The sequence below is a fragment of the Azospirillum sp. NS33 genome, from assembly GCF_059703765.1.
The window spans coordinates 54,966-107,053 of sequence record NZ_BAAKJB010000026.1; the positions used below are offsets into that span (position 1 = coordinate 54,966).

At 72.6% G+C, this 52,088-nt stretch carries 43 protein-coding genes and 2 tRNA genes (1 of these 45 only partly in view); 26 read left to right on the plus strand and 19 right to left on the minus strand.

Annotated features, from left to right (window positions below; translation table 11 throughout):
* From AC6H2I_RS21365 to AC6H2I_RS21380, 4 genes are all read left to right on the plus strand, one after another.
* Positions 1-1,007 carry the 3' portion of an NnrS family protein gene (locus AC6H2I_RS21365; RefSeq protein WP_497502733.1) on the plus strand. It extends 193 nt beyond the left edge of the window, so the window shows 1,007 of its 1,200 coding nt (coding positions 194-1,200); its start codon lies off the left edge, out of view; the stop codon is at positions 1,005-1,007.
* An 18-nt stretch (positions 1,008-1,025) separates the two neighbouring features.
* Positions 1,026-1,529 (plus strand): hemerythrin domain-containing protein, encoded by a 504-nt coding sequence (locus AC6H2I_RS21370; RefSeq protein WP_497502734.1) that lies wholly within the window; start codon positions 1,026-1,028, stop codon positions 1,527-1,529.
* Between the two features lie 310 nt (positions 1,530-1,839).
* Entirely contained in the window at positions 1,840-2,559 is a 720-nt protein-coding gene (locus AC6H2I_RS21375) for a chemotaxis protein CheC (RefSeq protein WP_497502735.1), read from the plus strand.
* Between the two features lie 63 nt (positions 2,560-2,622).
* Positions 2,623-4,500: a PAS domain-containing hybrid sensor histidine kinase/response regulator gene (locus AC6H2I_RS21380; RefSeq protein ID WP_497502736.1), complete on the plus strand. Its 1,878-nt coding sequence runs from the start codon at positions 2,623-2,625 to the stop codon at positions 4,498-4,500.
* A gap of 37 nt (positions 4,501-4,537) precedes the next feature.
* Here AC6H2I_RS21380 and AC6H2I_RS21385 read toward each other — a convergent pair whose 3' ends face one another.
* From AC6H2I_RS21385 to AC6H2I_RS21400, 4 genes are all read right to left on the minus strand, one after another.
* Positions 4,538-4,945, minus strand: coding sequence for a MerR family transcriptional regulator (locus AC6H2I_RS21385; protein WP_497502737.1), 408 nt, complete (start codon positions 4,943-4,945; stop codon positions 4,538-4,540).
* Between the two features lie 167 nt (positions 4,946-5,112).
* A complete protein-coding gene (gene trhA / locus AC6H2I_RS21390) occupies positions 5,113-5,769 on the minus strand; it encodes a PAQR family membrane homeostasis protein TrhA (protein ID WP_497502738.1) in 657 nt (218 codons plus the stop codon).
* A gap of 149 nt (positions 5,770-5,918) precedes the next feature.
* Entirely contained in the window at positions 5,919-7,283 is a 1,365-nt protein-coding gene (locus tag AC6H2I_RS21395; protein ID WP_497502740.1) for a glutamate--cysteine ligase, read from the minus strand.
* A gap of 11 nt (positions 7,284-7,294) precedes the next feature.
* Positions 7,295-8,110: a 16S rRNA (uracil(1498)-N(3))-methyltransferase gene (locus tag AC6H2I_RS21400; protein WP_497502741.1), complete on the minus strand. Its 816-nt coding sequence runs from the start codon at positions 8,108-8,110 to the stop codon at positions 7,295-7,297.
* A gap of 151 nt (positions 8,111-8,261) precedes the next feature.
* Between AC6H2I_RS21400 and ubiA the strand changes: the two genes are divergently transcribed.
* On the plus strand, positions 8,262-9,191 hold the full coding sequence (gene ubiA, locus AC6H2I_RS21405) for a 4-hydroxybenzoate octaprenyltransferase (RefSeq protein WP_497502742.1): 930 nt from the start codon (positions 8,262-8,264) through the stop codon (positions 9,189-9,191).
* A 33-nt stretch (positions 9,192-9,224) separates the two neighbouring features.
* On the opposite strand, the gene AC6H2I_RS21410 is transcribed toward ubiA, so the two are convergent.
* On the minus strand, positions 9,225-10,088 hold the full coding sequence (locus tag AC6H2I_RS21410; RefSeq protein ID WP_497502743.1) for a CHAP domain-containing protein: 864 nt from the start codon (positions 10,086-10,088) through the stop codon (positions 9,225-9,227).
* A gap of 211 nt (positions 10,089-10,299) precedes the next feature.
* On the opposite strand from AC6H2I_RS21410, the gene AC6H2I_RS21415 reads away from it, so the two are divergent.
* Both AC6H2I_RS21415 and AC6H2I_RS21420 read left to right on the plus strand, forming a co-directional pair.
* Complete coding sequence (locus AC6H2I_RS21415) at positions 10,300-10,950, plus strand: class I SAM-dependent methyltransferase (RefSeq protein ID WP_497502744.1); 651 nt, start codon at positions 10,300-10,302, stop codon at positions 10,948-10,950.
* 123 nt (positions 10,951-11,073) lie between these two features.
* A complete protein-coding gene (locus AC6H2I_RS21420; RefSeq protein WP_497502745.1) occupies positions 11,074-12,585 on the plus strand; it encodes a UbiD family decarboxylase in 1,512 nt (503 codons plus the stop codon).
* Positions 12,586-12,589: 4 nt separating this feature from the next.
* Here AC6H2I_RS21420 and AC6H2I_RS21425 read toward each other — a convergent pair whose 3' ends face one another.
* Positions 12,590-13,432 (minus strand): phasin family protein, encoded by an 843-nt coding sequence (locus AC6H2I_RS21425; RefSeq protein WP_497502746.1) that lies wholly within the window; start codon positions 13,430-13,432, stop codon positions 12,590-12,592.
* 194 nt (positions 13,433-13,626) lie between these two features.
* On the opposite strand from AC6H2I_RS21425, the gene AC6H2I_RS21430 reads away from it, so the two are divergent.
* From AC6H2I_RS21430 to AC6H2I_RS21445, 4 genes are all read left to right on the plus strand, one after another.
* Positions 13,627-14,751: a DUF3616 domain-containing protein gene (locus AC6H2I_RS21430; RefSeq protein ID WP_497502747.1), complete on the plus strand. Its 1,125-nt coding sequence runs from the start codon at positions 13,627-13,629 to the stop codon at positions 14,749-14,751.
* Between the two features lie 127 nt (positions 14,752-14,878).
* Positions 14,879-15,301 (plus strand): DoxX family protein, encoded by a 423-nt coding sequence (locus AC6H2I_RS21435; RefSeq protein ID WP_497502748.1) that lies wholly within the window; start codon positions 14,879-14,881, stop codon positions 15,299-15,301.
* A 117-nt stretch (positions 15,302-15,418) separates the two neighbouring features.
* Positions 15,419-16,624, plus strand: coding sequence for a multidrug effflux MFS transporter (locus AC6H2I_RS21440; RefSeq protein ID WP_497502749.1), 1,206 nt, complete (start codon positions 15,419-15,421; stop codon positions 16,622-16,624).
* Positions 16,625-16,717: 93 nt separating this feature from the next.
* A complete protein-coding gene (locus tag AC6H2I_RS21445) occupies positions 16,718-18,073 on the plus strand; it encodes a TldD/PmbA family protein (protein ID WP_497502750.1) in 1,356 nt (451 codons plus the stop codon).
* 18 nt (positions 18,074-18,091) lie between these two features.
* Here the strand turns inward: AC6H2I_RS21445 and AC6H2I_RS21450 are convergent, their stop codons facing one another.
* Positions 18,092-18,871 carry a class I SAM-dependent methyltransferase gene (locus AC6H2I_RS21450; protein ID WP_497502751.1) on the minus strand — a complete coding sequence of 260 codons (780 nt, stop codon included), beginning with the start codon at positions 18,869-18,871 and terminating at the stop codon, positions 18,092-18,094.
* A gap of 46 nt (positions 18,872-18,917) precedes the next feature.
* Between AC6H2I_RS21450 and gloB the strand changes: the two genes are divergently transcribed.
* Entirely contained in the window at positions 18,918-19,679 is a 762-nt protein-coding gene (gene gloB, locus AC6H2I_RS21455; protein ID WP_497502752.1) for a hydroxyacylglutathione hydrolase, read from the plus strand.
* A 45-nt stretch (positions 19,680-19,724) separates the two neighbouring features.
* On the opposite strand, the gene AC6H2I_RS21460 is transcribed toward gloB, so the two are convergent.
* The 4 genes from AC6H2I_RS21460 to AC6H2I_RS21475 form a co-directional block, all read right to left on the minus strand.
* Positions 19,725-22,724 carry an ATP-binding protein gene (locus tag AC6H2I_RS21460; RefSeq protein WP_497502753.1) on the minus strand — a complete coding sequence of 1,000 codons (3,000 nt, stop codon included), beginning with the start codon at positions 22,722-22,724 and terminating at the stop codon, positions 19,725-19,727.
* A 62-nt stretch (positions 22,725-22,786) separates the two neighbouring features.
* Positions 22,787-23,299: a hypothetical protein gene (locus AC6H2I_RS21465; RefSeq protein WP_497502754.1), complete on the minus strand. Its 513-nt coding sequence runs from the start codon at positions 23,297-23,299 to the stop codon at positions 22,787-22,789.
* A gap of 97 nt (positions 23,300-23,396) precedes the next feature.
* Positions 23,397-25,106, minus strand: coding sequence for an adenine deaminase (gene ade, locus AC6H2I_RS21470; RefSeq protein ID WP_497502755.1), 1,710 nt, complete (start codon positions 25,104-25,106; stop codon positions 23,397-23,399).
* Between the two features lie 228 nt (positions 25,107-25,334).
* Positions 25,335-25,410: transfer RNA gene (locus AC6H2I_RS21475), tRNA-Phe, on the minus strand.
* A 521-nt stretch (positions 25,411-25,931) separates the two neighbouring features.
* Between AC6H2I_RS21475 and metK the strand changes: the two genes are divergently transcribed.
* The 3 genes from metK to AC6H2I_RS21490 are packed head-to-tail and all read left to right on the plus strand — an operon-like array spanning position 25,932 to position 28,871.
* Positions 25,932-27,107 carry a methionine adenosyltransferase gene (gene metK, locus AC6H2I_RS21480; RefSeq protein WP_497502756.1) on the plus strand — a complete coding sequence of 392 codons (1,176 nt, stop codon included), beginning with the start codon at positions 25,932-25,934 and terminating at the stop codon, positions 27,105-27,107.
* A gap of 44 nt (positions 27,108-27,151) precedes the next feature.
* Positions 27,152-28,000, plus strand: coding sequence for a glycine/sarcosine N-methyltransferase (locus tag AC6H2I_RS21485; RefSeq protein ID WP_497502757.1), 849 nt, complete (start codon positions 27,152-27,154; stop codon positions 27,998-28,000).
* Entirely contained in the window at positions 27,993-28,871 is an 879-nt protein-coding gene (locus tag AC6H2I_RS21490) for an SAM-dependent methyltransferase (protein WP_497502758.1), read from the plus strand. Before AC6H2I_RS21485 ends, AC6H2I_RS21490 begins: the two co-directional genes overlap by 8 nt.
* 99 nt (positions 28,872-28,970) lie before the next feature.
* Here AC6H2I_RS21490 and AC6H2I_RS21495 read toward each other — a convergent pair whose 3' ends face one another.
* The gene (locus AC6H2I_RS21495; RefSeq protein WP_497502759.1) at positions 28,971-29,288 is read right to left on the minus strand and encodes a hypothetical protein; all 318 of its coding nucleotides are present in this window, start codon (positions 29,286-29,288) and stop codon (positions 28,971-28,973) included.
* A 291-nt stretch (positions 29,289-29,579) separates the two neighbouring features.
* Here AC6H2I_RS21495 and AC6H2I_RS21500 point away from each other — a divergent pair, with 291 nt between their 5' ends.
* The 3 genes from AC6H2I_RS21500 to AC6H2I_RS21510 are packed head-to-tail and all read left to right on the plus strand — an operon-like array spanning position 29,580 to position 31,979.
* Positions 29,580-29,900, plus strand: coding sequence for a hypothetical protein (locus AC6H2I_RS21500; protein WP_497502760.1), 321 nt, complete (start codon positions 29,580-29,582; stop codon positions 29,898-29,900).
* An 11-nt stretch (positions 29,901-29,911) separates the two neighbouring features.
* Positions 29,912-31,666, plus strand: a complete 1,755-nt coding sequence (locus tag AC6H2I_RS21505) for a PepSY-associated TM helix domain-containing protein (protein WP_497502761.1) — start codon at positions 29,912-29,914, stop codon at positions 31,664-31,666.
* Complete coding sequence (locus AC6H2I_RS21510) at positions 31,659-31,979, plus strand: DUF3325 domain-containing protein (RefSeq protein WP_497502762.1); 321 nt, start codon at positions 31,659-31,661, stop codon at positions 31,977-31,979. Before AC6H2I_RS21505 ends, AC6H2I_RS21510 begins: the two co-directional genes overlap by 8 nt.
* Positions 31,980-32,272: 293 nt before the next feature.
* Here AC6H2I_RS21510 and AC6H2I_RS21515 read toward each other — a convergent pair whose 3' ends face one another.
* From AC6H2I_RS21515 to AC6H2I_RS21535, 5 genes are all read right to left on the minus strand, one after another.
* A complete protein-coding gene (locus AC6H2I_RS21515; protein WP_497502763.1) occupies positions 32,273-32,500 on the minus strand; it encodes a hypothetical protein in 228 nt (75 codons plus the stop codon).
* A gap of 106 nt (positions 32,501-32,606) precedes the next feature.
* Positions 32,607-32,682 (minus strand) — tRNA-Ile (locus tag AC6H2I_RS21520).
* A 168-nt stretch (positions 32,683-32,850) separates the two neighbouring features.
* Positions 32,851-34,860: an RNA polymerase sigma factor RpoD gene (gene rpoD / locus AC6H2I_RS21525; RefSeq protein WP_497502764.1), complete on the minus strand. Its 2,010-nt coding sequence runs from the start codon at positions 34,858-34,860 to the stop codon at positions 32,851-32,853.
* A gap of 236 nt (positions 34,861-35,096) precedes the next feature.
* A complete protein-coding gene (gene dnaG / locus AC6H2I_RS21530; protein WP_497502765.1) occupies positions 35,097-37,076 on the minus strand; it encodes a DNA primase in 1,980 nt (659 codons plus the stop codon).
* A gap of 93 nt (positions 37,077-37,169) precedes the next feature.
* Positions 37,170-37,634 carry a GatB/YqeY domain-containing protein gene (locus tag AC6H2I_RS21535; protein WP_497502766.1) on the minus strand — a complete coding sequence of 155 codons (465 nt, stop codon included), beginning with the start codon at positions 37,632-37,634 and terminating at the stop codon, positions 37,170-37,172.
* Positions 37,635-38,047: 413 nt separating this feature from the next.
* On the opposite strand from AC6H2I_RS21535, the gene carA reads away from it, so the two are divergent.
* Positions 38,048-39,235 carry a glutamine-hydrolyzing carbamoyl-phosphate synthase small subunit gene (gene carA, locus AC6H2I_RS21540; RefSeq protein WP_497502777.1) on the plus strand — a complete coding sequence of 396 codons (1,188 nt, stop codon included), beginning with the start codon at positions 38,048-38,050 and terminating at the stop codon, positions 39,233-39,235.
* A gap of 26 nt (positions 39,236-39,261) precedes the next feature.
* Here the strand turns inward: carA and AC6H2I_RS21545 are convergent, their stop codons facing one another.
* Positions 39,262-39,738, minus strand: coding sequence for a hypothetical protein (locus AC6H2I_RS21545; protein WP_497502767.1), 477 nt, complete (start codon positions 39,736-39,738; stop codon positions 39,262-39,264).
* Between the two features lie 238 nt (positions 39,739-39,976).
* Between AC6H2I_RS21545 and AC6H2I_RS21550 the strand changes: the two genes are divergently transcribed.
* The 7 genes from AC6H2I_RS21550 to AC6H2I_RS21580 all read left to right on the plus strand — a co-directional run bounded on the left by AC6H2I_RS21550 (position 39,977) and on the right by AC6H2I_RS21580 (position 49,515).
* The gene (locus tag AC6H2I_RS21550) at positions 39,977-40,681 is read left to right on the plus strand and encodes a Crp/Fnr family transcriptional regulator (RefSeq protein WP_497502768.1); all 705 of its coding nucleotides are present in this window, start codon (positions 39,977-39,979) and stop codon (positions 40,679-40,681) included.
* 221 nt (positions 40,682-40,902) lie between these two features.
* Positions 40,903-41,532 carry a ubiquinone anaerobic biosynthesis accessory factor UbiT gene (ubiT, locus tag AC6H2I_RS21555; RefSeq protein WP_497502769.1) on the plus strand — a complete coding sequence of 210 codons (630 nt, stop codon included), beginning with the start codon at positions 40,903-40,905 and terminating at the stop codon, positions 41,530-41,532.
* A 1-nt stretch (position 41,533) separates the two neighbouring features.
* Positions 41,534-42,520, plus strand: coding sequence for a ubiquinone anaerobic biosynthesis protein UbiU (gene ubiU, locus AC6H2I_RS21560; protein WP_497502770.1), 987 nt, complete (start codon positions 41,534-41,536; stop codon positions 42,518-42,520).
* A gap of 14 nt (positions 42,521-42,534) precedes the next feature.
* On the plus strand, positions 42,535-43,455 hold the full coding sequence (gene ubiV, locus AC6H2I_RS21565; RefSeq protein ID WP_497502771.1) for a ubiquinone anaerobic biosynthesis protein UbiV: 921 nt from the start codon (positions 42,535-42,537) through the stop codon (positions 43,453-43,455).
* A 315-nt stretch (positions 43,456-43,770) separates the two neighbouring features.
* Complete coding sequence (locus AC6H2I_RS21570; RefSeq protein WP_497502772.1) at positions 43,771-45,801, plus strand: methyl-accepting chemotaxis protein; 2,031 nt, start codon at positions 43,771-43,773, stop codon at positions 45,799-45,801.
* A gap of 114 nt (positions 45,802-45,915) precedes the next feature.
* Positions 45,916-48,567, plus strand: a complete 2,652-nt coding sequence (alaS, locus tag AC6H2I_RS21575) for an alanine--tRNA ligase (protein WP_497502773.1) — start codon at positions 45,916-45,918, stop codon at positions 48,565-48,567.
* A gap of 102 nt (positions 48,568-48,669) precedes the next feature.
* Positions 48,670-49,515 carry an AAA family ATPase gene (locus AC6H2I_RS21580; RefSeq protein WP_497502774.1) on the plus strand — a complete coding sequence of 282 codons (846 nt, stop codon included), beginning with the start codon at positions 48,670-48,672 and terminating at the stop codon, positions 49,513-49,515.
* Between the two features lie 3 nt (positions 49,516-49,518).
* On the opposite strand, the gene AC6H2I_RS21585 is transcribed toward AC6H2I_RS21580, so the two are convergent.
* Positions 49,519-52,088: tetratricopeptide repeat protein (locus AC6H2I_RS21585; RefSeq protein WP_497502775.1), on the minus strand; the 2,570-nt coding region annotated here is incomplete at its 5' end.

A 52,088-nucleotide genomic window follows, 5' to 3' on the forward strand; every position in this document is an offset into this window, starting at 1 on the left:
TCCACGCCCACGAGATGCTGTTCGGCTTCGCCCTGGCGGCGGTCGGCGGCTTCCTGCTGACCCGGCCGCGGCCGGCCGCGCTGGCGCTCGCGGTCGCCGCCTGGGCCGCCGGCCGCCTCGCCCTGCTGGCCGGCCTGGCACCGCCGCTGGCGGCGCCGCTGGCGCTGGCCTTCCCCCTCGTCCTGTTCGCGCTGGCCGGGTGGCCGTTCCTGCGCGCCGTCAAGAGCGGCCACAACGCGGTGTTCGGTCCCCTGATCGGCGCCTTCGCCCTGGCCGAGGCGGTCTATTGGTGGGCCGGCGACGGCGGCCGGGCCGGGGTGCTGCTGGCCCTCCATCTCTGCGGCCTGCTGCTGTTCGCCATGGGCGGCCGCATCATCCCGGCGGCGACGGCGGGGGCGCTGCGCCAGCGCGGCGGCCACCTGGTGCACCGCGTGCAGCCGCGCCTGGAGGCCGCCGGGCTGGCCGGCGGCGCGCTCGCCCTCGCCGCCACGGCGGTGACGGCGGTGACGGCGTCGAGCGGGTCGCCGGCGGGGACCGGCGGGCCGGCCTGGGACGCGGTCGGCGCGGCCGGCGCCGCGCTCACCGGGGGCGTCGCGCTGGCCCGCCTGGCGCGCTGGCGCACCGCCGCGGTGCGCCAGCGGCCGGAGCTGTGGAGCCTGCACCTCGGCTACGGCTGGCTGGGCCTGGGCTGGCTGGCGGCGGCGCTGGAGCGGGTGGCGCCCGGCAGCGGCGGCGCCGGGTGGCATGTCCTGGGGGTCGGCGCGCTCGGCACCCTGGTCGTGGCAATGGCCGTGCGGGCCACCCAGCAGCGGGAGGGGCACGCGACCGCGCTGCCCGCCGCCGCCGTCGCCGCGGTGATGGCGGTGGCCGTCGCCACCCTTGCGCGGGTCGCGGCGGACACCGGTGCGGCATGGTCGGTGGCGGCCCTGGCGGCGGCGGCCGTGACGTGGAGCCTCGCTCTGCTGTTGATCCTGGCGGTGGTGCGGCGGATGCTGGCGCGCCGCTGACTGACCACGGAGCGCGCCATGCACGCCACCACCGAGACCGGCCGCCACATCCACGAGGATCACGACCGCACCATCGCGATGATCAACCGCCTGGAACGCCACCTCGACACCGCGGAGGAGCGCGGCATCCCCTCCCTCGACGACCCGGCGGTGCACGCGCTGGTGAGCGATCTCGACGCCCATCTGGAGCGGGAGCTGGGCGCCCATTTCGACTTCGAGGAGCAGACCGTGTTTCCCCTCCTGGCCGAACGCGGCGCCCACGACCTGGTCCAGCACCTCGCCGCCGAGCACACGGCGATGCGGCCGATCGGCCGGCGGCTGCAACGCTACTGCGCACTGGCGCTCGCCGAAGGGTTCGACGCGGAAAGCTATGGTGCCTTCGTGCATTTCGCCGGCGAGATCGTGTCGCTCCTGGAACGCCACCTCCAGGTCGAGGAAACGGCGCTGCTGGGCGCCGTCGAAACGATGCTGGCCGATGACCCCGATCTCGACCGCACGCTGGCCCGCGCCCACCGCACCTGACCGGCAAATGCCATCGGACGTTGCGCCTATGCCATTCGCCTGCCGCCCCCTACGCGTCCGCCATCCGCGGACAGCCTTATTGACGACTCGCGCCCGGCATTTTATGTCACGGTGTGATCCGCGTTCTTCCCGCCGTGCAAAGCCCTTCCGGCGGCGGTCGGCCGGAGGAGGGGCACCGCCGCGACCGCTCCGGCCATCCCGGGGATTGAGGAAAGGACGAGCGCATGCCACACGCCCATCCGACGCAGGGCCGGTCGACGCGCAAGGGTCGGCGGTGCGGCGGTGCGCCGCCGACTCGCGGTGGCCAGGGTTGACCGGCGCGGCCCCCATGTGGACGGCGCTGAGCGACCTCGAAACCGACGCGCTGACGGAACTGGTGAACGTGTCGGTCAGCAAGGCGGCGGTGACCCTGAGCCGCATGATGGGCGGCGGGGTGTCGCTGACGGTGCCGCGGGTGAGCGTCATGCCCCGCGAGGACGCCGCCGCGGCGCTGCGAACGACCGAACCGGCGGACCGCCTGGTGGCGGTGGGCGAATCCTTCGACGGACCGTTCTCCGGATCGGCGGTGCTGGTCTTCCCGGTGTCCAACAGCCTGGAACTGGTCCGGGCGGTGCTGCCCCACCTCGCCGATCTCGACGAGATCATCGAGATGGAGCAGGAGGCGCTGAGCGAGATCGGCAACATCATCATCAACAGCTGCCTGTCGACCCTCGCCAACATGCTGGGGGAGCGGATCACCACGTCGCTGCCCCGGGTCATCTACGGCGGCGCCCGCGAGATCCTGAGCCGCCCCGACCCCGACGGGGCGGCCGGCGACGCGCCGGACGGGGCGGAGCACGCCGGTGCCGACGGTGCCGGTGGCGACGGCGACCGGGTCATGGTGTTCCACGTCGATTTCATCATGCGCGAGCGCGATCTGCGCGGCTTCATCGTCATCGTGATGAGCGTGTCCTCGATGCTGGCGCTGCGGGCCAGCGTGCGGCGCCTGCTGGACAGTTGCGGCGAGCCGTCGCCGACCGCCGCGGGATGACCGACCGCCCCTTCCTCCGCCGGTGGCCGCCCGACGGGTGCCTCCCACCACCACCGTTGGCCCATGGTTGACCGTTTCCACCACATCGCGACCTTCGACGACCTCGACCTCGGCATCATCGAGCTCGACGTGGACCAGCGCGTGCGCCGATGGAACCGCTGGATCGCGATGCAGTCGGGCATCACGGCGGAGGACGCCACCGGCCGCGGCCTGTTCGACCTGTTCCCGGACCTGGCCGACAGCCGGCTCGGCCTTGCCGTGGCCGACGCGCTGGCGGCGGGCATGTCCTCGGTGGTGTCCCACTACCTGAACCCGCGCCTGCTGCCGCTGGTCAACGACGCCTCCGGCGGGCGGCGGGCGGTGCACCAGTCGATCGTCGTCCGGCCGTTGACCGGTGGGGCCGGCGGTTGCCTGTTGCAGGTCAACGACATCTCGGCCGCGGTGCGGCGTGAGCAGCAGCTCCGCCAGGGGCGTGCGGCGCGCTACCGCGCCATCGTCGACACCGCCACCGACGCCATTGTCACCGTCGACGAGGCCGGTGTGATCCAGACCGCGAATCGCGCCGCGGCCGCCCTGTTCGCCTGCGGCGAGGGCGACCTGGTCGCCACCCCCGTGGCGAACCGGATCACCCCCTTCGTCGAGGGCCGCGCCTGCGTCGAGCGCGGCGACGGCAGCGCCGTGCACGTCGACATGTCGATCACCCGCTGGTCGGCGGACGGCCGCCGTTTCTCCACGGCGATCATGCGCGACGTCACCGCGCGCATGGAGATGGAGCGCACGATCATCACGGCGAAGGAGGACGCCGTGGCCGCCCGCATCGCGGCGGAGCAGGCCAACCGCGCCAAGTCGAAGTTCCTGGCGGCGGCCACCCACGACCTGCGCCAGCCCGTCCAGTCGCTCATGCTGTTCGCCTCGGCGCTCGGCGCCCGGGCGGCCGATGAACGCTCCCGGACGCTGATCGGTCACATGGATCACGCGCTGGACGCGCTGAAAGGCCTGTTGGACAGCCTGCTCGACATTTCGAAGCTCGACGCCGGCATCGTCTCGGCCAAGATCGAAGCGGTGCCTCTCGCCCAGGTTCTGGAATCGGTCGAGCACGGGTTCGGCCCCGTGGCCGCCGAGAAGGGATTGGGCTGGTCGGTGGAGGACGCCGGGGACCTGCGGGTGCTGAGCGACGCCGCGCTGCTCGGCCGCATGGTCCGCAACCTGGTCGAGAACGCCATCCGCTACACCGAACGGGGCGACGTGCGGGTGTCCGCGACCGTCGACGCCGAGGCCGGGCGGGTGCGCATCGCCGTCACCGACACCGGAATCGGCATCCCGCCAGAGAGCCAGGAGGAGATCTTCACCGAGTTCCACCAGCTCGCCAATCCCGAGCGCGACCAGAAGATGGGCCTCGGCCTCGGCCTCGCCATCGTGCGCCGGCTCTCGCTGCTCCTCGACCACCCCGTGGAGGTCCGCTCGACGCCCGGCGGCGGTTCCACCTTCGCGCTCACCGTGCCGCTGCTGGGCGCCGCCGTGGAACCCGCCGCCGCCGCCACGCCGGCGCACGCCGCCGCGGGACGCACCATCGTGGTGATCGAGGACAACGCGGTGGTGCTGATGGGGCTGCAGGGCATCCTCGAGCAGTGGGGATACCGCGTGCTGGCGGCGGAATCCTGCGACGAGGCGCTGCTGGCGCTGGCCGCGGCCGGCGCCGCGCCGGACGTCATCGTCGCCGACTACAGGCTGCGCCACCAGCGGACCGGCACCGAGGCGATCCGCGCCGTCCGCGCCCGCTACGGCCAGGCCATTCCCGGCCTGATGCTGACCGGCGAGAACAGCCCCGACTGCCTGCAGGACGGCCGCACCGAAGGCTTCGCCATCCTGCACAAGCCGATCGAGCCGGAGCAGCTCCGCCGCGCCCTCGGCGCCGCGCTGGGTCCGGCGGCCGCCGGCTGAGCGTCGCCGCCGCCACGCCCCGGCGCGCGGTAGACCCTCACGCCGGCCCCGTGCCGCCCGTGGGGTCCGCGCCCCGCTCGCGCAGGGCAACCACCACCCGCGCCTCGATCTCCGCCAGTTCGGCGACGCTGGCGTCCAGGGCGCGGCGCTGTTCCTCCAGTTCATCCAGGCGGTGGCGCACCCGGCCGAGCAGAAGCGTGAGCTGCGCCACGTTGCCGTGTTCCGCGGTGTAGAGGTCGAGATACTCCTTGATCTCCGCCAGGGAGAAGCCCAGCCGCTTGCCGCGCAGGATCAGCGTCAGCCGGGCCCGGTCGCGCCTGGTGTAGACCCGGTTGTTGCCGACGCGGCGCGGCGCCAGCAACCCCTTGGCCTCGTAGAACCGCAGGGCGCGCGGGGTGAGGCCCAGCAGGGCGGCGAGCTGGTTGACGGTGTAGAGCTCCTCCATCGCGCACCCCCCGCGGTTCGTCCCCGGCCGACCCGGCGCCGCCGGCCGCCCCGCCCCCATGCCGCCGCGCCATTGACGTTAACGTCAACCGCCGGCGCTGTCAGCACCGTCGCACCGCGCCGGGGAGCGACGGGCGAGGGGTGCCGCGGCGCCGGCGGACGGTGGGGTCAGGTGGCGAATTCCAGCACCATCGCGGCGAAGTGGCAGGCGGCGCCGCCGAGCACGCAGAGGTGCCAGATCGCGTTGTAGTAGGGCAGCCACGCCTGGTGGTGGATCCACGCCCCGGCGGTGTAGACGGCCCCCTCGGCGCACACCAGGGCGAAGGCGGCCGCGGAGAGCGACTCCCGGAGGTCGCCGATCACCGCCAGCGCCGCCCAGCCGATCAGCAGATAGAGCACCAGCCCCGTGCGCTCGAACCGGCGCGGCCAGACCAGCTTGAGCGCGGCCCCCAGCAGCGCCGCCGCCCACACCGCCAGACACAGCGCCAGCCCGTCCGAGGCGCTGTCGAGCCGGTTCAGGGACAGAGGCGTGTAGCACCCGGCGATGGCGATGTAGATCATCGCGTGGTCGACGCGGCGGAACTGCTCCTTCCACCAGCCGGGCGCGGTCAGGTTGTAGAGGGCGGACGAGGTCAGCACCCCGGTCATGCCGGCGCAGTAGATGGCCAGCGACACCAGCTCCAGCGCCGTCGTCCGCCCCGCGGCAAGGGTCAGCAGCCAGGCGGCGGCGGCGATCGCGGCGGGCACGCCCACCACGTGGACCACCGCGTCCGCCGCGCGTTCGCGCCCGCTGTAGGCCGGGAACTCGTAGGGGGCGCTGGTCATGGCCGGGGCATCCCCCGGCGGGGTCCGGTGCCGCGTCGTTCCTCCCTGCTCATCGCGTCTTCCCCCACGGTGGCCGGCGCCAAGGGCGCCTTCACCGGGATCAACGCGGGGAGGCCGGGGGTGCTCCCCGACTCAGGAAGGTTAAAACCTCAGTAGGCGTAGTCGCGGAACACCGGGTCGACGCTGCCGCCCCAGGCGCCGGCGTAGCGCTCCAGAAGCTCGTCGGCCGGCGACTGGCCGGAGTCGGCGATGCCCAGCAGCGTGTCCAGATAGTGGGCCTCGTCGTCGCCCCAGTTGTCGTTGCGCCGGCGGCGCACCAGCCCCTGGCGGGCGATCTCCAGCACCTCCACCGCCAGCTCGCGCACCGTGCCGCCGCGGAACGGGGTGCGCAGCCCGTGGCGCGGCACCGCGGCGCGCAGCTCCGCCCGCTCCGCCGCGCTCCACCCCTTCACGACGTCCCACGCCGCGTCGAGCGCCTGGTCGTCGTAGAGCAGCCCCGTCCACAACGCCGGGAGGGCGCACAGCCGGCGCCAGGGGCCGCCGTCGGCGCCGCGCATCTCCAGGTACTTCTTCAGCCGGACCTCGGGGAAGACGGTGGTGAGGTGATCGGCCCAGTCGGTGATCCGCGGCGCCTCGCCCGGCAGCGCGGGCAGCCGCCCCTCCAGGAAATCGCGGAACGACTGGCCCGACGCGTCGATGTAGGCGCCGTCCCGGTAGACGAAGTACATGGGCACGTCGAGCACGTAGTCGACGTAGCGCTCGAAGCCGAAGCCGTCCTCGAAGACGAACGGCAGGTCGCCGGTGCGGTCGGGGTCGGTGTCGGTCCAGATGTGGCTGCGGTAGGACTGGAAGCCGTTGGGGCGGCCCTCGCCGAAGGGCGAATTGGCGAACAGCGCGGTCGCCACGGGCTGCAGCGCCAGCGACACCCGGAACTTCTTCACCATGTCGGCCTCGGAGCCGAAGTCCAGGTTGACCTGGACCGTGCAGGTGCGGGTCATCATGTCGACGCCGAGCCCGCCGCGCTTGGGCATGTAGTCGCCCATGATCCGGTAGCGCCCCTTGGGCATCCAGGGGATGTCCTCGCGCCGCCATTTCGGCTGGAAGCCGAGGCCGACCATGCCGATGCCCATCTCCGCCCCGACCTCCTTCACCTGGCGCAGGTGGCGGTGCACCTCCGCGCAGGTCTGGTGCAGGGTGACCAGCGGCGCGCCGGACAGCTCCACCTGGCCGCCCGGCTCCAGGGTGATGTTGGCACCGTCCTGGGTCAGGGCGATGATGCTCCCGTCCTCGCGGACCGGCTGCCAGCCGAAGCGCTGCATGCGCGTCAGCAGCTCGCCGATGCCGTCCGGCCCCTCATAGGGCAGCGGCCGCAGGTCGGACAGGCGGTAGGCGAACTTCTCGTGCTCGGTGCCGATGCGCCAGTCCTCGACGGGCTTGCTCCCGGACTCGAGGTAGGTGGCCAGTTGGCGGCGATCGGTGATCGGTTCGCCCTGGGTGATGGGAGGAGCGGACATGGATGCGGGCCCTAGCGAGGGGTGGAGGTGTCCGGCGGGTCGGCCGACCGGAAGGGCGGACGGCCGTCGGCGCCGCCCGCGGCCCAGTCCCCGACCAGGGACTGCCAGCACGCCAGCGCGGCGAACGCCGCCGTGTCGGCGCGCAGGATGCGGGGCCCGAGGCCGACCGGAACAACAAATGGAAGATTGCGGATGGCGTCAAGCTCCCGCGTGTCGAACCCTCCCTCCGGCCCGACCAGGAAAGCGGCCGGACGCCCGGCGTGCGCTTGCACCGCCGGCACCACGGGCATGGCAGCCCCGCTCTCGGCGCAGAAGAACAGCACCCGCTCCGCCGGCCAATCGGCCAGCGCGCGGTCCAGTGGCACCGGCTCCGCCAGCTCGGGAACGGTCAGCCGCTCGCACTGCTCCGCCGCCTCCACGGCGTTGGCGCGCAGGCGGTCCATGTTGACCCGATGGGGATCGGTGCGCCGGGTGAACACCGGCCACAGGCGCGACACCCCCAGCTCGCTGGCCTTCTCCGCCACCGTGTCGATGCGCCCGCGCTTCAGCGGCGCGAACAGCAGCCACAGGTCCGCCGCCCCTTCCTGGGGCCGCAGACAGGCCCCCACCGTCAGCGAGCACCAGCCCTTGCCGAAGCCGTCGACGCTGGCGCTCCACTCGCCGTCGCGGCCGTTGAACACGGCGATGGTGTCGCCGCGGTCCAGGCGCATGACGTGGCGCAGGTAGTGGGCGCGCTCGTGGTCGAGGCCGACGGCCTGGCCGGCGACCAGCGGCTCGTCGACGTAGAGGCGGATCTTCGGGCGGTCGGGGCGCGTGCGGTCGGACATGAATTCCCTTCGGCATCCGCTGGGGACGGTTCCGGGGCCGACTATAGCGGCAAACACGCGGCGCCCGCGAGACGTCCGGGGCCCGCTTGCCCGAAGCCGCGGCCGGCGGCTATCGTGCGCCCGCCTTGCCGACCATGGGAGCCCGGCCGTCATGACCCCGCCACCGCACCCGAGCCTGGACACCGGATTCACCGACATCCGCAGCGGCGGCTGGATCGACCGGCACGCGCCCGCCGCGGCGCGCCCCTACCTGCGCCTGGCCCGCCTCGACCGGCCGATCGGCACCTGGCTGCTGCTGTTCCCCTGCTGGTGGAGCGCGGCCCTGGCCGCGCCGGGGCTGCCCGACGGGCGCCTCGTCGCGCTGTTCGCCGTGGGCGCGGTGGTGATGCGGGGGGCCGGCTGCACGGTCAACGACATCCTCGACCGCGACATCGACGGCCGGGTGGAGCGCACCCGCGGCCGGCCGATCCCCAGCGGCCAGGTCAGCGTGCGCCGCGCCCTGGCCTTCCTGGCCCTTCAACTGCTGGCCGGGCTGGCGGTGCTGGTGCAGTTCAACGCGACCACCGTGGCGCTGGGCGCCCTCTCGCTGGTGCTGGTGTTCACCTACCCGCTGATGAAGCGCATCACCTGGTGGCCCCAGGCGTTCCTGGGGCTGGCGTTCAACTGGGGGGCGCTGGTCGGGTGGACCGCCGTGCGCGGCGAGCTGGACTGGCCCGCCCTGGCGCTCTATGCCGCCGGCATCGCCTGGACGCTCGGCTACGACACCATCTACGCCCACCAGGACAAGGAGGACGACGCCCGCATCGGCGTCAAGTCCACCGCGTTGCGGCTGGGCGGTGCCAGCAAGATCTGGGTCTACGGCTTCTACACCCTGACCATCGCCGGGATGATCCTGGCCGCGCGGCTGGCGGGCCTGGGCGCCTGGGCCCAGCCGCTGCTGGCGCTCGCCGGCCTGCACCTGGCGTGGCAGGTGGCCACGTGGAATCCCGACGACCAGAACGACTGCCTCGCCACCTTCCGCTCCAACCGCTGGTTCGGCTGGATCGTGCTGGCCGCCTTCGTGGTCGGCCGGACCGTCTGACCCGGCGCCGCAGCCGCGGCGGGCGGCCGGGTGTCAGTGTTCGGAACTGGCGACCTGGGGCGACTCGACGCGGTGCGCCGGTTTGCGCCCGGGAAGCGCCGCGGCGACCACGGCCACCCGGTCCGCCGCCATCCGCTCCGCCACCCGCGGGGCGGGAGCCGGCTTGGCGGTCGGGACCACCGTTGCCACCATTACCGGCGATGAGGTCGCCATGGCGACCACCGGCGATGAGGTCGCCGTTGCCACCGCCGGCGACGGGGTCGCCGTTGCCACCACCGGCGACGGGGTCGCCGTGGCGACCGCGGCCTTGGCCGGCGACGGCTTGACGGGCGGCCGCACGGCGTCGCGCGGAGCGGCGTCCGGCGCCGTCAGCGCAGCCGTCTGGAACAGCGGCTTGCGCGACGGCGGAGTCGGCAGGGCGGCCAGGGCGGGACCGCGATCGGCGCGGGCCCCCCGCCCCGAGGGGGCGACGGCGTATTCCAGCTTCGGCCCGGTCGCCGGCGCCACCCCGTCGGGCAGGATGAAGCCGTAGGTCGGATAGGTCCGCAGCCCCCAGCTGGCGCTGGGATCGTGCCACACCCGCACCCGTGACCAGTCGCCGCGCGCGGAGACGTCCATCACCCGCATGTGCCGGCGGATGCCCTCGCCCTCGAGCCAGGTGTGGTCGACCTCGATGGTGCGGTGGTCGACGACCCGGCTGACCAGCGAGACATGGCCGCGGTTGAGAGGGCCGCTGCGCTTGAACACCAGAACGGCCCCGACGGCGGGGTCGTCGTCCCGGCCGTAGTGGCCTTCGGCGCGGCTCCACCACAGCCACGCGTCGCCACGAATCGTGAAATCCGAGAGAGCGCGGACGGTGCGGACACATTCATTCGCCTGGGCACTCGGCGTCGCCATGGGGCTCAAGGCGAGAAACGCGGCAAGCGAAAGACGGATTCCGATACCGTTTGTCCGCATGACCCCCCCAAGATGACGTTCAAGACCTCTACTTGCTGGTTAACACGGCATCTGCCGTCTGTCCACCGCGTTTGAATTCTGTAACATGACGCGGCTGTGGATAAGCCGTCCGGCCAATCCTCGCCCCCTCCGAACAGGACACCCCCCCGCGATGAGTTCCCCCGCCGTTTTCGTCCGCGACAACACCGTGGTGGCCGTTCCATCGCTGATTCCGGACCTCCGCCTCCACCTCGCCACCGAGGTCACGCCGTTGTGGGAGGCGACGGAGGCGTCGCTGCAGCGCGACAACCTGCCGCCCCCCTATTGGGCCTTCGCCTGGCCCGGCGGCCAGGCGGTCGCGCGTTACGTTCTCGACACACCGTCGGTGGTGCGGGGCCGCCGCGTGGTGGACTTCGCCGCGGGCAGCGGCGTGATCGCGATCGCCGCCATGCGGTCCGGGGCGGCCCACGCCCTGGCCCTGGAGATCGACGCCTTCGCGGTGGCCGCCATCGGCCTCAACGCCGCCCTGAACGGCGTGGCTGTGGCCGCCGCCGGCGACGACGTGGTGGGCCGGCCCCTGCCGGGCGTCGACGTCGTGTTCGCCGGCGACGTCTGCTACGAGAAGCCGATGACGACCCGGGTGGTGCCCTGGCTGCGCGGCCTCGCCGCCGCCGGGATCACCGTGATCCTCGGCGACCCCGGGCGCACCTACCGCCCCGACGACGGGCTGGAACGGGTGGCCCGCTACGACGTCCCCACCTCCCTGGAGCTGGAGGACCGCACGGTGCGGACCACGGACGTGTGGCGCGTGCTGGCGCGCTAGGCGGTCCCGCCGGCGCCACTCCGCGCTTGACGAACGGGGCGCGCGGTCGTTGCCTAGCGCCGGCGCCGCCGCTGGCGGCGCCCGCCCCGCCCTGCCCCGCCTTCCAGCCCGGACCCGCCCGCCATGCCCTACGCTTCCCTGCGCGACTTCCTCGACCGGCTGGAATCCAGCGGGCGCCTGGTGGTGGTGCGCGAGCCGGTCTCGACGGTGCTGGAGATGACCGAGATCCAGACCCGCCTGCTGGCCGAAGGCGGCCCGGCGGTGCTGTTCGAGACCGTCGTGAAGGCCGACGGCACGCGGTCCGAGATGCCGGTGCTGGTGAACCTGTTCGGCACGGTCGAGCGCGTCGCCTGGGGCATGGACCGGGAGCCGCACGAGCTGCGCGCGGTCGGCGAGACCCTGGCCTTCCTCAAGCAACCGGAACCGCCGGGGGGCCTGCGCGAGGCGCTCGGGATGATCCCTCTGGCCCGCACGGTGATGGCGATGAAGCCGAGAACCGTCGGCTCCGCGCCCTGCCAGGAGGTGGTCCTGAAGGGCGACGAGGTGGACCTCGGCCGGCTGCCGGTGCAGAGCTGCTGGCCCGGCGAGCCGGCGCCCCTGATCACCTGGCCGCTGGTGGTGACGCGGGGGCCGACCGGCAAGCGCGAGGACGACTTCAACCTCGGCATCTACCGCATGCAGGTGCTGGGGCGGAACCGCACGATCATGCGTTGGCTCAAGCACCGCGGCGGGGCCCAGCACCACCGCCGCTGGGCGGCGGCGGGCAAGCCGGAGCCGCTGCCCTGCGCCGTCGTCCTGGGGGCCGACCCCGGCACCATCCTGGCCGCCGTGACGCCGGTTCCCGACACCCTGTCGGAGTACCAGTTCGCCGGCCTGCTGCGCGGCCGCAAGGTCGATCTGGTGGACTGCAAGACGGTGCCGCTCAAGGTTCCGGCCCACGCCGAGATCGTGCTGGAGGGCCATGTCAGCCTGGACGAGACCGCCGACGAGGGGCCCTACGGCGATCACACCGGCTACTACAACGCGGTGGAGCGGTTCCCGGTGTTCACCGTCACCTGCATGACCATGCGGCACCGGCCCATCTACCTCTCCACCTTCACCGGCCGCCCGCCCGACGAGCCCTCGGTGCTGGGCGAGGCGCTGAACGAGGTGTTCATCCCGTTGCTGACCCAGCAGTTCCCCGAGATCGTCGACTTCTGGCTGCCGCCGGAGGGCTGCTCCTACCGGATCGCCGTGGTGTCCATGCGCAAGGCCTATCCCGGGCACGCCAAGCGGGTGATGATGGGCGTGTGGTCGTTCCTGCGGCAGTTCATGTACACCAAGTGGATCATCGTGGTGGACGACGACATCGACGCCCGCGACTGGAAGGACGTGATGTGGGCGGTGTCCACCCGCATGGACCCGGCCCGCGACATCACCGTCATCGAAGGCACGCCGATCGACTATCTCGACTTCGCCAGCCCCGAATCGGGGCTGGGCGGCAAGGTCGGACTCGACGCCACCAACAAATGGCCGCCCGAGACCAAGCGCGAGTGGGGCGAGAAGATCCGCATGAGCGACGACGTCGTCGACACGGTCACCCGCAAATGGGCGGCCTACGGCTTGCCCGGCAGCGGCCGCCCGATCTGGAAGTGACCCGTCAGCCGCCGGTCGGGCGCACCAGGTCGCGCGAGGCCCGCAGCGAGATGTCGAACAGCCGCCCCTGCATGGCGAACCAGGCGCCCACCGCCTCGCCCAGCGCCTCGCCCTGCAGCGCCCCCACCTCGGTCGCCGTGGTGCAGCGGCTGAGCCGTTCGGCCACCGCGCCGCTGGCGTTGGCGGTGCGGTTGACATAGGCGATCCAGGCCGCCCCGGCCTCGCTGGCGGCCCGGGCGGCGACGTTCGGCGCGGTGCTGAGCGCCAGCATCCGCCCGCGCGCCGGCGCCGCGACCCGATCGAGGGTTCCCGCGGTCTTGAGCGCCGCGTCGGCGGCGGCCCGCATGCCGGCGCGCGCGGCCTGTCCGGCGCCCTGCACCCCGCGTTCGGCCACCTCCGCGCCCGCCCGGACGCCCTCGGTGACGGCCTCGTCGCCGGCCTTCAGGGCCTCGACCAGGGCGGTCTGCTCGTCGGCCCCCAACGCCTCGCCGACGGCGGACGGCAAACCCTTCCAGTGCTCGCGCAGGTGCCGCTGGCGCAGGTCGCGCAGCTCCACGACCTTGTCGGCGAAGGCCTCGCCCTCCTTGGGCAGCGCCGCCAGATCGCGCAGCATGCCGGCCACCGCCCGGTTCGCGTCGGTGGCGGCCGCCACGTAGGGCTTGGTGGCGTCGTGCCGGCCCAGCACCGGCAGGAGATGGCGTTCCTCCAGCGCGGTCTGGCGCTCCAACGCGGCGGTGAGGTCGGCCAGCAGCCGCTCCCGGGTCCTCACGGCGCCGGTGTCGGCCAGGGCGGCCAGCAGCGCGTCGGCCTTGGCCGGGAGACTCTGCAGAAGCTGTGTCACGGTCATCGGACGGGCTCCTTCGCGTGGTGGTGCCGCGCCGCCCGACAACGCCCTTTTCGCAGCGCAGCATGCCCGGTCAACCGGAGGTCCGGCGATCGGTTCCCGGCGGGGTCCGCCGATCGGTTCCCGGCGGGGGCCGCGTTGTGCACCCGCACCGCCATCCCCACAATGGGGGACGCCCCCCAACCGGAGACCCCGCCATGCCGCACCGCCCGGTCGACCGCCTCGCCGCCGTTCCGCTGGACTTCCGCCATCACACGGCGGTCGGCGAGCACCTCGACGAGCCGATCCGCGCCAATCTCTCGGCCATCGAGACCGCCGGAGACACGCTGTTCGCCGGCAGCGACGAGGGCGCGCGGCTGGAGCGCCTGCTGCGCCGCGCCGGCGACGAGGCCGGCTATGGCGACCACCGCTCCTACCCGCTGTCTGATTTCTTCGACCTGCCCGAGGGTCCGTCCGGGGAGGCCGACGTCGAGGGTCTGGCCCTGGACGACGGCTGGCTGTGGATCGCCGGCTCCCACAGCCTGGCCCGCAAGAAGCCGAAGCCGGACGAGCACGACAACGCGGCCTGCCTGGAACGCCTGACCGAGGTGAAGCGCGACGCCAACCGCTTCCTGCTCGGCCGCATCCCCCTCGTCGCGGCGACCGACGCCCCCGGCCGGTTCGATCCGGTGCGCCGCGAGGGGGCGCGCACCGCCGCGTGCCTGAAGATGGGGTCCAAGCGCAACGCCCTGGCCAAGCGGCTCAAGAACGATGAGCACATCGGCCGCTTCCTCGACGTGCCCGCGAAGGAGAACGGCTTCGACGTGGAGGGGCTGGCGGCGCGTGGCGACCGCGTGTTCCTGGGGCTGCGCGGGCCGGTGCTGCGCGGCTGGGCCTGCGTGCTGGAGCTGCGGGTGGAGGAGCACAAGACGGGGCGGCTGCGACTCGCCCCCGTCGGTCGCGACGGCGCCTGCTACGCCAAGCATTTCCTCGACCTCGACGGGCTGGGCGTGCGCGAGCTGACCTTCGACGGCGACGACCTGCTGATCCTCGCCGGACCGACCATGGACCTGGACGGTCCGATCATCCTCTACCGCTGGTGCGGTGCCCTCGACGCCACCGAGCAGACGGTCGTGCCGCGCGACCGCCTGACGCGCGCCATCGACCTTCCCCACGGCACCGGGTTCGACCACGCCGAGGGGATCGCCGCCATCGCCACCCCGCAGGGGCACCGCCTCCTCGTCGTCTACGACAATCCCGGGCCGGCGCGCCGGCACCCCGACGGCCGGGGAGTCGACGCCGATCTCTTCGCCCTGGGGTCCGCGGTGGAGCCGGCGGGCTGATCGTTGCTCAAAGCATGACAATATGTGGATGGAACGGCCGTTTATCGTGGACCGGGAAACCGCTTCAATCGCGGCAACGAAAGGCCCGCCCCGTGGCGGGTCGTCACCCACCCCCAGGGAGAGTTCCATGATCGACGACCGCACCGCCCCCTACGCCGCCCTGCTGCTCCGCGTCGCCCTCGGCGCCATGGTGCTGGCGCACGGCCTGATGAAGGTGTTCGTGTTCACCGTGCCGGGCACCGTCCAGTACTTCGAGTCCATCGGCTATCCCGGCGTCTTCGCCTACCTGGTCATTCTCGCCGAGGTCGGCGGCGGCGTGCTGCTGCTGCTCGGCGTCTTCTCCCGCGCCGTCGCGCTGGCCCTGATCCCGACGCTGATCGGCGCGACCCTCCAGCACGCCGCCAACGGCTGGGTGTTCTCGGCGCCCGGCGGTGGCTGGGAGTTCCCCGCCTTCTGGACCGTGGCGCTGGTGGTGCAGTCCCTGCTGGGCGACGGCGCATACGCCCTGCGGCTGCCGCTGCCCGGCCGGCCCGCCCGTTCCGCCGCGTAACGCGGTGGCCGGGTTGCCGAAATCGAGGTTCTCGGCAAGGGCAGCGCGCGGGTAGGCTTCGGCCGTCCCGCGCGCTGCGGGTCGTTCGTCCTTCCCGGCAACGCGCACGGACCCCCGATGACGGTGACCCCGCCAAAGCCTCCCGTATGGTTCCTCGTCGCCGCCACGGCGACCGGGCCGCTGGCCCTTAACATCTTCGTTCCCTCCATGCCCGGCCTGCCGGCGGCGTTCGACACGGTGCCGGCGACGGTGCAGCTCACCCTTTCCCTGTTCCTGATCGGGGTGGCCGTCGGACAGCTCGTCTACGGTCCGCTGTCGGACCGCTTCGGGCGGCGGCCGACCTTGCTCGCCGGGCTCGTCCTCTACACCCTGGCCAACCTCGCCTGCGCCTTCGCCCCCTCGATCGGCTTCCTCATCGTCGGGCGGGTGGCCCAGGCGCTGGGCGGCTGCGCCGGCATGGTCATCGTGCGCGCCATCGTCCGGGACGCCTGGTCACGGGAGGAGGGCATGCGGGTTCTGGCCCTGGTGATCGCCGGCATGGCCGTGGCGCCCATGGTGGGTCCGGCGATCGGCGGCATCCTCGACGACTGGCTGGGCTGGCGGGCCAGCTTCGTGCTGCTGGTGGGCTTCGGCGCCCTGATCGCCGTGGTCGGCCTGCGCCGCCTGGGCGAGACCAACCACGCGCCGGCCGCGCTTCCCGGCCCGGCGGCCCTGTGGGCGGCCTACGCCTCGCTGGCCCGCCGCCCGGTCTTCCTGGGCTACGCGCTGACCACCGCCTTCGCCACGGCGACCTTCTTCTGCTTCCTCGCCGGCGCGCCCTTCGTGATGGTCGAGCGGCTGGGCCGCACCCCCAGCGAGTACGGGATGTACTTCGTCCTGCTGTCGGGCGGGTACATGGCCGGCAACCTGGCCGTCTCCCGGCTGTCCGGGCGGATCGCCGGCGACGCCCTGGTGACGGCCGGCCTCACCTGCTCGCTGCTGGGGCCGCTGGCCTTCCTGGGCGTGCTGCTGGCCGACGCGCTCAGCCCGCTGACCCTGTTCCTGCCCTCCATCATCATGTGCTTCGGCAACGGCCTGTCCCTGCCCCCGGCGATGACCGCGGCGATCGGCGTGGACGCGCGCCTGGCCGGCACCGCGTCGGGGCTGCTGGGCTTCATGCAGATGGGCGCCGGGGCCGTCGCCTCCACCCTGATCGGCGCGGTCCAGGCCAGCGAGCCCATGGTGATGACGGTGGGCATGCTGCTGGCCGCGCTGCTCGCCTTCGCGTCCCTGGCGCTGGCGCGCTGGAAGGCGCCCGCCGCCGCCGCCGCCGGGGCGGAGTGACCGCCGCGCGGTTTCCCGCCGCATTGGCCCCTTGTGCTCTTCAGGACCGGGGCCCCATTTGCTAGACAGGCCGCAGACCTGACGGAGACGCCCATGCCTTCCCCGACCACCAGCCAGCCCGACGTCCTGAACCTGCTGGAGGATCTCATCCGCAAGGCCCAGGCGGCGGGGGCCGACGCGGCCGACGCGGTGCTGTTCGATTCCGCCTCCCTGTCGCTCAGCCAGCGCCTGGGAAAGCCCGAACGGCTGGAGCGTTCGGAATCGGGCGACCTCGGCCTGCGGGTCTTCGTCGGCCGGCAACAGGCCATCGTCTCCTCCACCGACCGCAGCGCCCGCGCCCTGGAGGAGCTGGTGGAACGCGCCGTGGCGATGGCCCGGGTGGTGCCGGAGGACCCCTATTGCGGCCTCGCCGACCCGGCGCTGCTGGCCACCGCCTGGCCCGACCTCGACGTGTGCGACCCGGCGGAACCCGCAGCCGACGAGATGATCGAGCACGCCCGGATCGCCGAGGAGGCGGCCATGGCGGTCGCCGGCGTCACCAACTCCGAGGGCGCCGACGCCGGCTGGAGCCGCTCCACCGTGGCCATCGCCGCGTCCAACGGCTTCGCCGGCACCTACGGGGTGTCGCGCCGCTCGCTCGCCGTGTCGGTGCTGGCCGGCACCGGCACCGGGATGGAGCGCGACTACGAGTACGATTCCAAGGTCTACGGCAGCGACCTGCGCGGCGCCGCGGCGATCGGCCAGGAGGCCGGCGAGCGCGCGGTGCGCCGCCTCAACCCGCGCAAGGTCAAGAGCCAGCGGGCCCCGGTGGTGCTCGACCCGCGGGTGTCGCGCAGCCTGCTGGGCCATCTCACCGGGGCGATCGGCGGCCCGGCGGTGGCGCGCGGCACCAGTTTCCTCAAGGACCGCATGGGCCAGGTGATCTTCGCCGAGGGCGTGACGGTGATCGACGATCCCCACGTCCGCCGCGGCCTGCGCTCGCGCCCCTTCGACGCCGAGGGGGTGGCGACGACCCGGCGCACGGTGATCGACGGCGGCCGGCTGACCACCTGGCTGCTCGACCTGCGTTCGGCCCGCCAGCTCGGGCTGGAGACCACCGGCAACGCCTCGCGCGGGACGTCGGGCCCGCCCAGCCCGTCGCCCGCCAACTTCTACATGATGCCGGGACGGCGCAGCCGCGACGCGCTGCTGGCGGAGATCCCCAGCGGCCTCTACGTGACGGAGATGATGGGCTCCGGCGTCAACGCGGTGACCGGCGACTACAGCCGCGGCGCCAGCGGCTTCTGGATCGAGGACGGGCGGATCGCCTACCCCGTCAGCGAGCTCACCATCGCCGGCAACCTCAAGGAGATGTTCTTGAACCTGGAGCCGGCCGACGATCTGGAGCACCGCTACGGCATGGACGCGCCGACCGTGCGGATCGACGGGCTGACGGTGGCGGGCACCTGACGCCGCACCGCCGGCGGCTCACGCCCCGCTGGGATCGCCGGCGGGATCGCCGGCGGGGCCGCCGGTGCGGCGCGCCGCGGCGGTGCCCCCGGGCATCGGCACGATGAGGCGGCGGCGGACCGGCTGCGCCTTGCGGGCCACGCCGGCGAAGATCTGCTTGGACGATTCGATCATCGTCACCCCGGCGAAGGCCTTGAACCAGCGCGTCCCCACCTCCTCCCACGCCGGGGCGGAGCGCAGCAGCACCCGCGACTTCACGGGCGGGATGAAGAGGGCGTGAGCGGTGCGCTCCGGCACGAACATGGTGTCGCGCAGCACCTGCTTGAGCTGCGACGGGGAGTACGGGAAGCCGTGGCCGAACGGCGTCCAGTCGGCGCGGGCCCACAGGCCGCGCCGGTTCGGGACGACGCTGAGCAGCCGCCCGCCGCCGGCCAGCACGCGCCAGATCTCCCGCATCATCGGGCGGAGCTGCTCGGTCCCCTCCAGGCCGTGGACCAGCAGCACCCGGTCCACCGACATGTCCGGCAGCGGCAGCTCGGCCTCGTCCGCCAGGGCGACCTGGCCCGGCCCCTCGCGCGGCCAGAACGTCACGCCCTGGGTGGCCGGCATCAGGGCCAGCACGCGGTCGGCGTCGTCGCGAAAGGGCCGGAGATAGGGCGTGGTGTAGCCGATCCCCAGCACGATCTGGCCGCGCACGTCCGGCCACAGCTCGCGCAGGCGACGGCGGATCATGCGCCGCGCCACCTGCCCCAGGCTGGACTCGTAGAACTCCCGCAGATCGACAATATCGGTGTACATGGTGGCCAGAGACTAGCACAAACCGACCAGGGAGGGGCAGAACCCCATGGAAATCCATCTGATCCCGGCGTTCGCCGACAACTACATCCACCTGCTGCGCGATCCCGCCGGCGGCGATGTCGGCGTGGTCGATCCGGGCGAGGCGGAGCCGGTGGTGGCCGAGCTGGAGCGCCGCGGCTGGCGCCTCACCCACATCTTCAACACCCACCACCACGCCGACCACACCGGCGGCAACCAGGCGCTGAAGCTGCGCTACGGGTGCCCGGTGATCGGCGCGCGCGCCGACGCCCACCGGATCGCCGACCTGGACGTCGGCCTGGGCGACGGCGACTCGGTGGCCTTCGGCGGGGAGAGCGGCACCGTGTTCGAGGTGCCGGGCCACACCGTCGGCCACATCGCCTTCCACTTCCCGCAAAGCCGGGCGCTGTTCTGCGGCGACACCCTGTTCTCGCTGGGCTGCGGCCGGCTCTTCGAGGGCACGGCGGCCCAGATGTGGACCGCGCTGTGCCGGCTGCGCGCCCTGCCCGGCGACACCCGGGTCTATTGCGGGCACGAATACACCCAGTCCAACGCCCGCTTCGCGGTGACCGTCGACCCGGACAACGCCAGCCTGCGCGCCCGCGTCGCCGAGGTGGCGGCGCAGCGCCAGCGCGGACAGCCGACCATCCCCACCACCCTGGACCTGGAGGGGCGGACCAACCCGTTCCTGCGCGCCGACGTCCCGGCGGTGCAGGCGGCGCTGGGCATGACCGGGGCAGCACCGGCGGAGGTGTTCGCCGAGATCCGGCGGCGCAAGGACCGCGCGTAGGGCCCGGCCACCGACGCGCCGCCCGGCGCCGCCCGGCGCCGCCGTTCAGGTCGACGCGGCGGACGACGGCGGCGGCGCCCCGCCGGGATCGCCATCGCCCAGCATCGCGCCGACATGGGCGGCCAGCTCGTCCGGCCGGAACGGCTTCTTCAGCAGGTCGATTCCGTCCGCGTCGTGCGGCTGTTCGGCGTAGCCGGTGATCATCAGCACGGGAAGCCCCGGGCGCAGGCGGCGGACCTCGCGCGCCACGACCGCCCCGTTCATGCCCGGCATGGCGTAGTCGGTCACCAGCGCGTCGACCGCCTCGCCCCGGCCCAGCCAGTCGAGCGCGCCGGCGCCGTCGCTCTGCGCGACCACGCGGTACCCCATCGACTCCAGCAGCGCGGCGATCCCGCCGCGCACGAGATCGTCGTCGTCCACCAGCAGCACGACCCGGCGGTCGCCGTCGGCGGCGAGCGGCGGCGGCGGCGGCGGCCGCTCCTCCGGTGCGGTGGCGCGGGGGAGATAGAGGCTCACCGTCGTTCCGCGCCCGGGCGCACTGGCGACGTGCACCCCGCCGCCGGACTGGGCGGCCATGCCGTGCACCATGGACAGGCCGAGACCCGACCCCTTGCCGATGGGCTTGGTGGTGAAGAACGGCTCGAACACGCGGGCAAGCGTCGCCGCGTCCATGCCGCTGCCGGTGTCGTCGACGCGCACGACGACGTAGTCGCCGGGCTTGAGGTCGGCCGGCCGGCCGGGCTGCCCGGCGCGGCGCACCGGCTCGTCGGCGATGCGCAGCGTCAGTTCGCCGCCGGACGGCATGGCGTCGCGGGCGTTGATCACCAGGTTGAGCACGGCCGCCTGGAGCTGCGCCTGATCGGCCATGGCCGGGCTCGTGCCCGGCGCGACGTCGATGCGGATCGCCATCAGCCCGCCGAGCGAGCGTTCGAGCAGGGGGCGCATGCCCTCGAACAGGGCGGCGAGGTCGGTCGGCTGCAGCACCAGCCTCTGGCGCCGGGCGAAGGCCAGCAGGGATTCCGTCAGGCGGGCGCCGCGACCGACCCCGTTCAGCGCGGCGTCGTAGAGCGCGCGCGTCGGCCCATCGGGCACGTGCGGCTCCAGCGCACCAAGGCAGCCGGCGATGCCTTGGAGCAGGTTGTTGAAGTCATGGGCGACGCCGCCGGTGAGCTGGCCCAGGCTCTCCATCTTCTGCGCATGGACCAGCTGGGCGGTGCGCTCCTCGACCCGCCGCTCCAGGTCGCTGTGGGCCAGCGCCCGGTCCAGCGCCTGGGCGGTCAGGTCGGCGAGCGCCCCAAGGAACGCCGCCTCGTCCTCGGTGAAGTCCCGGTCGCGGTCGAAGTCGAAACTGACGAAGCCGAGCACCGGCACCGCCCCGCCCTCGACCCGCAGCGGAAAGGCGGCGGTGCCATGGACGCCGCTGGCGCGGAGCCACTCCGCCAGCGCGGGGAAACGGGCGGCGAACGCGTCGCGCCGGCCGACGATCACCGGATCCAGCGTTGCCACGGCCACGCCGGCGGGGAAGGCCGGCGCGTTGGGAAGCCAACGCCAGTCCGCCATGTCGGCATCGCGGTGGCCGATGGCGGCGATCACCTCGAACCGCCGCCCGTCCTCCACCAGCAGGCCGAGCGCCCCGCGCGGTGCCCCCGACACCGCCGTGCCCGTGCGCACCGCGGCGTCGGCCACGGTGGCCGGCGTTCGTGCCCTCGACAGGGTCGCGGCCAGGCGCTGCAGCGCCTCGACGCGCTCGCGGGCCGCCGCCTGGGCGGCCTCGGCGCGCCTCCGCTCGGTGATGTCCGCGGCCATGCTGACGACGAGGCGCCGCCCTCCGGTGTCGGTCCCGACCGGGGCCGAGGAGAACTGCCAGACCCGCCGGCCGCCGTCGGCGGTGCGGATCTCGTACGTATCCTCCTCGGCCGGCCCCTCCAACCCGTACAGCCGGTCGATCCGCCGCCGGATGGCGTCGGCATCGGAGGCGTACGCCCGTTGGGTCCAGGCGGCGATGGTGGGAATGTCCTCCAGCCGGTAGCCCGTCAGCCGGGTCCAGCTCTCGCTGATCGCGAGCACCCGGCCGTCCTCGGCGTGGACGATCACCGGCACCGGCGCGTACTGGACGACGCGGCGGAAGCGGTCGGCGTTGGCGAGGCGGTCCCGGTCGACACGGTCGCGCACCGACCGTTCGCGGTCGAGCCAGGCGGCGTGGTGCAGGACCAGCACGGACAACACCAGGATGCCGGCGATGGTGATCAGCGCCGGCCGGAAATCCGCCCCGTAGAGCCCGAGGTGGACCCCCTGCATGGCCAGCACCGCGAACAGCATGGGCAGGCCGACGACCGCCGGCAGGAGCCACCGCGCCACCTGGGCTCCGGGGCCGCGCCCGGTGAGGCGCCGCACCCAGCCGGCCCGGGGATGCTGGGCCAGGACCCCGACGAACAAGGCCGCCAGCCCGGCCGCGGTGGGCAGGGCCAGCGGGGTGAAGAACAGCACGTCATACACCGCCCGGGTGTTGAAGAGGTACCCGAGCAGGGCGACGCCGACGAAGGCCAGCCCGCCCGTCGCCAGAGCGACCCGGGCCGTCGCGAACCGACGGGGCGCCAGCCGGTGCAGCGCCTGGGCGGTGGCCAGGATGACGAAGCCGATCGCCGTCGCCTGGGACATCCGGCCGGGGTGGGGATAGGCGGTGGGCTGGTCGGACAGCGCGGCCGGGAACAGCAGACGGTCGACCCCCAGATCGGCACCCGTCGCGTGCTGCACCAGCATCAGCGCGCCCAGCGCGAACACGGACGCCAGGCAGGCCACCGCCACGGCGGCGGCCGTTCCCGGCGCCCGACCGGCCAGCAGCGCCGCACCGCCCAGCGCCATGGCCACCGCGGTCCAGGGCTGCATCGCGACCATTCCCGGGACCAGCCCCAGGACGAGGTCGAGGTGCAGCGCCCATCCCGCCAGCGCCAGCACGGCCAGCAGCCCCGCCGCCAGGCCACAGGCCGCCGGGACGCGACGGCCGCGGCCGACCCGGTGCAACGCGCCGCCCCGCCTGGTTGCCATCCCTGCCCTCACCCCTGGGTGCCTCGAGGCCGCCCGTGCCGGAGCGGCGGACCGCCGACCGCTCAGGCGGGAAGGCCGGCGCGCAGTTCGGTCACGGGCGGCACCCGCGCCGCCAGGCGGCGCGAGCGCAGGCCGGCCCGGATGAAGACGATCCCGACCAGGATCGGCAGGAGCACGACGCCGGCGATGATCTGGCGCATGCCGCGGTCGCGGGCCGCGGTCACGAACAACTCGACCAGCGAGAGATCCTGGGCCAGCACGCCGGCGGCGGGCGCCTCGCTTCCCGTCGGCCGGGCGGCGTAGATGATGCCGCCGCGCCCGCCGCCGCTCTCGATCTCGACCACCCACAGCTCGACCTCCGCGCCCTCGCGCAGACACGCGGCCACGCTGTTGCCGGCGCTCATCGCGTGCAGGCGGGCCGTGCGGCCGGCATCGTCGCCGATCTCCACGGCGTCGAACACGGTGGCCCCGGCGATCTCACGCGGATTCTCGACCCGCTGGACACGGGCCACGCAGGACCACGTCCCAACCTCGACCCCGGTTTGCGGCACGCCGCCCGAAACCCCCTCACCCACGCCCGTCCTCCCTCTCGTTGCGGCCCCAGCCGCCTATCGTTGCGTCAACCTAACAAACCGAGCGCCGCACCCCGAAGGCAATTCCGACAGGCGGACGTCACGCCGCGATGACCGTGAAGCGGTCGACGTCGACCAGCCCGTGATCGGTGATCTTGAGATGGGGGATCACCGGCAGCGGCAGGAAGGCCAATTGCAGGAACGGCTCCGCCAGGGGGCAGCCCATGGCGTGGACCGCCTGGCGCAGGGAGCGCAGCTGCCGCTCCACCGTCTCGAACGGCTCCAGGCTCATCAGCCCGGCCAGCGGCAGGGCGATCTCGCCGACCACGCGGCCGTCGCACACCGCGACGAAGCCGCCCTGGAGTTCGATCAGGCGGTTGACCGCGATGGCCATTGCCGCGTCGTCGGCACCGACGACGCAGACATTGTGGCTGTCGTGGCCGACCGACGAGGCGATGGCGCCACGCCGGAAGCCGAAACCCCGCACGAACCCACGGCCGATGTTGCGGTTGCTGCCGTGGCGGGACAGCACGCAGACCTTCAGGATGTCGCGCTCGGGATCGGCCACGGCCTCGGCGCCGCGGCGCGGCACCTCCAGGGTCAGGTGCTCGGTGATGATCTTGCCCGGCAGGATGCCGATCACCGGGCGGGTGGCGCCGGCCGCGGGCACGGCGAAGGCGGCGGCGTCGACCGCGTCGAGACGGACCGAGTCGAGCCCCACCGGCTCGGCGACCGGCCGGCCGGCGAAGGTCGCCGCCCCCACCGGGCGGCCGTCCTTGATCACGCCCTGAACCGCGCAGTCCTCCAGATCGCCCAGCAGCACCAGATCGGCGCGCTGCCCCGGTGCCACCAGGCCGCGATCGGACAGGCCGAAGTGGCGGGCCGCCGCCCAGGTGGCGGCGCGGTAGACGTGGGCCACCGGGGCGCCGCAGCGGATGGCGGCGCGGATCAGGTGGTCCATGTGGCCCTCCTCGGCGATGTCGAGGGGGTTGCGGTCATCGGTGCAGAAGCCGAGGAAGGACGAGGTTTCCGGCCGGATCACCTCGGCCAGGGCGTGGACGTCCTTGGACACGGAACCGTCGCGGATCAGCACCTGCATGCCCTTGCGGAGCTTCTCCCAAGCCTCCTCGGCGCTGGTCGTCTCGTGGCAGTTGCGCACGCAGCAGGACAGATAGGCGTTGAGCTCGCGCCCCCGCACCAGGGGGGCGTGCCCGTCGATCGGCCGGTCCTGGAAGGCGGCGAGCTTGTCCAGCACCTCCGGCAGCTTGCGGAAGACACCGGGGAAGTTCATGAACTCGGCCAGCCCCAGCACCTTGGGATGGTCGCGCCAGCGCACCAGGTCGGCGGCGTCGAGGCGGGCGCCGGAGGTCTCCAGGTCGGTCGCCGGCACGCAGGACGAGAGCTGGACCCGCAGGTCGATGGCCAGCGCGCCGGCGCTGTCGAGGACATAGCGCAGTCCCGGCTCGCCCAGGACGTTGCAGATCTCGTGCGGGTCGCAGATCGCCGTGGTGGTGCCGCGGGGCAGCACGCAGCGATCGAACTCGGATGGGGTGACGCAGGTCGATTCGCAGTGGACATGGGTGTCGATGAAGCCCGGCACCACCGTCAGCCCGCGGCCGTCGATCTCCTCCACCCCGTCGTAGCGGTCGTAGGTGCCGACGATGCGGTCGCCGCAGATGGCGATGTCGCTGTCGGCGGTCTCGCCGGTGACGACGTTGAGGAACCGCGTGTTCTTGATGACCAGATCGGCCTTGGCCGAGCCCAGCGCCTGGTCGATGCGCCTCTCCAGTTCGTCCCGGCCGACCGCCATGCCGCCTCTCCCCGTGTTGGTCCCCGCCATGAAGGTGGCACCGGCAGCGGTGCGGATCAATCGCAGCACGGAAGGCGCACGGGGCCACCGCCCGGGCCGGCGTCGAACCGGCGGTGGGCGGCGGCCACGCCGAACAGCCTCCGGCGTCGCGCGCGACTCTCATGGGGTGGCGCGCGACACGCCGCCGTGGCGGAGGGCGTGCGAACAGAGGGGGATTGTCGTGGGAAATGGTGCCCAGGGACGGAGTCGAACCGCCGACACGGGGATTTTCAGTCCCCTGCTCTACCAACTGAGCTACCTGGGCTTGCCTGCGGCCGCGCCGGGCGGAACGCCCGCGGCCCGTCAAGGTCGCCGCTTATACACACTTCACCGGCCCGCCGCCAGCCCGTTATTGCCGCCTGCACGCCGTTTTTGCCGGTCGCGCGGCCGGGCCGGCTCGCCGAGGCCGGCCGCACACGCCGGGGCACGGATGATAAGGGAATTACCCTAACACAAACATACTGCATTTTGAAGGTGGAAATTGATGCGCGATACCCCCCTAATTGCCTCCATCGATTCGCCGCCGGCCGACAGATAATCCTGCCGGTCCGGTGCGCTTTTGGGTGTTATCGACGCGCCCGCCTCGTGTCCCGTCCACCGTATTCTTGGTGGCCATTGGGCGCGCTTCTTCGCGCCTGTCCGGGCGTCATTTCAAATCTGGGGCCAAGACGCAGGCTGCGCCGGCGTTTGTCTGGTCCCGGGAACGGCAACGTGCGCCCGAGATCTTGTGCCCGCCACGGCGGTGGGCGCAACGCTCCCGGTGCGCCTGACCAAGGAATCCATCCCGTGTCGCGAGCCCATATCTTCTCGTCCGAATCGGTCGGTGCCGGCCACCCCGACAAGATCGCCGACAACGTCTCCGACGCCGTCCTCGACGCCATCCTGGCCCAGGACCCGCGGGCCCGCGTCGCCTGCGAGACCCTGGTCAACACCGGCCTGTGCGTGCTCGCCGGCGAGATCACCACGACGGCCCAGGTCGACTATGGCCAGGTCGCCCGCGACACCATCTGCGACATCGGCTACGACGACCCCCGATTCGGCTTCGACGGCCGCAGCTGCGCGGTCATGGTGACGCTCGACAAGCAGTCCCCCGACATCGCCCAGGGGGTCGACGAGGGCGCCGGGCTGGACCTCGACCAGGGGGCCGGCGACCAGGGGCTGATGTTCGGCTACGCCTGCCGCGAGACGCCGGAGCTGATGCCGCTGCCGATCCAGCTCGCCCATCGCCTGACCGCCCGCCAGGCCGAGGCCCGCACGTCCGGTGCCCTGCCCTGGCTGCGCCCCGACGTCAAGTCGCAGGTCTCCGTACGCTACGTCGACGGCCGGCCCGCCGCCATCGACACCATCGTGCTGTCGACCCAGCACGACGAGGACGTGCCGTACGCGACCCTGAAGGAGGCGGTGATCGAGCAGATCATCAAGCCGGAGCTGCCGGCGGGCATCGACACCGCCGCCATCGACTACCTCGTCAACCCGACCGGCCGCTTCGTCATCGGCGGCCCGGTGGGCGACTGCGGCCTGACCGGGCGCAAGATCATCGTCGACACCTACGGCGGGATGGGCCGCCACGGCGGCGGCGCCTTCTCCGGCAAGGACCCGTCGAAGGTCGACCGCTCCGCCGCCTACGCCGCGCGCTACGTCGCCAAGAACGTGGTGGCGGCGGGCCTCGCCGAGGTCTGCGAGGTGCAGATCGCCTACGCCATCGGCGTGGCCCGGCCGGTGTCGGTCCACGTCAACACCTTCGGCACCGCGACCGCGCCGGAGGAGCGCATCGAGGAGGCGATCCGCCGCCACTTCGACCTGCGCCCCAAGGGCATCGTGCAGATGCTCGACCTGCTGCGCCCGGTGTACCGCGCCACCGCCTCCAACGGGCATTTCGGGCGCAGCGGCCCGGGCTTCACGTGGGAACGCACCGACCGGGCCGAGGCGCTGGCCGCCGAACTGGCGATGGCGACGGCGTGAGCCGGCCCAGCGCGATCCAAGGCAGCGAAACACGGGGGAACACCATGTCCGTCACCGACCTGACGCGGGACGACGCCGACGTCACCAACCCGGAACTGGTGCTGCGCGAGCAGCGGTATGGCGGCGATCCGCTGAGCGTGCGCGAGACCGACCAGTACCGCGCCGAGTACGTCATGAGCTTCGTCGAGAAGTGGGACGAGCTGATCGACTGGGAGGCCCGCGCCGAGGGCGAGGGGTCGTTCTTCATCGACCTGCTGACCGCCCGCGGCAAGACCGCGGTGCTCGACGTCGCCACCGGCACCGGCTTCCATTCGGTGCGCCTGCAGACCGCGGGCTTCGACGTCACCAGCGTCGACGGCAACGCCGCCATGCTGGCCAAGGCGTTCGAGAACGCCACGGCGCGCAACCTGATCCTGAAGACCGTGCACACCGACTGGCGCTGGCTGACGCAGTCCGTGCAGGGCACGTTCGACGCCATCATCTGCCTCGGCAACTCCTTCACACACCTGTTCGAGGAGCGGGACCGGCGCCGCGTGCTGACCGAGTTCTACGCCGCCCTGAAGCCCGACGGCATCCTGATCATCGACCAGCGCAACTACGACTCCATCCTCGACCACGGCTTCTCGACCAAGCACAAGTACTACTACTGCGGCGACCGCGTCAGCGCCCAGCCGGAGCATGTCGACGAGGGGCTCGCCCGCTTCCGCTACGATTTCCCCGACGGCTCCACCTACCAGCTCAACATGTTCCCGCTGCGCAAGAACTACATGCGCCAGCTGATCCTGGAGACGGGCTTCCAGCACGTCCACACCTACGGGGACTTCCAGGAGACCTATCAGGAGAATGAGCCCGACTTCTTTGTCCACGTCGCGGAGAAGGCCTACAATGTCTGACACCGCCACGATCTCCGGAGCGGCGCCGAAGACCGCGCGCGCCGCCATCGCCTCGAAAGCCGAGGTCTATTACGACAGCCGCGAGGCCGACCAGTTCTACTTCAACATCTGGGGCGGCGAGGACATCCACGTCGGCCTCTACGAGTCGGACGACGAGCCGATCAAGCCGGCGAGCCGCCGCACCGTGGCCCGCATGGTCGGCATGGTGCCGGAGCTGGGGCCGGAGTCGCGGGTGATCGACCTCGGCGCCGGCTACGGCGGGGCGGCGCGCTACCTGGCGGCGCGGCACGGCTGCCGCGTCACCTGCCTCAACATCAGCCGCACCCAGAACGAGACCAACCTGCGCCTCAGCGCCGAGCAGGGGCTGGGGGACCGGGTCGCGGTGCTCCACGGCAGCTACGAGGACGTGCCGGACGGCGGCGGCCTCTATGATCTGGCGTGGTCGCAGGACGCCGTCCTGCACAGCGCCGACCGCCGCCGCGTGCTGGCCGAGGCGTTCCGGGTGCTCAAGCCCGGCGGCCGTCTGGTGTTCACCGACCCCATGCAGTCCGACGCCTGCCCGCCCGGCGTGCTGCAGCCGGTCTACGACCGCATCCACCTGGACTCCCTGGGTTCCTTCGCCTGGTACCGGGCGACGGCGGCCGCTCTGGGGTTCGCCGAGGTGACGATCGAAGACCACTCGCCGCAGCTGCGCCGCCACTACGCGCGGGTCGGCGCCGAACTGCGCGGCCGCTACGACGCCATCGTCGCGGTGTCGAGCCGGCCCTTCGTCGACCGCATGCTGGTCGGCCTGGACAACTGGGTGAAGGCCGCCGACAGCGGCCATCTCGCCTGGGGCATCCTGCACTTCCGCAAACCTGCGAACCCCTAGGGTCCGCAGGTCGCGCCGGGCCGGACCTGTGGCCCGATCCGGTGATCCATGCTTCGGCGTCCGGCCCCCCTCGCGCGCGGCGTGACGGGGGGCCGCCGCTCAGGGCAGGTCCTTGAGCGCCCAGCCCGTGCACTCGCGCGCCGCATCCGCCTCGACCCGGCTGGCCCGGAAGGCACCCCAGGCGCACACCACCAGCGCGCTGCCGATGGCCATGGCGGCGGAGCTGTGCAGCTCCGGCCGGACGGCGGCGTCGGCGGCGGAGCCGACGAAGGCGAGGATCGCGGCGACCGAAGCCACCATGCCCGCGCCGAGATTGGCCAGCGACCGGCGCACGCGCCGCATTCCCTGGCGGGCGTGGACGCCGCGGCGCCGGGCGTGATGTCCGCCGGTCGCGGACCGGGTCACGTCGTCGAACATGGGGGCTCTCCACTCGTTGGCCGCGGCGACGCGGGCCTGTTGCTGAAGACAACCCTGTGGCGGCGCCGCGGTTCCGTGGCGGGCGACCCTGGTGTCGGAGGTACCGAATCGGGTGGGGTGGCGGTCCGCCGGGACGTCCGCCGCCTGGCCGATCCCGCCGTCCCGCGCCGGCTGTTCCTTGATGCGTCGCATGCGACCTGTTATCACTCGCAACTCGGTCCGGTGCCCCGCCCTTCCCCGGAAACGGGGCCCGCGACCCCGGGACGGCGGACTTCCGAGAGGGAACGAGCGATGCGAGCGCGAGACGACACGGCGGGCGGGCGGGGTGCGGACGTCCTTCCGGTGCTGGGGCGGGTGGCCGCCGCCCTGCTCGGCGGTTACGCCTTCACCTGGGGCTTCGCCGCGTTCGGCATCGCCGGGCTGACGGCCCTGGGGGCCGGCTTCCACGACGGCGAGGCGGCGGTCATGATGCTCGCCTTCCTGGTGTATCTCGGAACCTTCCTGTGGGCCTTCGCGGCGCCCCGGCTGGCGCTGGTGTGGGCGGTTCTCGCCGGGGGCGGGGCGGCCATGACCGCGGCCGCCTGGGCGCTTCAGTCGATCAGTCTGGCGTGAGGGGCAGAGCGATGTTCGGTAGCTTCCGTCATGCGATGGCCTGGGTGCACACCTGGTTCGGGCTCACGATCGGCTTCGTGCTGATGGTGTGCTTCTTCTTCGGGTCGCTGTCGGTGTTCGACCGCGAGATCGACCGTTGGGCGATCCCCGAGACCCGCTTCGCGGCGCAGCCCATGCCCTCGTTCGACACCGTGCTGACGCCGGTGTTCGAGCGGCTGAGGCCGCATCCCGACGACATGGAACGGACCGCCGGCCGGGTGATCGGCCCCCTGCCGCCCCCGGACACCATGCCGATGCAGTCGCTCTACGCGTACACCACCCACCGTGACCCGGTGCTGCGCATCGGCGGCGAGTTCGGCATCCCCAACAAGCCCAGGGACGCGTCCGACGACCACCTGCACGTGCACGGCTGGGCCACCATCGACCCGCGCACCGGCGACGTGCTGCCCGAGGGCCGGCTCAAGGTGGGCAGCGAGTTCTTCTTTCCCCTGCACTACAGCCTGCACCTGACGTGGATGAACCTCGGCTACTGGATCGTCGGGCTTGCCGCGCTGACCATGCTGGCGGCGCTGGTCACCGGCCTCGTCATGCACCGCAAGATCTTCCGCGAGTTCTTCACGTTCCGGCCGTGGAAGCAGACGCTGCGCGGCGCGCTCGACCTGCACAACCTCAGCGGGGTGGTGGCGCTGCCCTTCCACTTCTTCTTCGCCTTGACCGGGCTGATCATCTTCGCCGCGATCTACCTGCCGGTGTCGGACACCCTGCTGAAGCCCCTGCACGACCGGCACGAGGTGCTGGAGGCCGAACGCACCGGGCTGGCGCACGAGCCCGCCGGCATCGCCGCCCCGCTCGCCTCGGTGGACGCCATGGTGGCGGAGGCGAAGCGCCGCTGGGCCGCCCGCGACATGCCGGGCGAGGTCGGCTACCTGTTCATGGAGCACCTGGGCGACCGCAACGGCTACGTCAGCGTCTACCGCGCCGGCAACGACCAGGTGGCGCTGGTCGGCCAGGGCGTCCATTTCGAGGCGGCGACCGGCCGGGTGATCCGCGAGGACCCCGCCCCCAACGCGGTGGCGAGCGTGCAGGAGTTCCTGACCGGGCTGCATCTCCAGCACTTCCGCCACTGGCCGCTGCGCTGGCTGTACGTGGCGGGCGGGCTGCTGGGTTGCGCCTGCATCGCCACCGGCTTCGTCTTCTTCGTGGAGAAGCGCAAGCAACGGCACGCCCAGACCGCGGCGTGGGGCGCCCGGGTGGTCGAGTCGCTGGCCGTCACCGCGGTCACCGGCATGGTCATCGCCGCGGTGTCGATCCTCATCGTCAACCGCCTGCTGCCGACCGACTATCCGGACCACTGGACGGTGCGCTCGGACCTGCAGCGCGGTGCCTTCTGGTTCGCGTGGGCGCTGGCGGCGCTTCACGCCGTCCTGCGCACCGCGGCCACGCCGCCGGACCGGCTGACGCCGGCCTGGGCCGAGCAGTGCTGGGCCCTCGCCGCCCTTGCCGTGACGGCGGTGCTGCTGAACGGGGTCACCACCGGCGACCATCTGATCCGGACGCTCGTGGTGGACCCCTATTGGCCGGTCGCCGGCCTCGACCTCTGCCTGCTGGCGGCGGCGGCGGTCGCCGCGACGGTGGCGCTCCGGCTGGTCCGCGGCGACCGGCCGCGGGTGGCGGAGCAGCCGCGGGGGGCGGCGGCGAAGACCACGCCCGTGTACACGGGAGGGCTCGACGGCCTGCCAGCCGCAGCGGGAGCGGGCGATGATTGACGCGGGAGTGGCTCTTCTGGTGGCGGCGGCGGTGGCGGCCTGCGCCGGCCACGGCTGGCTGGCCCTGGCCATGGACGTCCATTGGTGCCAAGTGCTGGGCGGCGGCAACGGCCCGGCACCGGCAACGCGGCGGACGCTGCGCGGACTCGGCGCCGCCGGCCTCGCCCTATCGGGCGTCCTGTGCTTCCTCGCCGACCGCCCGTCCATGGCGCTGCTGGTCTGGATCATGTTCATGGCCGCGGCGGCGGCGCTCGTCGCCTTCACCCTGGCGTGGCGCCCCACCCTCCTGCGGCCGCTCTGGCCCGGGCGGTGATCGCCGCCCGACGGCAGACCGACGGGGGAAGGATGTGGACCCGTTCACCGTCGGCGGCACGGAAGGCAACTCGGAGGGGCGGCCGGGATGGTCGCCTCTGCAGGATGCGTGCGGTCGACTGGAACGCGTCGTGTGAGAGGGAACCACTGTTAAGGGTGTGGCGACTGGCCGGACGGATTGCGCCCCGGGTCACCGTCAGTGATGCCGGTCTCGCTCATTCCAACGCACAGCTGCGTAACCCACTGCAACGACGAGGGCCGGCATGATGATGTAGGCCAGAACCCACATGCTGTTCATTTCAGACCTCCCAACACCCGCCGCGCGAAGTAGTGCAGGACCGCGGCCGTTGCGAACCACACGGCGCTGCCGATACCCAGGACCAAGGGCGACACGGCCACCGTTCCCATACCATACAGGAAGGCCGCAGCGGGACCAATGACCCCGACCGCGATGCACGCCGTCGACGCACGATCCAGGGCGTTCGCCGTCAGCTTCGTCCGTTCATTCTCAACCATGCTCATGTGGCGGGGGTTCCGGCCCGGCGAAAGGGCGATATCGAGCCGTTCTACCGGATTGCCCACCGCCGCGCACCGCCACGAGGCACGCCGCACCAACCCGTGGAAAGAGTGGTGGGCCCGGCCGGATTCGAACCGACGACAACACCGTTATGAGCGGCGCGTTCTAACCGCTGAACTACAGGCCCACAGGGGAAGGGACTGTGCCGCGAAGACGGATGCGGCGCAAGGGGGTGCGCAACGGCATCCATGGCCGCCCGCGCACACGCGCCGGCCCCCGCGGCGATGGCCGCGCATGAAAAAGGCCCCGGTCCCGCTGCCGCGGGACCGGGGCCTTCCTACGGCCGATCCGATCCTCAGGTGTCGAGGAAGCTGCGCAGCTTGCGCGAGCGCGACGGGTGCTTGAGCTTGCGCAGGGCCTTCGCCTCGATCTGGCGGATGCGCTCGCGGGTCACGTTGAACTGCTGGCCGACCTCTTCGAGCGTGTGGTCGGTGTTCATGCCGATGCCGAAGCGCATGCGCAGCACCCGCTCCTCGCGCGGCGTCAGCGAGGCCAGCACCCGGGTCGTCGTCTCGCGCAGGTTCGCCTGGATGGCCGCGTCGAGCGGCAGCACCGCGTTCTTGTCCTCGATGAAGTCACCGAGGTGGCTGTCCTCCTCGTCGCCGATCGGCGTCTCCAGGCTGATCGGCTCCTTGGCGATCTTCAGGACCTTGCGGACCTTCTCCAGCGGCATCATCAGCCGCTCCGCCAGCTCCTCCGGGGTCGGCTCGCGGCCGATCTCGTGCAGCATCTGGCGGCTGGTGCGCACCAGCTTGTTGATCGTCTCGATCATGTGCACGGGGATGCGGATGGTCCGCGCCTGGTCGGCGATCGAGCGGGTGATCGCCTGCCGGATCCACCACGTGGCGTAGGTCGAGAACTTGTAGCCGCGCCGGTACTCGAACTTGTCCACCGCCTTCATCAGGCCGATGTTGCCCTCCTGGATCAGGTCCAGGAACTGCAGGCCGCGGTTCGTGTACTTCTTGGCGATGGAGATGACGAGGCGCAGGTTGGCCTCCACCATCTCCTTCTTGGCGCGGCTCGCCTCCTTCTCGCCCTTCTGGACCGTCGAGACGATGCGGCGGAACTCGGCGATCGGCAGCTTGGCCTCGTCGGAGATGCCGGAGATCTGCTCGCGGGTGCGGACGATGTCTGTCTCGTACTTCTCGACGCAGCGGTTCCACGCCTTGTTGTTCAGCGCCTTGATGCGGTCGAGCCAGTTCGGGTCGAGCTCGTGCCCGACATAGTGGTTGAGGAAGTCCTCGCGCTTGACCCGGGTGTCGGTCGCCATGCGCAGCAGCTTGCCCTCGAAGCCGGTCAGCTTGCGGTTCAGGGCATAGAGCTGCTCGACGAGCTGCTCGATGCGCTGGTTGTTGAGGCGGACCGTGTTCATCAGCTCGACCATCTCGGTCTTGAGCTTCTCGTACTTCTTGTCCGTCTGCTTGCCGACGTCCTCGCCGCGCTGGATCGCGCCGATGCGCGTCTCGTGCAGCTTGTGCAGCTTCTCGTAGGTCGCCTTGATGCTGTCGAAGGTCTCCAGCACCTGGGGCTTCAGCGCGGCCTCCATGGCCGACAGCGACAGGTTGTTCTCCTCGTCGCCCTCGCCCTCGCCCTCGATGCCGGGCTCGCGCTCACCCTCGACCGCCGGGGCGCCGTCGCCCTGGGCCTCGGCCGGGGTGTCCTGACGCTCGGCACCCTCGACGGCCGGCGCGGCGGCGATGGTTTCGGCCGGCAGACCCTCGGGCATGCCCTCACCGTCCGGGCCGCCACCATAGGTGGCATCCAGGTCGATGATGTCACGCAACAGCATCTTGCCTTCCATCAGGGCGTCGTGCCACTCGATGATGGCGCGGATGGTCAGCGGCGATTCGCAGATCGCCCCGATCATCATCTCCCGCCCGGCCTCGATGCGCTTGGCGATGGCGATCTCGCCCTCGCGCGACAGCAGCTCCACCGAGCCCATCTCGCGCAGGTACATGCGAACGGGGTCGTCGGTGCGGCCGATGTCGTCGTCGTCGAGGTTGCCCGACGCACGGCCTTCGCCGTCCGCACGCTCCTCGGCGTTCGCGTTGTCGTCCTGCTCCTCGGACTCGACGATGTTGATGCCCATCTCGGACAGCATCGCCATGGTGTCCTCGATCTGCTCCGACGAGGAGGAATCCGGCGGCAGGGCGGAGTTCAGCTCGTCGTACGTGACGTAGCCCCGCTCCTTGCCGCGGGCGATCATCTTCTTGACCGCCAGACCCATCCCATCCATGAGCGGACCGTCGCCCGTCTCTTCACGGGTTTCGGACACTTCCACGCTGTTCGCTGCTTTCGTGGCCATGCGTATGCTGCCCCCGCATTACCCCAAGAACTGAATAGGTGAGAGACGGCGCGCCCGCGTTCGTTTCCGCGCAGCCCAGTCCGTCTCCCGGTTGCAAACCAAGTCCAATGCCGTCACGGCGCCGCTTCGCGCGTCGGTTCACCGCAACCGTCCGGCCGTGGACGCCCCCGTCCCGGCCGGTCACTCCCGATCCGGACCGCCGACGGCCCGGCCCCCCCTCTAACCGGGAACCCTCATCATCCGGTTCCCTCCAAACCACCTTTTTCCGTCGCACCGCCCTGAACGCCCCCGGCACCGCCGTCCTCGTCCAGATCGGTGCCGTCACCGGCACCGGCCGCAGCGCGCGCCACCTCCGCCTTCAGGGCGACGACCCGCGCCAACCGCTCGTCGCTGGCGTCCCGGGCCAAGGCGTCCTCCGCCTCCCTCAGGTCCGCCAGCACCCGCCGGTGGTGCAGATGCCGCCATGTCGGCCACCATCCCCCCCGGGCGTCGTCGAGCGACGCGTCCGGACGGGAGAAGCGACCATGGACATAGGTCGACCCGCTTAGCAGAGATGCCAAAATGGTATCAAAGCCGGCGGATGACAAATGGCTTTGGACAGCTCCGGCGTCAAGCCCCGAGTCGTACTCCGAATCACCGGCCAGTGCCGCGATCACCGCCTGGCGTAGGTCTTCCAGGCGGCCGGGGGGGAACGGGACCAACGCAAGGGATTCGCCGACTTCGTCGAACAGCGCGGGGTGATTGATCACCGTCGCCAGCAGGATCTTCTCGCGCACGAGCTCCTGCGACAGACGGCGTGGCGATGCCCTCTGGAAGCCCGGGGGCGGCCCCGTGCGCAGCCCCGGCTCGCCCGGCACGTGGCGCCGTGGCACCCGAGTCGCACCGCCCGGCGAGGGCCGGAACGGCCCGCGCGCGGCCGCCGCGTTCCGCTGGGCCGCCCAGCCATAGGCGGCGTCGACGCGGCGGCGCATCTCGGTGCGGTAGAACGACTGGACGGTGCGGTCGGCGATGCCGTCGCAGCGCGCCTCCAGGGCCGCCTTGATCGCCGCCTTGGCCTCCGGCGTGTCGCTGCGCCGGCCCTCGCTCTCCATCCGCCACACCGCCTCGGCCAGCGGAATGGCCGCCTCCAGCACGCCCTGCATGGCGCGCCCGCCCTGCACCCGGATCAGGCTGTCGGGGTCCTCGCCCTCCGGCAGGAAGGCGACGCGGGCGGAGTGGCCGGGGGCGAGATGGGGCAGGATGCGCTCCACCGCCTTCCAGGCGGCCCGGCGCCCGGCGCCGTCGCCGTCGAAACAGAGGTAAGGCTCTTTCTCGCCGTCGGGGATCAGCCGCCACAGCTCCTGCACCTGGGTCTCGGTCAGCGCCGTGCCCAGGGGCGCCACCGCGCCCTCGAAGCCGGCGCGCACCAGGGCGATGACGTCCATGTAGCCTTCCGCCACCACCACCGGCTTGCCGTCGGCCGCCGCCTGGCGCGCCCGCGACAGGCCGTAGAGCAGCGTTCCCTTGTGGAAGAGCGGCGTGTCCGCGGTGTTGACGTATTTCGGCCCGTCGCCCTCCAGGATGCGGCCGCCGAAGGCGACGACCTGGCCGCGGCGGTCGGTGACGGGAAACATCACCCGGTTGCGGAAGAAGCCATAGGGGGCGCGGCCGTCGTCGGGCCGGCGCAGCAGGCCGACGGTGAGCAGATCCTCCTCGCCGTACCCCTCGCGCAGGAAGCGGGTGCGCAGGGCCGCGCCGTCCGCCGGGGCGAAGCCCAGGCGGAACCGGGCCATGGTGTCGTCGTCCAGCCCGCGCCCCTGGAGGTAGGCCAGCCCGGCCCGGCCGGCCGGGGCGCGGAGCTGCTCCTCGAACCAGCGGCAGGCCTGCTCCATCAGGTCGTGCAGGGTCTTGCGCCGCTCGTAGCGGCGGCGCTCCTCCTCGGTCGGCTGCGGCACCTCCAGCCCGGCGCGCGCCGCCAGTGCCTCGACCGCCTCGGGAAAGGCGAGGTTGTCGTGGCGCATCACGAAGCCGATGACGTCCCCGTGCGCCCCGCACCCGAAGCAGTGGAAGAAGCCCTTCTGGTCGTTGACGTAGAAGGACGGCGTCTTCTCGTTGTGGAAGGGGCACGGCGCCTTGTACTCGCGCCCGGCCCGGATCAGGCGCAGCCGCTGCCCCACCACGTCGGAGAGCGGAAGCCGCTGGCGCAGATCCTCCAGGAATTGAGGCGGGAAGGCCATGGCTCACCGGGTTAGCGGACACACGCACGGGTCGATAGAGGAAAAGCGTGAACAAGGCCTTGCCGACCGGCCGCGGCCCTGCGCCGCTCCCGCTCAGCAGGTGGGGGCCAGCGTCTGCTTGACCATGCCGCTGGCCTTGGCGAAGTCCATCTGCCCGGGATAGCGGGTGCGCAGTTCCGCCATGGTGCGCCCCATGTCCTTGACGCAGGTCGCGCCGATCTCGTCGATCACCGCGCGCACCGCGGCGCTCACCTCGGCGTCGGAGAGCTGCTTGGGCAGGAAGCTCTCGATCACCGCGATCTCCTCGCGCTCCTGCTCGGCCAGCTCGCAGCGCCCGCCCTGCTCGTAGAGGGTGATGGATTCCTGGCGCTGCTTGATCATCGTCTGGAACATCGACAGGATCTCCGCCTCGTCGATGCCCTCGGTCACACCCCGCGAGCGCGCGGCGATGTCGCGGTCCTTCAACGCCGCGAGAATCAGTCGTACGGTGGAAACCGCCCGCAGGTCCTTGGCCCGCATGGCCTCCTTCAAGGCCTCGTTCAGCCGCGTGCGCAGCATGGTGGCATCCTTGTGGTTCGCATTCGAAGTACATTTCGCACGTTCGGGCATCGAATAGTTACCCAAATCGACCGCGCCGCGCCAGGACCGCCGCAGCGCACCATGGCGCCGGCCGCCCCTCCGGGACCGCGCCCCGGCGACCGCTCCCCCGCGCCCCCCCTGGACATCCGCGGCGGCACGGTCATATAGGTCGTCGTCGTCACATACGGCTTGACCGGCCCGCCGCTCCTGTCTATTCGATCCAGGCTCCGCCCGATCGCCCGGTTGCCTGCTCGAAACGCCTGTTCCGGACCCCGACCCGTCCGGCTGCGGTGTGCCGGCGCGGCCCGATGACGGCCGGCCGCCCCGCACCCGGAGAATATGTCGTCGGGGGCGGGCGTTGTTAAGGTCCCATGAGGTTCGAGGTCCACGCCATGTCCGACACCCGCTCCCCCGACGCCGGTCCCGCCGGCGACGCCGTCCCCCACACCGGCGTTCTGGTGCTCGCCGACGGCACCGTCTTCCGTGGACGCGGCATCGGCGCCGTGGGCGACGCGGTGGGCGAGATCTGCTTCAACACCTCGATGACCGGCTACCAGGAGATCCTGACGGATCCCAGCTACGCCGGCCAGATCATCACCTTCACCTTCCCCCATGTGGGCAACGTCGGCGCCAACCTCGAGGACGTGGAGACCACCACGCCGGTGGCCCGCGGGCTGGTGCTGCGCGCCGACATCACCCAGCCGTCCAACTGGCGGGCCACCCGCCACTTCGACGCGTGGCTGAAGAGCTTCGACCTGGTCGGGCTGGCCGGCGTCGACACCCGCCGGCTGACCCGGCGCATCCGCGACCTCGGCGCCCCCAACGGGGTGATCGCCCACAGCCCGACCGGCGCCTTCGACATCGCGGCGCTGGTGGCGAGGGCGCAGGGCTGGCCGGGGCTGGAGGGCATGGACCTGGCCAAGGAGGTGTCCTGCCGCCAGACCTATTCCTGGAACGAGGGTCTGTGGACCATGGGCCAGGGGTACGCGGTCCAGGAGGCGCCGCGCTTCCACGTCGTCGCCATCGATTTCGGGGCCAAGCGGAACATCCTGCGCTGCCTCGCCGACGCCGGCTGCAAGGTCACGGTGGTCCCGGCCACCGCCACCGCCGAGGACGTGCTGCGCCACAAGCCGGACGGAGTCTTCCTGTCCAACGGCCCCGGGGACCCTGCGGCGACCGGCGCCTACGCGGTGCCGACGATCCGGGCGCTGGTCGACACCGGCGTGCCGCTGTTCGGCATCTGCCTCGGCCATCAGATGCTGTCCCTGGCGCTCGGCGGGCGGACCGAGAAGATGGAGCGCGGCCACCGCGGCGCCAACCACCCGGTCAAGGACCTCGCCACCGGGCGGGTCGAGATCACCAGCCAGAACCACGGCTTCGTGGTGGTGCCCGACAGCCTGCCGGCGGGGGTCGAGACGACCCATGTCAGCCTGTTCGACGGCAGCAACGAGGGCATCCGCCTCAGGGGCCGGCCGGTCTTCTCCGTGCAGTACCACCCCGAAGCCTCGCCCGGCCCCCAGGACAGCCACCACCTGTTCCACCGCTTCGTCGACACGATGGCGGGCAAGCCCCTGCCCTGACGGCCGGCCGGCCGACGGCGGTGCGGTCAGGGCTCCCGGTCGGCCGGGCCGCCGGCGCGCGGGTCGACCCGCTCGATGCCGCCGAACGCGGTCGCCCCGCCGCGGGTGCCATAGCCCCCCGCCGCCTGACCGACCTCGGCGCTGTCGCACGCCGCGATCCCTTCGGCGGCCGTCCGCGTGGCCGCCTCCCGCCGCGCCTCCTGGCGTGCGGCGGCGTCGCCGTGGGCGGCGCGACCGATGAGCGCGCGCACGCGCCCCGCGGTGGCGTCCTCGGCGCGGACCAGCAGGAGCGCGCCGCCAGCGGCGACGCCGTGCTGATAATTGGCCGCCTCCTCGCCGGGCACGCCGAGCTGGGTCAACGCGTCCGCGAGGCCGACGGCGTCGGCCGGCCCGCCGTCGGCGCAGTGGACGTCGTCGGCGGACACGCCGGACTGCTCGATCTGCGCCGCGACCCGCTGCGCTTCGTCGGGACAGTCGAACAGGGCGATGATGATGCTGGCCATCGGTGGTCTCCTTGCCGGAGCGGGACGGCGCCGGGGTGCCCGGCCCCTCGCCCCGCCGATTCCGGACCAACATCGCCCCGTCCCAAGCGGTTCCCCCCCGGCGGTCCGCCGCGGCACCGTCACGCCCTGGCGCCGCAACGGCGCCGTCACGCCCTGGCGCGGCCGCGGTGCCGTGCGCTACCATGACGCACGCGGCGTCCCGGGCACGCCCGCGAGACCTCTGGACCGGACCCCCGACGTGAAGAAGACCGACATCGCCGCGGCGTGGCAGGGACTCGCCAACTGCAGGGGCTGTGGTGTGCGCGACCTCGCCCTCTTCGCCGATCTCACCGCCGGCGACTTCGGCCTCATCCACCTGCCCATCGACGAGCTGAGCATCCCGCCCGGCAGCACCCTCTACCACTTGGGCGACGAGCCCACGGCGGTGTTCACGGTGCGCGCCGGCCTGGTCAAGCTGGTGCAGTACCTGCCCAGCGGCGGCCAACGCATCGTCCGGCTGCTGCGCCGCGGCGACACCGCCGGGCTGGAGGCGGTGCTGGGCCAGCCCTACCAGCACAACGCGATCGCCGTGCACCCCGTGCTGACCTGCCGCATCCCGAGGGCCGTCATCCAGCGCCTGTCCGACGAAACCCCGCGCCTGCACCGCCAGCTGATGAACCGCTGGCAGAAGGCGGTCGAGCGCGCCGACGCCTTCCTGGTGGAGCTGGGGACCGGCACGGCGCGGGCCCGGGTGGCCCGCCTGTTTCTCACCCTGACCGGCGGGGACGACGACGCCTGCGACCTGTTCGGGCGCGAGGACGTCGGGGCGATGCTCGGCATCACCACCGAGACGGCGAGCCGGATGGTGGCGGAAATGAAGCGCCAGGGCGTGGTGAGCGAGCTCAGCCCCAACCGCTTCCGGTGCGACCGGGACGCCTTGCAGGCCATCGCCGACGAAGGATGATCCACCGGGGATGATCCACCGGGGATGATCGCCCGGGGAGAGCGCCCGGGGAGAGCGCCCGGGGCCCGGTCCGCCGCCGCGCCGGCGGGACGGCGCGACACATCGTCTCTTGATCCCGGTCAAGGCTCGACCCCGGCCGGGGGGCGGAGCATGCTCCCCGCCTCGACGCGACCGGCACGCCCGTGCCGGACCGCAGCCCCGCCGCAGGAGTCCGCCCGCGCATGCCCGAACGCCGCCCCAGCCCCGCGGCGGACGACCACGTCCGCCGCCTCGAAGCCCGCCTCGCCGGCATGGCGCTGCGCGCCGCGGGCCGGCTCGTCCCGGCCGTCGGCGCCGCCCTGTTTGACGGCGTGCTCGCCACCCTGGCGCGGACCCATCCGCGCGCCCTGGCGGCGCTGCGGGAGATGCCGGCGGGCACGGTGCTGATCGACCCCGTCGACCAGCCCGTGGCCCTGCTGCTGGCGGTCGGCCCGCGGCCGCGCCTGCGCCTGGCGGCCAAGGCCGCCGCGGCGGACGCCGCGATCCGCGGCCCGCTCGGCGCGCTGATGGAGCTTCTGGAAGGGCGCATCGACGGCGACGCCCTGTTCTTCCGCCGCACCCTGCGCATCGAGGGGGACACCGCCGCGGTGGTCGCCCTGCGCAACGCGCTGGACGGCGAGGAGATCGACCTGGTGCAGGACCTGGCGTCGCTGGCCGGGCCGCTGCGCCACGTGGTGCCCCGGCTGCGCCTCGACGCGGCGCGCGCCGTCGACGCGCTCGACGGCGTGCGGACGGTGCTGCTGGCCCCGGTGCTGCACCGGATCGACGCGCTGGAACGGCGGGTCGCCGACCGTTCCCGACGGGAGGCGTGAGGTGGCCGGGTTCGAGCTGATCTGCCCGGCCGGCACCCCCGCGGCCTTGCGGGCCGCGGTCGACGCCGGCGCCGACGCCGTCTATTGCGGCTTTCGCGACGAGACCAACGCCCGCAACTTTCCCGGCCTGAACTTTTCGCGCGACGACCTGGCGGAGGGGATCGCCCACGCCCACGCCCGCGGCTGCCAGGTGTTCGTGGCCATCAACACCTACCCCGCGGCCGGCACCCCCGGCCCGTGGCGCCGCGCCGTGGACGACGCCGCGCGGCTGGGCGCCGACGCGGTCATCCTGGCCGACCTCGGCCTGCTCCACCACGCCGCCACCACCCACCCGGGGCTGCGGCTGCACCTGTCGGTCCAGGCGTCCGCCGCCAACCCGGAATCGGTGCGCCTGTTCGTGGAGGAGTTCGGCGTGCGCCGCGTCGTGCTGCCGCGCGTCCTGACCGTCGCCGACATCCGCGGCCTGGCCGCCGCGACCGGGGTGGAGGTCGAGGTGTTCGTCTTCGGCGGCCTGTGCCCGATGGCCGAGGGGCGCTGCTCGCTGTCCTCCTACGCCACCGGCCTGTCGCCCAACAAGCAGGGGGTGTGCTCCCCGGCCAGCCATGTGCGCTACGAACAGCGCGGCGACACCCTGGTGTCGCGGCTGGGCGCCTTCACCGTCAACGCCTTCGGGCCGGACGAGCCGGCCGGCTATCCCACCTTGTGCAAGGGCCGCTTCACCGCCGGCGGCCGCGCCTCCTACCTGTTCGAGGAGCCGACCAGCCTCAACGCCCTGCACCTCCTGCCGGAGCTGGAGGCCGCCGGGGTGAGCGCCCTGAAGATCGAGGGCCGCCAGCGGGGCAAGGCGTACATCGCCGCCGTGGTGGGCGCCTACCGCCAGGCCATCGACGCGTACGCCCGCGACGGCCGGGTGCCCGCCATCGACCTCGACGCGATGATCGAGGGGGCCCAGTCCACCGCCGGCGCGTACCGCCGGGCCTGGCGCTGACACGAGAGGACTCCATGCCCGCCACCCCCCTGCTGACCCTGGGGCCGCTGCTGTTCAACTGGCCGGCCGCCACCGTCCGCGACTTCTACGCCCGCATCGCCGACGAGGCGCCGGTCGACCTCGTGCATCTCGGCGAGATCGTCTGCTCCAAGCGCGCCCCGTTCCTCGACGAGGTCCTGCCGGAGGCGGCGGACCGCCTGGTCGCCGCCGGCAAGCGCGTGGTGTTCTCCACGCCGATCCTGGTCACCACCGAACGCGAGCGCGCCGCGGTGCGTGCCCTGGTGGCGGCCGAGGGCCTGGAGGTCGAAGCCAACGACCTGGGCGCGGTGGCCCAGCTCGCCGGTCGCCCCCACGCCATCGGCCCGTTCGTCAACGTCTACAACGAAGCGACCCTGGGCTGGCTGGCCGGGCGCGGCGCCACCGCCGTCTCGCTGGCGGCGGAGCTGCCGCGGGCGTCCGTGGAGGCCCTGGCGGCGCAGGCGCACCGCCTGGGCGTGGCGGTGGAGGTCCAGGTGTTCGGCCGCGCACCGCTGGCCATCTCGGCGCGCTGCTACCACGCCCGGGCGCACGGCCTGCACAAGGACGGCTGCCAGTTCGTGTGTGGCCAGGACGCCGACGGGCTGGCGGTCGAGACCCTGGACGCCCAGCCCTTCCTGGCGGTCAACGGCACGCAGACCCTGTCGCACGCCCATCTGTGCCTGGCCGGCGAGGTCCCCGCCCTGCGCGCGGCCGGCGTCGACCGGCTGCGCCTGTCGCCCCACGCCGTCGACATGGTGCGGATCGCCGGTGCGTTCCGCGCGCTGCTGGACGGCCGGCGGGACGGCACGCAGGTCGCGGCCGAGATCGCCGGGCTGCTGGGGCCGGCCCCGCTGGCCAACGGATTTTTCCACGACCACCCCGGCGCCGAACGCGTGCCCCTGGCCGCCGGCGCCTGACCGACCGTCGCGACGCCGGCCGCCGGGTCCGCGGCCACCGCCGCGCACGTTCCACGACACACTTGCCAAAGGGCGCTGAAACAAGTTTGTTCTTGCGGTTCGGACGGCTTGATCCATCGCAATACTTCGCCGTGGCGCACCAAGTTGCTTGCGCGGGGGGAGATCAGAACCTCCAATGGCGCAGCCACGGCCCGGACATTCTCCCGTATCCGGCGCCGGGGCCGGCACCAGGCCGCCGGGTGCAACCGCGCAAACCTCCCGCCCGCACCCGGTCGCCAAGCCGCCCTCAACCCGCGCCACGGAACGGAACGAACCATGCTCGACTGGACGAAGAACACGAAGATCGGCACACGGATTGCCATCGGCTTTCTCCTTCCGATCTTGGGCCTGGTCGGGTTTTCCGGGTATGTGGTGATCGATCGCGCGGTCATCGTCCGCGACACCCAGGGGTTGAGTGCGCTCGCCGTGATCGCCGCCGACGCCAGCGCGCTGGTTCACGAGCTGCAGCGCGAGCGCGGCGCCTCGGTCCTGTTCCTGTCGAGCGGCGGCGAGTCCTTCGGCAAGCAGCTGGCCGAGCAGCGCCAGCGCACCGACGCGGCCTTCGCCACGTTCGAGGCCGCGCGGCCCGGCGCCGCCGACGGCGGCGCGGCGCCGCTGCTCGACGCCGCCGCCGCGGACACGCGCACGGCGACCGGCCTGCGCGGCGCGGTCGACCGGGCGGCCGTGGCCCCGCCGGCGGTGCTCACCACCTACACCGCGGCGGTGAAGCGCCTGCTGGCCACCGTCGGCGAGATGGCGGCGCTGGCCCGCGACCCCGTGGTGTCGCGCATGACCATGGGCTACGTCGACCTCATGCAGGCCAAGGAGAGCGCCGGGCTGGAGCGCGCGCTCGGATCGGGCGCGCTGGCGCGCAAGGGGTTCGACGCCGCCACCTTCCGCCGGTTCGTCGGCCTCCAGGCGGAGCAGGACGCCGCGCTGGAGCGGTTCCGCCGCAGCCTGGGCGCCGCCGCCGCACGCTACGACGCGGTGTTCGCCGGCATCCCCGCCGACCGCCTGACGGCCGCCCGGGAACGGCTGTGGGAGCATGACTTCGAGGCGCTGACCGCGCCGGACTGGTTCGCCCTGACCAGCGAGCGCATCGACCGCCTGAAGGAGGCCGAGGACGCGGTCGCCGCCGACATCCTGGACCGCGCCGGCGCGGTCATCGCCACCGCCCGGCTGGCGCTGATCGTCGAGGGCGTCGCCATCCTCCTGGGCGTGCTCGCGACCGTCGCGGTGGCGGTGGTGATCGCCCGCAGCATTGCGCGCCCGGTGCAGCGGCTCACCGGCGCCATGGCCCGGCTGGCCGACGGCGACACCGCCGTCGCCGTCAGCGATCTGGAGCGGCGCGACGAGATCGGCGCGATGGCGGCCGCGGTGGAGGTGTTCAAGACGCACAAGCAGGAGGCCGACCGATTCGTCGCCCTGCAGCGCGACGAGATGGCGGCCAAGGAGCACCGCCGGACCGCCCTGGAGACCCTGACCGGCGGATTCGAGGCGGAGGTGACCGGCGTGCTGCGCATCGTCACCGAAGCGGCCGAGGAGATGGCGGAGACCGCGGCGAGCCTGAACGCCAGCGCCGGCACCGCCAGCCGGCGCATCGACGAAACCGCCGGGGCCGCCGCCCAGGCCGCGCAGAACGTCGACGCGGTGGCCGCCGCCGCCCACCAGCTCACCGCCTCGATCGACGAGATCGCCCGCGAGGTCGACCGCACCGCCGCCGCCTCGCGCAGCGCCGTGGAGCGGGCGCGCGACGCCGACCAGCTGGTCCACGGCCTGTCCGACAACGCCCAGAAGATCGGCGAGGTGATTGGCCTGATCAACGACATCGCCGGCCAGACCAACCTGCTGGCGTTGAACGCGACCATCGAAGCGGCGCGCGCCGGCGAGGCCGGCAAGGGCTTCGCGGTGGTCGCCAGCGAGGTCAAGAACCTGGCCAACCAGACCGCCGGGGCGACGGGACAGATCGCCAGCCAGATCGCCGCCGTGCAGGCCTCGACCGAGCGGGCGGTGGCGGCGATCCAGGCCATCAGCGCCACCATCGCCGAAATCGACGGCATCGCCGGCGCGGTGGCCGCCGCGGTGGAGGAACAGAGCGCCGCCACCCGCACCATCGGGGCCAGCGTCACCCAGGCGGCGGACAGCACCCGGGTGGTGTCGGAAACCATCACCACGGTGGCCGGCGCCGCCCACGAAACCGGGGCCGCCGCCGACACGGTGCGGGCGACCTCGGGCGACCTGGCCCATCAGGCGGAGGCGTTGCGCCGCCAGGTCGAGACCTTCCTCGCCGGGGTGAAAGCGGCCTGACGGGTCACGCGACCGTGGTCGGGGTCTGGCCTCCGGTGGACAGGCACACCAACTCAAGCTAAAAGCACCCGTTCGGCCGCTTGAGGCAGACGCGTTCCGGAGCCCGACGATCCTATGAAGACCGCCAACGACATCCGCGCCACCTTCCTGGACTATTTCGGCAAGAACGGCCATCGGGTCGTCGAGTCGTCGCCGCTCGTGCCGCGCAACGACCCGACGCTGATGTTCACCAACGCCGGGATGGTGCAGTTCAAGAACGTCTTCACCGGTGCCGAGAGCCGCCCCTACTCGCGCGCCGCCACCTCGCAGAAGTGCGTGCGGGCCGGCGGCAAGCACAACGACCTGGACAACGTCGGCTACACCGCGCGCCACCACACCTTCTTCGAGATGCTGGGCAATTTCTCGTTCGGCGACTACTTCAAGGAGGACGCCATCGCGTTCGCCTGGAATCTCATCACCAAGGAGTACGGGCTGCCGGCGGACAAGCTGACCGTCACCGTCCACACCAGCGACGAGGATGCGGCGGCGCTGTGGCGCAAGATCGCCGGCCTGCCCGACCAGCGCATCATCCGCATTCCCACCGACGACAATTTCTGGCGGATGGGCGACACCGGCCCCTGCGGTCCGTGCTCCGAGATCTTCTACGACCACGGCCCGCACGTGGCCGGCGGCCCGCCGGGCAGCCCGGACGAGGACGGCGACCGCTTCATCGAGATCTGGAACCTGGTGTTCATGCAGTTCGAGCAGCGCGGGCCGGACGACCTCGTCCCCCTGCCCCGCCCGTCCATCGACACCGGCATGGGGCTGGAGCGCCTGGCGGCGGTGCTGCAGGGCAAGCACGACAACTACGACATCGACCTGATGCGGTCGCTGATCCTGGCCTCGGCCGACGCCACCGGGACCCCTCCGGACGGCGCCCACGCCGTCTCGCACCGGGTGATCGCCGACCACCTGCGCTCGTGCTCGTTCCTGATCGCCGACGGCGTGCTGCCCTCCAACGAGGGGCGCGGCTATGTCCTGCGCCGCATCATGCGCCGCGCCATGCGCCACGCCCACATGATCGGCGCCCGCGACCCGCTGATGCACCGGCTGGTGCCGGCCCTGATCACCCAGATGGGCAGCGCCTATCCGGAACTGGCCCGCGCCCGCGCCCTGATCGTGGAGACGCTGAAGCTGGAGGAGACCCGCTTCAAGCAGACGCTGGAGCGCGGGCTGCGCCTGCTGGACGAGGAGGAGGGGCGGCTGGACAGCGACCAGGCGCTGCCCGGCGCCGTCGCCTTCAAGCTGTACGACACCTACGGGTTCCCGCTCGACCTCACCCAGGACGTCCTGCGCGGCCGCGGCCGCGGCGTCGACGAGACCGGATTCAAGGCGGCGATGGACGAGCAGCGCCGCAAGGCGCGGGAATCCTGGGCCGGCTCCGGCGAGGCCACGACCGAGCGGCTGTGGTACGAGGTGAAGGACGAGCTCGGCGCCACCGAGTTCTTCGGCTACGACACCGAGATCGCCGAGGGCAAGGTGACGGCGCTGGTCAAGGGCGACGTCCGGGTCGACCGGGCCGGGGTCGGCGACCCGGTCATGGTCGTCGTCAACCAGACGCCGTTCTACGCGGAGTCCGGCGGCCAGGTCGGCGACACCGGCGTCATCTTCTCGTCGTCCGGCGCCGAGGTCGCGGTGTCCGACACCCAGAAGAAGCTGGGGGCGGTCTGGGCCCATGTCGGCACGGTGACCAAGGGCACGCTGGGCGTCGGCGACGTGGTCGAGCTGCGGGTCGACGGCGAGCGCCGGGCGGCGATCCGCGCCAACCACTCGGCCACCCACCTGCTGCACAAGGCGCTCCAGGACCGGCTGGGCGAGCACGTCACCCAGAAGGGCTCGCTGGTGGCGCCGGACCGCCTGCGATTCGACATCTCGCAGCCCATCCCGCTGAGCGCCGACGACGTCGACGCCGTTGAGGACGTGGTGAACGCCCGCATCCTCGCCAATTCCGAGGTGGTGACCCGGCTGATGAGCCCGGACGAGGCCAAGGGCATGGGCGCCATGGCGCTGTTCGGCGAGAAGTACGGCGACGAGGTGCGGGTGGTCTCCATGGGCGGCCCGCACGGCGAGCTGCAGCGCGACTATTCCATCGAGCTGTGCGGCGGCACCCATGTGCGGCGCACCGGCGACATCGGCCTGTTCAAGGTGGTGGCGGAGGGCGCCGTCGCCGCGGGGGTGCGCCGCATCGAGGCGCTGACCGGGCGCGGCGCCTTCGCGTGGCTGGAGCATCGCGACGCCCTGCTGGGCGAGGCGGCCTCGGCGCTCAAGGTGGCGCCCGCCGAGGTCCCGGCCCGGGTGGCCGCCCTGGTCGAGGAGCGCCGCAAGCTGGAGCGCGAGGTGACCGAGCTGCGCCGCCAGGTCGCCATGGGCGGCGGCGGCGCGGCCGGTGCCGCGGTGAAGGAGGTGAACGGCGTGAAGTTCCTCGCCCGCGTCGCCGAGGGGCTGCCGGCCAAGGACCTCAAGCCGATGGCCGACGACCTGAAGACCCAGGTCGGCTCCGGCGTCGTGGCGGTGATCGCCGTCAACGACGGCAAGGCGTCGGTGGTGGTCGGCGTGACCGCCGACCTGACCGGCCGCTTCAGCGCCGTCGACCTGGTGCGCACGGCGTCGGAGGCGATGGGCGGCAAGGGCGGCGGCGGGCGTGCCGACATGGCCCAGGCCGGCGGCCCCGAGGGCGACAAGGCCGACGCGGCGGTGGCCGCCCTGGAGGGGGCGCTGGCGGGCTGACCGTCCCCCCCTGGGGGGCCGCGGGGCGGTGTCGCGCTGGACAGGCCGGCCGGGATCGGAAAGGATGGCCACCGTCGCCTTTCCACAGCACGAGCGGACGCCATGCGCTTCACCGGCACCGACAGCTACGTCGCCACCGAGGACCTGATGGTGGCGGTCAACGCCGCGGTGGCGTTGGAGCGCCCGCTGCTGGTCAAGGGCGAGCCGGGGACGGGCAAGACGGTGCTGGCCGCGGAGATCGCGAGCAGCCTGGGCCGGCCGTTGATCGCCTGGCACGTCAAGTCGACCACCAAGGCCCAGCAGGGCCTCTACGAGTACGACGCGGTGAGCCGCCTGCGCGACAGCCAGCTCGGCGAGGCGCGGGTGCACGACGTCGCCAACTACATCGTGCCCGGCAAGCTGTGGGAGGCGTTCGAGGCGCCGCAGCCGCCGGTGCTGCTGATCGACGAGATCGACAAGGCCGACATCGAGTTCCCCAACGACCTGCTGCTCGAACTCGACCGCATGGAGTTCCACGTCTACGAGACGCGCCAGGTGGTCAAGGCGCGGCAACGGCCGGTGGTCATCATCACCTCCAACAACGAGAAGGAGTTGCCGGACGCCTTCCTGCGCCGCTGCTTCTTCCACTACATCCGCTTCCCCGACACCGCGACCATGGAACGGATCGTCGAGGTCCACCACCCCGGCCTCAAGCCGGCCCTGCTGCGCGAGGCGCTGGGCCTGTTCTACGAGCTGCGCGCGGTGCCGGGGCTGAAGAAGAAGCCGTCGACCTCGGAGCTTCTGGACTGGATCAAGCTGCTGATGGTCGAGGACGTCGACCCCGCCACCCTGCGCGCCACGGACGCCCGCACGGTGATCCCGCCGCTGTGCGGCGCGCTGCTGAAGAACGAGCAGGACGTCCACCTGCTGGAGCGGCTGGCCTTCCTGGCGCGGCGCGAGGGGCGCTGAGCGTCAGTTCATCGGCGTCGGCTGGGGCGACTGGCGGCCCTTGTAGCCCTTCAGGAACTTCTGGAACACGTCGACCTCGGCGACCCGCGACCGGATGGTGTTCACGTCGACCAGGCCGGTCGCCTGATCGGGCCGGGTCAGCACCCGGAAGGCGTCGGCGTCGGCGGTCTGCTCCATGGCCGGCCCGAACTCCTTGCGCAGCAGGCTGAGCCCGGTGGCGTCGCCGGCCAGCGCCAGCGCCACCGCCCGGTTGAGCACGAGTTGCGAGCGGTCGCCCTCGAGCGCCCCGTCGGTCACCGGAGCCGGACCGATCAGCTTGCCCAGCGCCACCGCCGCCTGGTTCCAGTTCTGGGCGCGCCACGCGATGTCGACGCGCAGCAGGTTGGCGTCGTCGCCGTCGTCCTGGGCGAGCAGCTGCAGGGCCTCGCCGGCCCGGCCCATCTCGGCCAGGGCCTTGGCCTGCATGGCCCGGCGCTGGCCGGCCAGATCGGGCGGGATGCCCGGCACGTTGCTCATCTCCAGCGCCTTCAACGCCAGGTCCGGCTTGCCGTCGAGCAGGCGCACCGACGCCAGGCGGGTGCCCACGTCCGCCTTCTGCTCGCCGGCCAGCCGGTACTCGACCTGATGCTGCAGCAGGTCGGCGGCACGCCCCAGCAGGTCGATGTCGATCAGCCGCTCCGCCAGCTGGCGGATGATGCGGTCGCCCTCGGTGCCGACCGGGGTCAGTTCGCGGAACTGGTCGTAGAGCTGGAGCGCCTCCAGGGTCGGCAAATGGGCCGCGCCGTCCTTGTAGAGATCGGCGAACTGGCGCTGCATCTCCGCGCCGATGCGCTCCGCCTGGGGGGTGTCGGCGACCAGGGCGGCGGTCTCCTTCATCGTCTCGAAGCCCTGGGCGTACTGGCCGGCGGCCATCTGCATCTCGCCCAGGCGCTGGCGGATGGCGATCTCCAGCTCGTCGCCACGCCAGGCGAAGGTCAGCCCGGCCAGCTTCTCCACCGCCGATTCCGGCGACATCCGGCCTTCCAGGACCTCCAGGTTGATGAGGTCGAGCCCGGCCTTGGCCCGATAATAGCGGTCCAGGCCGTTGTAGGCGGCGGTCCATTCCTCCAGCGCGCGATCGATCTCGCCGGCCTGGCGGTACAGCTCGCCACGCAGGTACTGCATGTCGGCGCGCTCGTTGGCGTCGGCGCCGACGCGCTGCTCGATGCGGTCCAGCAGGCGCTTGGCCTCGGTCAGGTCCTCGTTCTTCAGCGCCGCCTCGGCGGCGAGCAGGGACAGCCGGGACAGCAGGGGCTCGGGGTAGGAGCGCAGCAGCGTCCCCGTCGCCTTGAAATTGCCGGCCGCGGCCGCCCAGTCCCCGTTCTCGGCCGCGATCGCGGCGCGCCAGAGGGCCGCTTCGGCGTTGTTCTCCAGACCAGGGTCGGACAGGTCGGCCGCCGCTCCGGCACGGTCGCCGGCCAGGAAGCGCGCGCCGCCGCGCAGCGCCCGGTAGGCCGGCCAGCCCTCCAGGTCGGGCTGCGACGCCTGCAGCACCTCCAGCATGCCCAGCGCCTCCGGCCCGAAGCCGTTGGCGAAGAAGAACCGGGCAAGGTCGAGCTGGGCGCGCGGACGCTCACCGTCCGGCGCCTCGGCCGCGTCCATCTGCAATTGCTGGCGCGCCTGCGTGAACTGCTCGAATCCGCCGTGCCGCCACGCCTCGAGGTTGAACAGGCGGCTGTCGCTGAGCGGCACCTCGGCGGTGAGCGGCGCCGCGGGCCCCGGCGAGGCGCCGCCCTGCCCGACCGGGCCGGTGCCGTCGCCGGGCGCCGCGGAGTCTTGGCCGTCAGCAACCTGGGGAGCGGCGCCGGCGTCGTCCGCCGGCGACAGGTGGAGGCCGCCGGCGGCCGTCAGCTCGACCCCCTCCTTGACCGGCCGGACCGTCACCGCGTCGGCGATGGGGCGCACCACCACCCCCTGGAAGGACGGCAGCACCTCCAGATCGACCATGCGGTAGCCCTGGACGACCGCCTGGCCCGGGGTCGGCAGGGGCACCACCTGCAGCCGGTCACCGACGTCCGGGTCGGTGAACTGCACCACCGACGCAGCGTCGGCGGCGCGCACCACCATCCGCGCGCCCAGCAGGAAATCGGGGTCGGCCTCGACCGGCAGGCTGTCCGGCGCGGCGGCGGTCAGCCGGGTGGCCGGGACGATGCGCCACACCGTTCCCTCGCGCTCGACGCGCGGCCACACGAAGGGGCCGATGCGGGTGCGGAAGACCGTGCCTCCGGTCGCCGGCACCGGCTCGATGCCGCCCACGACCTCGGCGTTGGGCCCGACCACCGCCCCGGACCCGATGGGCAGGGGCTTGTCGAAGACGATGTAGAGGTGGCCGGCCCGGGGGTAGACCGCCGCCGCCGCCGGGCCGCCGGTGTCGAACACCAGGGCCGGCCCGGCCGCCGCGGGACGCTCCGCCGCGGCGGCGGAACCGACCGGCGACGGCGCCATGGCGGTGTCGAGGGCGGCCGCCGCGGGCGGCTCGGCCGGCAGCACCGGCAGCGGCGCGGGCGCCGACGCGCCCGACGGATCGGGGCGCA

What these genes read in the sequence shown, in the direction of transcription:
- AC6H2I_RS21460 (WP_497502753.1), bottom strand. Translation starts at nt 22,724, where the DNA reads ATGGCAACCAGGCGGGGCGGCGCGTTGCACCGGGTCGGCCGCGGCCGT.
- AC6H2I_RS21385 (WP_497502737.1), bottom strand. Translation starts at nt 4,945, where the DNA reads ATGGAGGAGCTCTACACCGTCAACCAGCTCGCCGCCCTGCTGGGCCTC.
- trhA (WP_497502738.1), bottom strand. Translation starts at nt 5,769, where the DNA reads ATGACCAGCGCCCCCTACGAGTTCCCGGCCTACAGCGGGCGCGAACGC.
- AC6H2I_RS21445 (WP_497502750.1), top strand. Translation starts at nt 16,718, where the DNA reads ATGCCTTCCCCGACCACCAGCCAGCCCGACGTCCTGAACCTGCTGGAG.
- AC6H2I_RS21410 (WP_497502743.1), bottom strand. Translation starts at nt 10,088, where the DNA reads ATGGCGACGCCGAGTGCCCAGGCGAATGAATGTGTCCGCACCGTCCGC.
- ubiT (WP_497502769.1), top strand. Translation starts at nt 40,903, where the DNA reads ATGCCCGAACGCCGCCCCAGCCCCGCGGCGGACGACCACGTCCGCCGC.
- AC6H2I_RS21505 (WP_497502761.1), top strand. Translation starts at nt 29,912, where the DNA reads ATGTTCGGTAGCTTCCGTCATGCGATGGCCTGGGTGCACACCTGGTTC.
- ubiA (WP_497502742.1), top strand. Translation starts at nt 8,262, where the DNA reads ATGACCCCGCCACCGCACCCGAGCCTGGACACCGGATTCACCGACATC.
- gloB (WP_497502752.1), top strand. Translation starts at nt 18,918, where the DNA reads ATGGAAATCCATCTGATCCCGGCGTTCGCCGACAACTACATCCACCTG.
- AC6H2I_RS21580 (WP_497502774.1), top strand. Translation starts at nt 48,670, where the DNA reads ATGCGCTTCACCGGCACCGACAGCTACGTCGCCACCGAGGACCTGATG.
- AC6H2I_RS21440 (WP_497502749.1), top strand. Translation starts at nt 15,419, where the DNA reads ATGACGGTGACCCCGCCAAAGCCTCCCGTATGGTTCCTCGTCGCCGCC.
- AC6H2I_RS21495 (WP_497502759.1), bottom strand. Translation starts at nt 29,288, where the DNA reads ATGTTCGACGACGTGACCCGGTCCGCGACCGGCGGACATCACGCCCGG.
- AC6H2I_RS21395 (WP_497502740.1), bottom strand. Translation starts at nt 7,283, where the DNA reads ATGTCCGCTCCTCCCATCACCCAGGGCGAACCGATCACCGATCGCCGC.
- ubiV (WP_497502771.1), top strand. Translation starts at nt 42,535, where the DNA reads ATGCCCGCCACCCCCCTGCTGACCCTGGGGCCGCTGCTGTTCAACTGG.
- AC6H2I_RS21490 (WP_497502758.1), top strand. Translation starts at nt 27,993, where the DNA reads ATGTCTGACACCGCCACGATCTCCGGAGCGGCGCCGAAGACCGCGCGC.
- AC6H2I_RS21420 (WP_497502745.1), top strand. Translation starts at nt 11,074, where the DNA reads ATGCCCTACGCTTCCCTGCGCGACTTCCTCGACCGGCTGGAATCCAGC.
- ade (WP_497502755.1), bottom strand. Translation starts at nt 25,106, where the DNA reads ATGGCGGTCGGCCGGGACGAACTGGAGAGGCGCATCGACCAGGCGCTG.
- AC6H2I_RS21425 (WP_497502746.1), bottom strand. Translation starts at nt 13,432, where the DNA reads ATGACCGTGACACAGCTTCTGCAGAGTCTCCCGGCCAAGGCCGACGCG.
- dnaG (WP_497502765.1), bottom strand. Translation starts at nt 37,076, where the DNA reads ATGGCCTTCCCGCCTCAATTCCTGGAGGATCTGCGCCAGCGGCTTCCG.
- AC6H2I_RS21430 (WP_497502747.1), top strand. Translation starts at nt 13,627, where the DNA reads ATGCCGCACCGCCCGGTCGACCGCCTCGCCGCCGTTCCGCTGGACTTC.
- AC6H2I_RS21510 (WP_497502762.1), top strand. Translation starts at nt 31,659, where the DNA reads ATGATTGACGCGGGAGTGGCTCTTCTGGTGGCGGCGGCGGTGGCGGCC.
- AC6H2I_RS21415 (WP_497502744.1), top strand. Translation starts at nt 10,300, where the DNA reads ATGAGTTCCCCCGCCGTTTTCGTCCGCGACAACACCGTGGTGGCCGTT.
- AC6H2I_RS21535 (WP_497502766.1), bottom strand. Translation starts at nt 37,634, where the DNA reads ATGCTGCGCACGCGGCTGAACGAGGCCTTGAAGGAGGCCATGCGGGCC.
- AC6H2I_RS21515 (WP_497502763.1), bottom strand. Translation starts at nt 32,500, where the DNA reads ATGAGCATGGTTGAGAATGAACGGACGAAGCTGACGGCGAACGCCCTG.
- AC6H2I_RS21435 (WP_497502748.1), top strand. Translation starts at nt 14,879, where the DNA reads ATGATCGACGACCGCACCGCCCCCTACGCCGCCCTGCTGCTCCGCGTC.
- AC6H2I_RS21485 (WP_497502757.1), top strand. Translation starts at nt 27,152, where the DNA reads ATGTCCGTCACCGACCTGACGCGGGACGACGCCGACGTCACCAACCCG.
- AC6H2I_RS21370 (WP_497502734.1), top strand. Translation starts at nt 1,026, where the DNA reads ATGCACGCCACCACCGAGACCGGCCGCCACATCCACGAGGATCACGAC.
- alaS (WP_497502773.1), top strand. Translation starts at nt 45,916, where the DNA reads ATGAAGACCGCCAACGACATCCGCGCCACCTTCCTGGACTATTTCGGC.
- carA (WP_497502777.1), top strand. Translation starts at nt 38,048, where the DNA reads ATGTCCGACACCCGCTCCCCCGACGCCGGTCCCGCCGGCGACGCCGTC.
- AC6H2I_RS21500 (WP_497502760.1), top strand. Translation starts at nt 29,580, where the DNA reads ATGCGAGCGCGAGACGACACGGCGGGCGGGCGGGGTGCGGACGTCCTT.
- AC6H2I_RS21400 (WP_497502741.1), bottom strand. Translation starts at nt 8,110, where the DNA reads ATGTCCGACCGCACGCGCCCCGACCGCCCGAAGATCCGCCTCTACGTC.
- AC6H2I_RS21545 (WP_497502767.1), bottom strand. Translation starts at nt 39,738, where the DNA reads ATGGCCAGCATCATCATCGCCCTGTTCGACTGTCCCGACGAAGCGCAG.
- AC6H2I_RS21380 (WP_497502736.1), top strand. Translation starts at nt 2,623, where the DNA reads ATGGTTGACCGTTTCCACCACATCGCGACCTTCGACGACCTCGACCTC.
- AC6H2I_RS21570 (WP_497502772.1), top strand. Translation starts at nt 43,771, where the DNA reads ATGCTCGACTGGACGAAGAACACGAAGATCGGCACACGGATTGCCATC.
- rpoD (WP_497502764.1), bottom strand. Translation starts at nt 34,860, where the DNA reads ATGGCCACGAAAGCAGCGAACAGCGTGGAAGTGTCCGAAACCCGTGAA.
- AC6H2I_RS21450 (WP_497502751.1), bottom strand. Translation starts at nt 18,871, where the DNA reads ATGTACACCGATATTGTCGATCTGCGGGAGTTCTACGAGTCCAGCCTG.